This is a genomic window from Corynebacterium silvaticum, from assembly GCF_002162115.2.
Taxonomy (GTDB): Bacteria; Actinomycetota; Actinomycetes; order Mycobacteriales; family Mycobacteriaceae; genus Corynebacterium; species Corynebacterium silvaticum.
Genome location: NZ_CP021417.2, coordinates 2,359,572 through 2,417,242, shown reverse-complemented (window position 1 = coordinate 2,417,242; position 57,671 = coordinate 2,359,572). Strand labels below are relative to the sequence as shown.

Here is a 57,671-nt window from a genome sequence, read left to right as displayed (position 1 = left end):
CGTGGGTGTGGGCAATATTGCTGGTGTGGCTACAGCTATCGCATTCGGTGGCCCCGGCGCAGTGTTCTGGATGTGGATGGTTGCCTTTTTGGGTGCCTCAACATCTTTTGTGGAATGTACCCTCGCCCAGATCTATAAAGAGCAAGACCGCGACACTGGCGAGTACCGCGGTGGTCCGGCGTTTTATCTGGAAAAGGCGTATCGCCACACCAAGGCTGCTCCTTTCATGCTGGTCTACGGCATTGTCTTTGCCGTTGCGATGATTTTTTCCACCAGCTACTTTCTCCCTGGAATCCAGGCGAACGGCGTGGCTGCGGCGGTCAATAATGCATGGGGAGTGGATGTAAAGATTACTGCTGTGGTACTTGCGGTGGTGCTTGCTCTGATCATTATCGGCGGTGTGAAGCGTATCGCGAACTTTGCCACGATGGTGGTGCCGGCCATGGCTGTTGTTTATATCGCGGTTGCCATCGTCATCTTGTTCATGAACTTTGATCAGATTCCTCACGTCTTTGGGCTGATTTTTAAGTCTGCTTTTAATGCTGAAGCCACATTCTCGGGACTCTTTGGATCGGCGATCATGTGGGGTGTCCGTCGTGGCATTTACTCCAATGAGGCTGGTCAGGGTACCGGTCCGCAGGCTGCCGCCGCTGCGGAAGTCTCGCATCCGGCAAAGCAGGGCTTCGCGCAAGCGTTCGCCGTGTACGTCGATACGCTTTTTGTGTGTTCTGCAACGGCATTCATCATCATCTCGACCGATATGTACAAGGTATTTTCCGGCGAGAGTGAAGAGGGCGCGGTTATTTACCAGGGTTCGCTGCCTGATGGTGTTCCGGTGGGGCCGGGGTTTGTGCAGTCGGGTCTTGATTCGGTTGCTTCGGGTCTGGGGCCGTCGTTTATTGCGGTCGCTATTATGTTCTTCGCTTTTACCACGGTGGTTGCGTATTACTACCTGTCGGAGACCAATTTTGCGTATCTAAATCGTTGGGTGCACAGCAAGGGTCTGCGTAGGGTTATTATCTGGGCGCTTCGGTCACTCATGATTGTGTCTGTGATTATTGGCGCGACCTCCACTCCTGGCGCGGCGTGGACGCTGGGCGATATTGGAGTGGGTACTACTGCGTGGCTTAACGTTATCGGAATACTCATTTTGCAGGTGCCTGCACTTAAGTGCTTGCGCGATTATTACCGGCAAAAGAAAGCCGGGTTGGAACCGGACTTTGATCCGGATGCCGTGGGCATTAAGAATGCCGATTTCTGGGTTGAACGTAAGAAGCGTCGTGAGGCGGTTGGCGCGGAGCGTGGCGCTCACATCGATCCCCGGCTTGGCGACGCACCCTACGAACCTTAAACCTTAACCTTTAACGGGCACTCCACTGTGGGTGCCCGTTTTTGTGTGCCAGGTAACAGGGTCAACCATTGTGTTATGCAAAATAAAAAAGGTTTTCCTTAAGGGTTAATTTTCCGAGCTTATTGGGCCGGTAAAGAAGAAGCGACGTGGCTCACGTACCCCCGTCTTTAATTAATGTTAGGCATGCCTAATAAAACGGGTATATGGTTGTGTGCGCTCGGCTAGGGCCGGGTGAACTGCATAACTCGAAAGGAACTGCGTTGAACCGAATGCGACGCCATACGGCCACTATCGTGGCAACGTTTATGGCATCCTCCCTCGTTTCCCTCACACCAGTTGCATATTCGCAGGATGCCTCAGCTGAAGGCTCCCTGTCTTGGGGAATACGTTCTAGCTTTAACAATTACACCGGTGGTGCTACAAAGCTTTCCGACGGTGCCACCCGCTCCGATACATCCTTTACCTTCCCGCTGGTCTCCCAGGCTTTCGATGAATCCACCTCAAAGCTTGAAGCCCAATTCAAAGGTGAGGTCCTATACAAGAAGTACTGCAAAAACGCGGGGACAAAAGACCCTGTTGAAGACGATTGCTCGCTTGACCTCTCCATGAAGAACCCCAAGGTCGTCATTGCTCCAGAGGGCTCCTATATGGAAGCCACTGTGCGCTCGAAGCAATACACCATGGGGCAGTACTTCTCTCCTGAAAAGCCTGTCCGAATTGCAAACCTATATACGTCGGGAGCGCAATTTACGGATAGTGAAGGCAAGATCAGCTGGTCCGATATTGCCACCGCGCTAACCCCCGACGGCGTGAAAATGTTCTCTGATTTTTATAACGAGAATGAAGGCCTTGATCCCCTTGGTTTCACATACAAAGGCAAGGGTGTGCGCCCTGCCGGCGATCAAGGAGGCCTGCGAACCGCGGCCCAAAAATGGACGGCTCCAAAGGACTACGATCGCATCTCCCGCCCGTTCCTCTACGGCGAGAAAATTGTGATTGCGACCGCCGAATACGGAGTGACGCTTCTCGACGCAGAATTGCGACTGATAGCTAAAAAAGAATTACCCATAGATAAGCTGGCCACGGTCGCTTTCAATGCTTCAACAGGTGAGCTCTTTTACGCAGCATCGGAGGGGTCCTCTGATGCGAAGACGCTCATGAAAGTTGCCGTCTCTGGAGATGGAATCGGTGAGCCTACCAGCGTGGGAACTGTGCCTGAGACTATCCGGGGAATCGGCGTGGATCCAGATTCCGGCAAGTTCTTTGCAATTAGTGCTGAATCAGGCGACGACTCGGCCAGGGAGAGCGGTGGGCATCTCACCATTTTTGATAAGTCTCAGGACAAGCGATCGATAGCTCTTCCAAAGACTGCAGAAGTTCTGGGGGCGAAGGTTATCGATGGCGAATCGGTGTACGCCAAGATCTTTAATAATGATGACTTTGCTGAAGTCGCGAAGATGAACGACGGAACCTTTATCTTCCACCCAGGCGCTGCCGTCACGCTGGAAGATAACGACATCGCCACCAAGGGTTTCCTTTTCTCCATTGACTTGAATGCCTCCGATGATGCTTTCAAGTACATGAAGGGGTCTCAGTACCTAGAGCGCACAGCTCTTTCTGGGGTATCTACGGATGGGGAAACCATTTTGCGGTCTACCCATTTTGGTCGGGGCGGGGCACAAATGCTGAAGTACGCCGACCGCGATGTTTCTCCGATGACGGAATCCATACAGCTTTCTGGCGGAGAACTATGGGCAGGATCAGTTTTCCATGACGGAAAAATCGTTCAGCTAGACGGCAGAAAGGGCAACCTGAACTGGCTTAACCCTGCAGATTTGAAGGTGGAGAAGTCACTTCCCATCACCAACGGCAGAGAGACTTCCAACCGGCGACACGGTGACTTTTTAATCAATAAAAACGGCGACGTTTATGTGCAGACCTTGGATGAATCGACCGGTGACCTCAAGGAATACTACGTACTCACTCGCATGACAGACATGTCTAAACCGCCTGTGGCTAAGTCTGACAACGAAAACCGTCTCAAGGAAATCGAACGACGTGAAGCCGAGAAAACAAAGCCCTCACCCAGTGGAAAAATCATCGGCATTGTCTTGGGGGTCTTGGGCGGGCTTTCCGTTCTTTCCTTCTTCTTTCAAAACCATATTCGTAGCTTCTTGGGTCTCTAAAGGATATAAACATGAAAAACAACCGCATACTTTCTCTCACCATCAGCGCTTTGGCTACAGCTTCTGTGTTCACTGCGTCCTCGCTGGCGGCGACGTCGCCATTAGTCACTGCGGTGGCTAGCGCGCAGACTCACGATGCGATGCCGGGGAACTACATGATGATTAATAAGGCTGAGGATGGTGGTGAGTACGTCTCGGAATTAAAATCCTTGGTATCGGTGGCTAAAATGCGGCATTTGTACCATGCGGCATCAGGGGAACAAAAGTTTGAAAACTATGTTGGAGCGTCACCAGAGATTAGAAAGGCGCATGAAGAATCCGAAAATGCCTGTTATCTAGCAAAAGCTCGTGTATCGCTAGCAATACTTAAAGTAGAAGGTAACCAGCAAGCGCGAGAGATTGATATTTCACAAGTTGGTATTGACTTAGCGGAATCGAAAAAGGCGCTCCCTCTTGTGAAGACTATGGAGGAAAAATATCGTATTTTAGCGTTGAATGCTGATGCTGGAACGCCCAATAGAGCTCAGATAAACAACACTCATAAGATCGCGAATAACGGTGCAGATGGCTTACAACGGGTCATTTCTAAGTTGGAGTCAGGTGAAGAAACCTATGAGTACAGTGCGTATTCCATCCTCGACTGGAATGTTCAAGATCGCTTTATCGAAAAGATTAAAGGCGAACATCATTTAGGAGATGAAGAAAACCAATTAACGCCTTCTAAAGTTATTGATCCTAAAAAAATCGATAAAGATGAAATTCTCAAGGCAGCTCTGGAGAACAAGACAAAATTAGTTGCGCTCAATGGTACTTCACCAGCGCCAAAGCCTCAGGAAAAACCAGAAAAACCCAAGGCTGATACAGAGAAGCCGGCCCCCGAGAAGCCTAAAACGGATGCAGAAAAGCCCAAGGTAGACACAGAGAACAAGACTCCTGAGACGAAGGATCAGGTTCCGCCTGCTAAATCACCGCAGAAGCCGCAGATTTCTTGGTCTCCCACCACGTGGCCGTCATGGTTGAAGGCAATTGTGTCTTTGGGCGGCGTGGGCTTGCTTGCAGGTTTGGTGCATGTGTTGCTGCCGTTCTTGCCTCGTTAAAGGCACACCAAAAGCCTGAGCCAAAGGCTCACTAGGATGCTGTAAATACAGTGATGCCGTTGTGACTGCTCTAGTCACAACGGCATCACTCATAGGGCGATGGTTATCGCAAGGAGGCGAATAGTTGTTCAGCCACTGCCTTGTCCCAGAGGACCACGCTTCCTACGTCGTAGTTGGCAAATCCTGAGTAAGGGACGGTGACGGTGTCTACGCCTTCGCGTATTGCTAGGGCGACGCGGAAGAGGTGCCAGACGTGGTCTTCGCTGCCAACAGTGAAGCTTCCTGCCACGCTGTTTACGGTGGGGAAGAATCGGAATGGGTTGGCAAAGGTGCTGGTGGATGTGAGTTTATTAACCAGCGCCGCGAAAAATTCTCGTTGGCGCTGCACACGGTCAAGATCACCTAGGGGGGTGGCTCGTGTGCGGACGTATCCGAGGGCTGTTGGTCCGTTGACTTTCTGGCATCCGGCGCTGATGGACAGTGCCGCCAGAGGGTCGGTGATGGGTTCTGCGGGGCAGACCTCGATGCCGCCAACTGCGTCAACGACATTGGCCAGCCCACCCATGCCGATTTCTGCGTAGTGGTCTACGCGCAGGCCGGTGGCTCCTTCCACGGTTTGGGTAAGCAGCGGTGCGCCACCGTAGGTGAAGGCCGCGTTGATTTTATCCATCCCGTACCCGGGAATGCTGACGTAGGAGTCGCGGGGGAGAGACAGCAGGGTTGCTTTGCCACTGGTGGGTATGTGGAGCAGCATGATGGTGTCGGTTCGCATGGAGCCGAGGTCGCCACCGGTTCCTAGGCGCTGGGCGTCGGCTTCGCTGAGGCCTGTGCGGGAATCTGAGCCGACGAGTAGCCAGTTTGTCCCGGCGGTGTTGGCGATGCGGTTGGCAGGGCGCGCGTTGGTTCGGTTGAGTTTGGTGTCCATCCAGAGCGTGCCGGCGATGCCGATGACCAAGACAATAACAACCAGCCACGTTAAGCTGGACAGACAACCGCGCGGGCGCAGAATCCGCCGGCGGCGTCGGGGTGCACTGGGCTGCTGGATGGCAGCCTGGTGGCGTTCAAAGTTGCGATTGGGTTGGAAATTCTGGGATTGGTACCCACGGGGGTCGGCGTAACCCTGGGACAGCTGTTGCTGCTCGTGCTCCGACGGGAAGTATTGCTGGGGGCGTTGCGGTTGCGCGGGGGCGTCGAAACGCGTTGCCTCCGGTTGGGGAACCTGAGCGTTACGACGCGGCCGTCGTTGCGGTGCGGTCCTACCTCGGCGACGTACGGGTCGACCGTAGCGATCGAGCAGGGGATTTCCTTGGGAGTCGCGCATGAACTCGTCACGCGATCCGCGTCCTGCCTGTGGCTCCTGTGGGTTCATGAGAATAAGCGTAGTAAGTTAAGGCCGTTTGCGGCTAACTTATCTCACATTTAAAGACCCAAGAACTGCAGATTCCCGCCGATGAGGGAGTAACCGACAAAGGCGACGGCATCGATAAGGAAGTGCCCGACGATGAGCGGCCAGACGTGCTGCGGGCGCCATCTGAGGTAGAACCACGTAAAGAGAAGCCCCATAATCATATTGCCGATTCCTGCGGAAAACCCCTGGTAGAGGTGGTAGGAGCCGCGTAGTAGCGAGGATGCTAGGAGGATGAGGCCGGTGGACATACCGAGCTGTCGAAGGCGCGTGCTAAGCCACCCGACCACCACAATTTCCTCTGCAAAGGCGTTGGCAAACGAATACAGCAGCAGAATAGGAATCGCCCACCATATGTCGAGCGAGCTTGGAATAACCTGCTTGGACAGTCCTAGATGCACCGCGGTGGCGTAGAAGGCAAGGCCTGGCACTCCGATAACAAGCGCGAGCACAGCGCCCCAGCCGATCTCTGTGAGCCACGCCTTTGCAGACGCGAGCCGAAGCAACGGGCCAGAAATGCGGCGCTCAGGGACATTGGTGGCCAGGAGGAATAAGGAGAGCAACCCCCACGCGATGAGTGTTCCTGCGCCGCACAGCTGCAGCGCAAGGTCGAGCCAAGGGGAATCTGCCCGGGAGGAATTAAGAGTGGTGCTCTGTTCGTTGAGAGCTATGGGGGAGAGGGTGGCGTCGATAAGCCTTAAAAGCGAACGCAGTCCGGACATGCCGAACGTGATAGCAAGAACCAGCCAGATCTCTACGTGAATGCGGCGAGTCATAATGCCTCCGCCACGCCAAAGAGCTCAGGCACGGTCGCGCGGACGGCGCCGAGCTGAATTCCCACCCCACGGTGCGGCATCGATAACGCGGCGTCCCCAGACATGTTGAACATGGTTCCCCACGGGGTCCAGCGGGTCTGAGCTGCAAAATCTTCCTCCGGTGCCATCGCGGAGAAATGCCCCACGGGTGGCGGATCAAACGCCAGGGTGGGAGTGAGCACGACGTCGATGTCCCAGGCAGCGCGCAGTAGCTTATCGACGCCCACGAAAATCCGCATGGCCTCCGCTTTCCGGGATGGAGACACACGGTGCCCGCAGTCGCGTAGCCACTCCACGAGCGGCGAGGCCGAGCCATGAATTTTGGTAGATTTTAGCGCCAGAATGTCATGAAAAGCCGCAAAGGGCTCGTCGCCATAAGGCCTGCTCACTGCGCTCACCGTGTGGCCAGCAGTGGACAGCCGCGCGGCTGCGTCCTCTACTGCGGCAAGAATATGAGGCGCAACGTCTATCTCTGCGTGGACAGGCTGCGTGAGCACACCAATGCGCAACGGGCGCTGTAGCGGGCGGATGTTGTGGAGGTAGGCGGCGTCGGCAAGCGTGCGGGTGAGGAACCCTTGGGTTACGGGGTTGGCTCGCGACGCATCGTGGGGTGGTTTGAAGCCCACGATTCCCGTGCATGCCGCCGGAACGCGGATCGAACCACCGCCATCAGAAGCGTGGGCGGCGCGCACCAACCCACGAGCCACCATCACCGCGGCACCTCCCGAAGAACCACCGGGCGTATGACCGTGAAAAACCGGGGCCACCAACCCCACAGGCTCTGTGTACGCAGTGAGTCCCAGCTCTGGAACGAGCGATTTACCAGGGACTATCGCACCCTGCGCCATGTATCTGGCTATAAAAGGGTCTGTTTCCGTCGCCATAACTCTGCGATGGATTGAGCCATAACTGGTAGGCATGCCTGCCACATCGGAGAGATCCTTGGCTGGGATTATCCACCCGGAGAGCCGCTGCGGTGCTAAGCCTGCCTGCATATCCGCCTGGCGGTGTGCTGCATCAGCGTCGAAATGAGCGAAGCCATGCTCTTGCGCGGACAAGCCGGCGACCTGCGTTGCGAGTGCGTCGATTCGCTCATGAAGTGCCATGACGAACACACTACTAGGCAGATAAACTAGCGCTCATGAAGATCGCCTATTTAGGCCCTGAGGGCACATTCACCGAGGCCGCACTATGGAAACTCGCAGAGCGACAGGGCTTTGTGGATGTTCGGGCGATTCCTATGCGCAGCCCGCGCGAGGCCGTGGATGCGGTTCGCTCCGGGGCAGCCGAATACGCATGTGTAGCCATAGAGAACTCCGTCGATGGTGCCGTGACCCCCACCTTTGATGCGCTGGCAGCAGCCGACGACGTGCAGATCTTTGAAGAAATTGATCTCCCCATCGCTTTTGCCATCATGAGCCTTGAGGGCACAGACCCCGCTACCGCACAGACCATATCCACACACCCCGTGGCCTACCAGCAAGTCAAAGGCTGGCTCGCGCGGCATGCCCCGCAAGCAGAATTCGTAGCTGCCACCTCCAACGCTGCCGCAGCACAGCTGGTATCCGAGGGGAAAGCAGACCTTGCGGCCGCCCCACTACGCGCAGCCGAGGTATATGGCCTTTCCTTGATCAGTGACAACGTAGCCGACGTGGCCGGTGCTCGCACTCGCTTTGTTCTGATTGGTCAACCTGCACGCTCCACACCACGCACCGGCACAGACCGCACGGCGATCATGTTTATTCTGAAAAACGAGCCAGGGAGCCTGGTCGCAGCGCTCTCCGAATTTGCCCTGCGAGGAGTCGATTTATCGCGCATTGAATCTCGCCCTATTGAAAGCGGGCTTGGCTATTACCGCTTCCATGTGGACGTTAATGGGCATATCGACGACGCCCCCGTCGCAGAAGCACTGCGCGCCCTGTACCTGCGCTGTTCCGTACTTCAATTCCTAGGCTCCTGGCCCGCGCACCAGGCCAACTCGAGGGAAGCCGCCCTGACCGCGGATACTGATCTCATAGATCAAGCCGCCCGGTGGGTAAGTAGCATCAAGGAAGGGCGTCTTTAGAGGATGGGAACCATGGGTCGAATTATTCTGATGCGCCATGCGCGCACTTTTTCTAACGCTGCTCGTATCTTTGATACGCGGCCACCTGGGGCGGAACTGACTGTTCTGGGCCGGCTCCAAGCCACAGAAGCAGGCGCGGATTTGGCTCATATCACCCAGAACCTTGGTGGGGTGGTGTCTTCTGTCGCAATCCGCACTCAGCAGACGGCTGTTGCCGTGGTCAAGGCGTATGAAAAAACCTTGGGGCTTCCGGCGGATACCTATCCCATCGACGTGGACCCTCACCTGCGGGAAGTCTTTTCCGGGGAGTTAGAAGGAAGCTCGGCACCTGAGGCCCATGAGGCATATATCCGCGCTCTCGACGCCTGGATGAGCGGGGACTTGCACGCCGCAATGCCGGGAGGCGAAACCGCGCATGAGGTGATTGCTCGGATGCGGGCGCCCTTGGAAAGCCTTGCGACGCTATGCCGGGAGACCGGAAAAGACTATCTCGCGGTGAGTCACGGGGCTGCGATCCGCATTGCCACTCGATATTCTTCCGACGTGCCTGAAAGCGTGGCTCGGAATACTTACGTGGGGAATGCCTCTCTTATGGTCATTGAACCTCAAGGGGAATTCGGCCACTGGCATTGCGAGATGTGGGGTAGCAGGCCTCTGAATCTGCCGTGACACAAGGATGAACCTGCATTTCCATAGACGTTAGCTCCTCAAAGCCCTCACAACCGTGTCTATGTCTATGGAAATGCAGGCTGGGCTAGGTTAGTCCAGGTTAGGCATAGCCCAATCGGTGCAGATCTTCTTCTTCGAGCCCAAAGTAGTGGCCGATCTCGTGCATAACGGTGATACGAACCTGTTCTACGAGTTCTTCCTCGGAAGAACAGTACTTTTTGAGGGCTTCTCTATAAATAGTGATGGTGTCGGGGAGAAACCCGGCGTGATCAAAGCTGCGCTCGGTGAGCGCAACGCCATGGTAGAGGCCCAGGATATAAGGGGAGTCCTCGGCATAATCCTCGATGAGGATGGCAAGGTTGGTGATGTGCTCAGTGATGGACTCGGGGATAGCGGATAACGCCTGGTCTACGAGTTCTTCAAAGTGCTCATCGCTGATCTGAATCATTAGCGTGCTGGTTCTGGGTGCGGGCCGATGAGCGCTTCGGGGTTCACAATAGGGGCGCGCACCGGGCGAGAAGCCGGGGGCTGACCGTTGATGGTGAATCCGGTCTTGGCGCTGCCGGCGAGCGTGGCGAATTTACGATCCTGCCCAAAGACCAGCGCGCAGTTAACGCTGCGAGAGCCACCTGCCCACGAGTTTTCGGGGAGGGTAGTCCAGAAGGGCTGCAGCGTGGAGAAGTAGAGGGGGTCGTCGCCTCCCAAATAGTCCTGGGCTGCTTGCGTGCACACCTGCTGGAGATGTTTGTCTTGCTGCTCAAGGGAGGGGGTTCCCTCGGGGAAGACCGGCTGCAAATCTACGATGGCGGTGATTTCTAGCTGGTGCTCGGCACCGCAATCGACGACACGGGTGGCGCTGGCGGCGTCGACAAGCACGCATTCGCCGGGACGGAAGATGCGGGACTGATCTTGTTCAGCGGCGCGTCCGGACGTGGGGATGAGGGTGCCTTGGTCATCGGTTGCCTGTACACCACAGAGCAAGGTGCGATCCCCCTTCGACCAGGCATCTTGCGGCGGCAAAATCGAGGCAACCGAATACTTGCCCATCTGGTCGAAGGTGCCTTTCATGTACTGAATCGTGGGGTTAAGACATAACTCCTCACGCAGTTGGGCTTGGCGGGTGAGGTCGGGCATCGGAGCCTCGCTGCCAAACTCGGATGCGGGATAAGCCCGCAGATCTTCGCGGGAAGAGACCTCGAATCGGTGCTCACCTGCGCAGTCGGCTTGCTCAAAATTGGTAATTTTTCCCTCGTTGTCCTTCCACGTGAGACATGACCCCGAGTCAGCGGTGGTAAAGGACGCTGCAGACGTTTTGCTGTCTGAGGAAGGGCGTGACTGAGACTGCTTGGACGAACCCTCGCTCTGGGAAGAAAAAGAGTACGCGCCGACTCCCGCTGTGGAGATTAAAGCTCCGACAAGCAGGATACGAACTGCTGTAGCACTGCGCCAAGATTGAGTCATAGTGACCTCAGTCTACTTACTTACTTTGAAATAAAGGTCCGCAACGCAAATCTATCTGTGCGATAAAGAGAGGAACACCACTCGATGGGGTGGTTGCCCGCGCTGGCGTGACGCTCAACTTTGAGGAGGGGTTCTCCCACTTCAACGTCGAGAATCCGGGCGGTTTCTGCCGTCGCAGCGACTGCTGTGGTGATTTGTTCCGCGCCAGTGATGGAAATGTTGTAGGAATTTTCCAGAATCTGATAAACGGACTTATACACGTCGTTTTCTAGGAGATCTGGGGCAAAGGTCGAGTTGTACCACGCGTCGTTGAGGCAGAAAGGCTTGCCATTTCCTAGGCGGAGGCGCACGAGATGAGTATGCGGTGTGGCGGCGTCCGTGCGGAAGAATTCTTGGACCACGGAATTGGGGGCCGACCATGCGGACGCCAAAATCTTGCTGGAGGGCTCGATACGACGCGCAGACATCTCGTCCGTAAAGGAAGCGAGTTGGAGGCGGGTGACCATCGGAGATTGCGCCACAAAGGTGCCCTTGCCGCGGCTGCGGCGGAGTTGACCGGTGGCTACGAGGTCGCCGATGGCGCGTCTTACAGTAATTCGGCTTACTCCATAGGCCTCTTCTAAAACGCGCTCACCAGGCAACATGTCGCCAGGCTTGAGCTCTGTACGGCAGAGTTCTTCCAGTATTTCCCTGAGCTGTTGGTGCTTTGGCGTGCTGGTTCCGTCAGTTAGGGTTCTGGCGGGCAACCCCAATCGAGTGTCGACCATAGGTATCAGTGTAGCCGTGCTGGTCATAACCAGCCATGATTTTGGTCATGTTGTGACCTACTAGTTAGTGGAAGGCGGTAAGGTCGGATGTGTGATTGATCTGAAATTCCTCCGCGAGAACCCCGATATTGTCCGCGAATCCCAGCGTATTCGTGGCGAAGACCCTGAGTTGGTAGATAAACTCCTGGTCGCCGATGAAGAACGACGTGCTGCAATCCAGGTTGCAGACGAGCTCCGCTCCGAGCACAAGGCCTTTGGCAAGAAGATTGGCCAGGCCGCTCGGGAAGAGCGTGCAGCCCTGCTTGAAGGCTCGAATGAGTTGAAGACAAAGGTCAAAGAAGCGGAGGATGCTCAGTCTGCCGCAGAGGCAAAGGTAGACGAGCTTCAAATGCTCTTTAGCAATGTTGTTACCGATGCCCCTGCTGGTGGCGAAGATGACTTCATTGTTTTGGAGCACGTTGGTGAGCCGCGCACCTTTGACTTTGAGCCCAAGGATCACCTGGAACTTGGCGAGTCTCTGGGACTGATCGACACCAAGCGCGGCACAAAAGTAGGCGGCGCACGTTTCTACTATCTCACCGGCGACGGCGCATTCTTGCAGTTGGGAATGCTCAATCTTGCTGCACAGAAGGCACGCGACAATGGCTTCCAGCTGATGATCCCACCAGTGCTGGTGCGTCCAGAGATCATGCAGGGAACCGGCTTCTTGGGCGCTCACTCTGATGAGATTTATTACCTTGAGCGCGATGACCTTTACCTAGTGGGAACCTCCGAGGTGGCCTTGGCTGGCTACCACAAGGACGAAATCATTGACCTCAACAAAGGGCCGATTAAGTACGCTGGTTGGTCTTCCTGCTTCCGTCGTGAAGCCGGCTCTTATGGCAAAGATACCCGCGGTATCCTGCGCGTTCACCAGTTTGACAAGCTTGAGATGTTTGTTTTCTGTAAGCCAGAAGACGCCGTCGAGCAGCACCAAGCGCTCCTGAAGATGGAACGCGACATGCTTGCAGCCGTGGAGGTTCCGTACCGCGTTATCGACGTTGCCGGCGGCGACCTAGGGTCCTCTGCAGCTCGTAAATTTGATACTGAGGCATGGATCCCCACCCAGAACACCTACCGTGAGCTGACCTCTACCTCTAACTGCACCACCTTCCAGGCACGTCGTCTCCAGACCCGTTACCGCGATGAGTCCGGAAAAGCCCAAACCTGTGCCACCCTCAACGGAACCCTTGCCACCACGCGCTGGTTGGTTGCGATCCTTGAGAACAACCAGCAAGCAGATGGCTCAGTCATCGTTCCTGAAGCTCTGCGCCCATTCGTGGGTAAGGACGTCTTGGAGCCAATCAAGTAAGAGGTATTTGGGTAACCATGAACAGTGGATGGGAAAAGCGGGGCATTTGCTGGGTGCCAAAGGGCTTGCATAAAGTCCCGAGGCATCCAGAAAGTCGAGAGTGGTTTTACGGCCGAATCGTGGCACGGCTGGTAAAAGGTCTTCTCCGCGCTCAAGCTATCGAACTTACGGTAGAGGGCTCGGAAAATGTCCCTGCGCAGGGATCGGCGCTGCTGGCGATCAATCACACAGGCTATTACGACTTTATTTTCAGCGGCGCTGCGGCCAACCTTCGTGGTGGGCGACTGACCCGATTCATGGCTAAGAAGGAAATCTTCGATGTGCCTGTAGTGGGCAAACTTGTGCGGATTATGAAGCACATCCCTGTCAACCGGGCTGCCGGCGCAGGTGCTCTCGATGAGGCAATTAAGCATCTCCAGCAAGGGCAACTTGTGGGTATCTTCCCGGAGGCCACAATTTCCCGGAGTCTTGAGATCAAAGAGCTCAAGAGCGGTGCCGTGCGCATCGCTCAGCAAGCGAATGCCCCCCTCATTCCCGTCGCGGTCTGGGGTAGTCAACGAGTATGGACTAAAGGTCTGAAGCGTGATATCGGACGCAGCCACATTCCCGTGTGGATTCGGATCGGCGCACCCGTGTCACTCGACGGCACCGTGGAAGAAGCCACGCAACGCCTCCGCGAAGCGATGATCGAGCTACTCGACGGAGTACGCGCGGAGTACGAAAAGGCCTACGGCCCGTTTGCCGGTGGTGAGCCGTGGCGCCCTGCATCCATGGGCGGCTCTGCGCCCACCGTGGAAGAAGCTGAACGCATTGATGCAGAACAGCGGCGTATTCGCGCAGAGAAAAAGGCTAAGAAACAGAAATAAGAGTTTTTAGCGTTTGACGCCCAGGGTAGTAGCTTATCCACGCTACCGCCCTGGGCGTCATCTTTATGTTGCTGCCCCCGTGGCTGTCTCCGCCCTAGACAATTGTCACGTCAGGGCGGGACAATGATGGGTGACGTATTCACATTCCCTTGGAACCGGAGGACCGCATTGTGACGTGGGAACCCAAGCTCATTGTGAGCGACGTAGACGGAACGTTCCTCGATTCTCGGGAGCGGGTGTTACCGGAGCTGCGCGAGGTTGTTGAGCGCGCCGGGGCTCAGGGAGTCTTTTTTGCTTTGGCCACTGGCCGTCCTCCGCGGTGGATTTACCATGTGTTGGATCAGTTGAGTATTCGCTCTATCTGCGTGTGCGCCAATGGTGCTGTTCTTTATGATTCGGAAAGCGACCGCGTCCTGCGTGCACACAGGCTCAGCCCCGAGGTTCTGCGCACTGTGGTCAGCGCAGTGAGGGAAAATCTTGATTGTGGAATTGCCGTTGAGCGTTCGGGGGCTTCTGCCTTTGACCACCCTGCGGAGCTTTTTGCTGTGACGCCGGGCTATGTTCATGCGTGGGAAAGCGACGAACACGGCATGGAGACAGAGAATGAACTCTTGTCGCGCCCAGCTATGAAGCTTCTTTTGCGTAACGACGCCCTCTCTGCCAACGAGATGTACGCACTGGCTGCGCCGGCTATCCCCGAAGATCTAGCTCACGTTACCTTCTCCATTGACCACGGGCTTTTAGAAGTTTCCGCTCCGGGCGTGAACAAAGCAGCGGGGCTGCAAGACCTGGGTGAGTTGCTGGGTGTGGATCCTTCCGATGCAATAGCCTTTGGCGATATGCCTAACGACATAGAAATGTTGCAGTGGGCAGGGCGCGGCGTGGCTATGGGCAACGCTCATGAGGCGCTTAAGCAGGTCGCAGATGAGATAACCACGAGCAACAATGATGCCGGTGTGGCGAGGGTCCTTCATCGTTGGTTCTAGAAGAAAACGACGGGAACAAGCCGTGAGTAGCTTGTCCTCGTCGTTAAGCATTTTCTTTAAGACGCACCTGGAGCACTAGTTTGTGTGAATATCTATTGCTCCAGTAGCTGGGTTGAACGTGATGTAACCGTGCTGGAAATCTACGCGGTATTCCTCGCCGGACTGGTACTGCGTTCCGGTGGGCAGCCCCAGTGGGCCTGCGTCGAAGCCCTGTTGTGCCCAGGCGTCACCGATTGCGCCCCACAGCGCGTTTGTGCCGGTAGACGGGGTGGAGACAATGATGCCGTTGTCAAAGAGAGCGTATTCGACCTCTTCACCGGTCTTGGACGCATAGGTGGCTACGCCGGAGCGGGGATTGCCTAGTACCGGGCCAAAGACGGTTTTAATGTCATTCCATGCGCGCGTGATCTGGGAGTTGCTGAGCAGATCAACCACGCGAGTGATAATCGGTGGGATCTGTGAAAGCTTCAGGCCGTTAATCACCTGCACATTGCCCACGGTGCCCAGGTTGCCAGGGATAAGCCCCTGGGTAGAAGCAATGGTTGCAGCGAGGAGCAGCAAGGATCCGCCCGCAGCCACTGCAGAATTAAGATCTTTGGGCATCGACGATCCAGCCATCTTGTTTATCAACTCGGCGATATTTGCTACTTGAGCATTCGGCTGAGCGGGTGCCGGGTGATACGGTGCCGGGGTATCACCGCGCGGTGGGGTGTTCTGTATTCCGCCAGACTGAGCGGTGCCTCTCTTGATGGAGTCGTACTTCTGCTTGGCGGTTGTTCGGATATTACCCATTTGCGCATAGGCGTGCTGGCCCGGGCATGCGGTGTTGCCGACGTCGCGGTGGGCAAAGATATTAGGCAGATTCACTGCTTGTCCCTTGGGGTAAGGGGTGTAGCTGGTTCCCTCAGAGTAATGGGTTTCAGAGCCAGTGGGATCGATGCCTGCGACAGCTGAGCGCCATCCGGCAAGCTCGCCGACAGATTTGATCATCGCCGGTGTGGTAGGAGCAGTGTCGTAGTTACCCAGCATGGAGATAGCCCAGGTGTTTTCGTTGAATCCACCAGCGTGAGCGCCCCATACGTTGCGGTTCAATCCGCCGTAGCGTCCCTCGTACAGGTTGCCGTACTTGTCCGCTAGCGATTGGTATCCCACGTCGCACCAGCCCAGAGTTTGTGCGTGGTACTGGTAGATGCCTCGGACAATTCCGGGGGCCTGTGCCTCGGAGTAGTTGTTGGAGCCTGCGGTGTGGTGAATCGTGATGCCCTTGACGCCGTCAAAGTAGCTTGGCTGCTGGCATCGGATGGACTCATTAGCGCCCCAACCCTTGCGGGAGATAACCCGGGGCATGCCATCGGAATCGGCGGTCATCTGTATGCCATTTTCCGGTAGCTGAGATTCGCCGCCCTCAATAAAGACGACATCGAATTCTGAGACATCATTGGTAGCGGTGATATTGGTTGCCTCTGCTACAGGCTTGATGTCACCAAAGTTGGAAGGCAAAGGAGCCATGCCATGTACTGCCGGGTTTTCCACGGGGCCTGCTGGCTGGGCATCTGCTGCTGGTTGCTCAGCTGCCGGCTGGGGTGCTGCCTCAGCATTGGGTGGTGTTGCCGGAGCGCCGCCGGTGATATCCACGCCGGACATAGACACTTGGATTGTGTTGGTTGGCTCGATGTAGATCAGGTCGGTGCCACGTTTTTCTGTATCGCCTGCGCCGTAATCGAGAGGCTCGGTGTCGTACCACTCGGACCAGGTTCCGTCGGCACGCTGAGCGCGGACGAAAGCTGCGATGTCCTTTTCGCCGTTCCACGTGATCGCGAACTGCGAGAATGGCTGGTCGCGGTGGAACTGCTTGACGGTGCGAGCACCTGTCTCGCCTTGGGCGGAAATGGCTGCGTCGTTAACGGTGACGCTCTGGCCAGAGGCGAGGCTGTCTGTGCTCACGCTGGTTTCGATGGGGTCGATACCGGTGTTATCGGTATGCAAGATCTGGTTGGCGCCAATGCCAACGGCTGCGGAGGCCAAAAGTGCCACTGCGGAGACGATGGCAGTGACTGGCCGAGTCGGTGTGGGGACTAGGCGACGTCGTTGCTGCACGATAGTGAACTCCCTAATGAGGTGCGTCTGGGAATATTGCGAACTGTTGAGAAAATGCAAAATCCCTGTTCACTCTAGTGCATTTATGTGAAAGTTGGAACACTTGTGATAGGTGTGGCGGAATTTTTATAGGGAATTGTGCACATAGGGGAGTCGTATGCGCTGCCGCGATCGCATAAAAGGCTGGGAAAAATCCGGATGATGTGCGCCGTATTCCGAAGCTTTATTGTGGAAAACTTCACGGGAACTCAAAAAATAGCTCTCAACTAAAGCGATAAAACAGCAGCTAGATGTGGGTAAAAATGGTTTTTCTTGCGTGTGTGGACCGTATCGTGAACCCCAGCACATTGCCCGCGCTGGGCCTGCCAGATAGGGCACGGTAATCAAGTCCATACCTCATAAAAAGGAATTCCCTCGGGTGCGGATAAGACCTCACGTACCCCCAAAGAAAAAGAAGGCAGCACGCACCATAATGATGTCACGCAAGAACTCGTTAGCTCGCGCTGTAGGAAGTGCCCTCTGCGGCATTGCTATCGCTGCAGCAGCACTAGTTGGCTGCAGCTCTAGCGACGGCGGAACAGCATCGAACAACACAAAAAATGCGGACGCGTCACAGAACTTTCCCGTCACCGTGAAATCAGGAGTTTCCGGCGAAGGCGAGAGCGTCACCCTGGAACAAGAACCCACAAGGATCGTGAGCTTATCGCCGAGTGCCACTGAAGTTCTCTATGCGATCGGCGCAGGAGAACGCGTGGTGGCGGTAGACAAACACTCCAATTACCCGGCGGGAACCCCCATCGTCGATGGGCTATCAGGATTTAAGCCCAACCTTGAGGCAGTGGTATCCCACGACCCAGATCTTGTCGTGGTTTCGCGGGAAGACGACACCTTTGTAGCTGGGTTAAATGCGGCAAAGATCCCCGTGTTGGTGTTGCCTGCCGCAAAGAAACTCGACGATGTGTACTCGCAAATTGAAAGGCTAGGAGTAGCGACTGGCCATATCGCAGACGCTACCTTGCGGGTTTCGGAGATGCAGTCCGATATTGAGGCAGCGGTGAAGACCGTGCCAGAGTCCATTACAGGTGCTCATCTCTCCTACTATCACGAAATCAGTAGCAAGTTATACGCGGCGGCCGATAGCTCGTTTATCGGTCAGGTCTATGCGCTTTTTGGTATGAAGTCCATAGCGTCGGGCACAAAGGACTACCCGCAGCTCACAAACGAGGCCGTTATCGACGCCAACCCGGACGTCATTTTCCAAGCCAACCAAGGCTCGGAAAAGATCACCCCGCAGGATCTGGCTGCTCGCCCTGGTTGGAGCACAATCAAGGCCATAAAGAACGGTGCGATAGTGCAGCTCGACCAGGATCTGGCCGCTCGTTGGGGTACTCGGTTGCCGTTGCTGGTTAAACAGGTTGCGGAACAACTCGTGGCGCTTCCTCATGAGGCGATTGCCCATGGCTCTGCAGCGCCAGTGGCCCACTAATCTGCGTCCTAGTCCATGCGAGAACGAAACCCTTTAACGGTATTTCCAGTGGTCATGGTGTTGAGCATGATCGTGCTGGGATGCGTGGTTATCGCCGCGGCTCTTGTGGGTGCGGTCGGCATCGGCCCTGGCGACGTTCTCCGCGAGCTTCTCGGCGGACACGTGTTGAGCGAACGTCATCATGCGATATTGTTCAACGTTCGGTTGCCCAGGATCGTGCTGGCCGTGATCGTGGGGGCCATGCTTTCTGCGGCGGGTGCCGCATATCAGGCAGTGTTTCATAATCCCCTCGCAGATCCCTATCTGTTGGGAGTAAGTGCTGGTGCAGGGCTTGGTGTCACTCTGGCGGTGGTCTTTGGGGCCACCATAGGATTTAGCCTTGGCGGCGCGGGAATCATCAGCGCGGCTTTTGTGGGCGGCGTAGCTGCGGTTGCTGTGACATGCGTCTGCGCCGGCGTGATGGGCGGTCAGGCAACGTCGAGTGACGCTACGACCGTGGTTCTCGCAGGTGTGGCAGTGGCGGCGTGTGCGTCTGCGGCGCAGACCTTTGTGCAGCAGCGCAACATAGACACCATTCAACGTATCTACGCGTGGATGCTGGGAAGCCTTAATACGGCCGGCTGGTCAACGGTGGGATTGGTGATATTGCCCGTGGCGTTGTGCGTCGTGTTGCTGTGCCTAAGTGTTCGTCTGCTTGACGTGATGACTTTGGGTGATGAGGAAGCCGCAGCATTGGGCGTGCACCCGCAACGCGCACGGCTCATGCTGGTGGGAGTGGCCACGCTGGGAACCTCGGTGGTCGTTGCGGTATCCGGCCTCATCGGGTTTGTGGGGATTATCGTTCCGCATGCGGTTCGACTGGTGGTGGGGCCAGCTCACCGGCGACTTATCCCGCTTACTGTGATCTGGGGAGGTATTTTTCTTCTCGCTGCGGATACCGCGGGGCGAACCGCGATGGCCCCGGCGGAACTGCCAGTGGGTGTGGTCACGGCTTTCGTGGGTGCGCCTTTCTTCCTTTTTGTACTCCACCGCCACCGTCGCGGAAGGATGTAGCATGCTTGACGTACGCAACCTCAGTTTTTCTTATGCCAGGACGCAGCAGATGGCCTTGGAACACGTGAGCGTGTTGTGTCCAACGGGACGATGGTTGTCTCTTGTCGGGCCTAACGGGTGTGGAAAATCGACGTTGCTGAGCGTGATTGCGGGGGTGCGTCGACAAGCATCGGGCGATGTGTACATGGATGGTGTGTCTGTGCGGGGGCGGAACCGGAAAGAATGGGCGCGCACGGTGGCTCTTATGCCGCAGCACCCTACGCTTCCTGAAGGGATGGGTGTGATCGACTACATCAAGCTTGGTCGTTATCCTCATCGCACCAGCAACAATGAGCTGATAGAGCACACTATCCGCGACCTTGATCTGGAGCCTTTTGTTGGCGCGTCTGTGACTCAGCTATCGGGAGGGGAGCTGCAGCGGGTGGCCTTAGCGCGCGCTTTGGTGCAAGAGCCTGCTGTCTTGCTTCTCGACGAGCCCACGTCAGCCCTGGACATCGGGCACGCCCAAGAAGTGCTTGAGCTTGTCGACGCGCTCCGCGTCACCCGACAACTTACCGTCGTTGCGGCCATGCACGATCTGACATTGGCAGCGGAGTACAGCGACGAGGTGGCGTTGCTGGATCAAGGGCGAATAGTCGCACACGGAACCCCGGCGGAAGTGCTGACCGAGGAAACTATAGAAAATATCTATGAGGCCACTGTAGATGTGACTTTTATCGGCGATGCGCCGGCAGTGATCCCACGGCGGAAGTGTGTTCTCTCTGAAGAATCGCCCTAAGCTGCGGCTTTATATTCGGAGTTAGCTGTTATGAGATTCATGTGCGATTAAAGATGCATCCCGGATGTTCATAATGTGCAAAACTCCGATAGGCTTTTGCATCATGAAGGAATTTGATCTCATTGTCGTAGGCTCAGGTCTCTTTGGCCTCACCATTGCAGAGCGCGCCGCTAGCCAGCTCAACAAAAAGGTGCTCATTGTTGAACGCCGTAGTCACATGGGCGGAAACGCCTATTCTGAAGCAGAACCTGAGACTGGCATCGAGATCCACAAATACGGTGCACACCTCTTCCACACTTCTAACAAGCGCGTGTGGGAGTACGTAAATCAATTCACGGATTTCACCGGCTACCAGCACCGCGTGTTTGCCATGCACAAGGGCACTGCTTACCAATTCCCCATGGGCTTGGGTCTGATCAACCAGTTCTTTGGCAAGTATTACTCGCCAGATGAAGCTCGCGCGTTGATTGCTGAGCAGGCTTCTGAGATTGATTCCGATAAAGCAACCAACCTGGAAGAGAAGGCGATCTCCCTCATCGGTCGCCCGCTCTATGAGGCGTTTATCCGCGATTACACGGCTAAACAGTGGCAGACGGATCCCAAGGAACTTCCCGCTGGAAACATCACTCGCTTGCCCGTCCGCTACACCTTTGACAACCGCTACTTCAACGACGATTACGAGGGACTGCCCGTTGACGGTTACGCCGCATGGCTAGAGCGGATGGCTGACAGCGAGAACATCGAAATCCTTCTGGACACAGATTGGTTTGAAGTACGCGATGAGATTCGTGCTGCAAGCCCTGACGCGCCCGTCGTCTACACAGGACCACTGGATCGCTACTTTGATTTCGCAGAAGGCGATCTGGGTTGGCGCACCCTCGACTTTGAGACCGAAGTGCTAGAAACTGGCGACTTCCAAGGTACACCGGTGATGAACTACAACGATGCTGAGTTCCCTTACACCCGCATCCACGAGTTCCGTCACTTCCACCCAGAGCGCGCCAAGCAGTACCCTTCAGACAAGACTGTGATTATGAAGGAATTCTCTCGCTTTGCAGAGGAAGGCGACGAGCCTTATTACCCGATCAACACCCCCGAGGACCGGGCAAAGCTTGAGGCATACCGCAAACTAGCTGCGGCGGAAGCGCGGGATAACAAGGTTCTCTTTGGTGGACGCCTGGGAACCTATCAGTACCTGGATATGCACATGGCTATCGGTGCTGCGCTGAGCATGTTTGATAACAAACTCGTTCCTTACTTCAACGAGGGGCAGCCGATCGAGCAAGAGCGTGGACACTAAACGACCGTAAAAATCAGGGCCGTAAAGACGCAGTGAATTCTGCATCTTTACGGCCCTTTTTATGCTTTTCGACGTCCACAACACGCACGTGGCACAACCGTGGGGGGATTGCGCCACGAGGCGCTCCAATCTGGATGAGAAATTTTTCACATTCCTGCCGTACGCAGCCACCTACGGTGCAGTAGGAAATGATTGTAGGCCTGGGAAAATCTCACTAACTAGGCAAAAGGTTTGTGGATATTGTGGGATTTTTCCAGGATTAACACCCCCGTCGCTAGCTAATATGGATGGTAATCCTATGCTTTGCATTCCCTCATGTACTGGCGGGCGTCGAGTAGCTCAAGCATTGTCATGCGCTACCAACCTCGCATGAAAGGAACAGAAATGAACCTTGGATGGCTAGCTGCACCTCCTGCGGCACCTCGTCGTAGTGAGGAGGAGGTTGCGCGGCTCTACCCGCGCCTGCGCCTGCAGGTATTCATGGGTATCTTCATCGGATACGCAGGCTTTTATCTGATCCGCAACAACATCTCGCTTATCGCGCCGTTGCTGATCAGCGACACTGGTATTGACAAAGTAGGCATTGGTCTTATCGCCAATGCCGTTCTTTTTGCCTATGGTCTGTCCAAGTTCTTCTCTGCGATGATCTCGGATCAATCCAATGCCCGGTACTTTATGCCCTTGGGTCTTGCGCTGTCTGCTCTGGTCAACCTGGGCATTGCTTTTGTGCCGTGGCTCTCGGCTTCCGTTGCGGTGTTTGCCATCGCGATGTTTATCAATGGCTGGGTGCAGGGCATGGGGTGGCCACCGGCAGGTCGCGTGCTCGTTTATTGGTACTCCACCAACGAGCGCGGCTGGAAGACCTCGTTGTGGAATACGGCGCACAACGTTGGCGGTGCCGCATTGCCGTTCCTCGTTGGTATCGGTCTGGCGCACATGAGCAATTCTTGGCAGGTAGCGTTCTGGCTTCCGGCGCTGGTGGCACTGCTGGTTGCGGCTCTTGGCTTTGTCCTGATTCGGGATACGCCGCAGTCGCAGGGTCTGCCGCCTATCGAGGAATATCGCGATGATCCAGCGAAGGTGGAAGTTGATCTTCAGGACGGGCTGACCACCTTCCAGCGCATCCGCAAGCACGTGCTGACCAACCGCACCATCGTGATGCTCGCAGTCGCAAACGTCTTTGTGTATGCCTTGCGCTACGGCGTTCTCAGCTGGATCACTGTGTTTCTCCATGAGAAGCACCATGCGGAAATCGGTGCGGGGCTTACCGGCTTTGCCGCCTTTGAGCTTGCCGGCATCCTAGGAACAATCCTCTGTGGCTGGATGTCCGACAAGATTTTCAAGGGGTATCGCTCGGGCGTCGGCATGCTGTTTACCGTTCTCGTAGCCGTGTGCATATTCGTGTACTGGCAGCTTCCTGTGGGATCGCCGATGTGGATGCTGATTCTGCTGGTTGGCCTTATCGGCGGCTTGATCTACGGCCCGGTGATGCTGATCGGTTTGCAGGCCATTGACCTTTCCCCGCACAACGTCGCGGGCACCGCTGCAGGCTTCACCGGTTTGTTCGGCTACCTGCTGGGAGCCACCCTGGCATCAAGCGGTGTGGGCTTCCTTGTGCAGCACTACGGTTGGGATGTTACCTTCATAGTATTCGTCGCGTTCTCCGTTATTACCGTGATTCTCTTCGCCGTGGTTGGACGCGATGAGCGTGAGCTTATGCGCAGCCACAATGAAAAAGCACAGTCGCGTGCTTAACCACTAAAGCGGGTCCCACCGGGCCCGCTTTTTCACTACCCATTTGTCGCTATGTATTTGGAGGAACCGTAACAATGCGTTTGGCTGGAAAATACACAAAGTCCGCAAGTGCGCTCGTGCTTTCAGGGGCTCTAGTTCTCACAGCGTGTGGTACGTCGCAGGAATCTGGCAAAGGGGCGTCGAGTAGCTCTGCTGCGGTGACAAAGGAATCGGCCGTAGTAAACCCCGTGGTTAAGCACCTGGACATGCAAGCTCACCGAGGTGGGCGCGGGGAGCACACCGAGGAGTCGCTCACCGCTTTTGAACATGCGCTTTCGCTTGGCGTAAGCACTCTGGAATTTGACATCGTGATGTCCAAAGACGGGGTTCCCGTGGTGTGGCATGACCCGGATGTTCAGGAAGAAAAATGCCGCGACACTGAGCCCGCCGCCACCCCAAACGACCCGCAGTTCCCGTACGTGGGCAAGCTGCTCCATGACCTCACCTGGGAGCAGCTGAGTACTCTGCGCTGCGACAAAAAGTTGGATAAATTCCCCAACGCGGAACCCGCTAAAGATAACCAGATGATTCGTCTGGAAAGGGTCTTCCAACTCACCCAAGAGCGTGGCGCAGACGTGATGTACAACATCGAAACCAAAATCGAGGCGGACCACCCAGAGAAGTCTGCTAGCCCGCAAGAATTTGTCGACGCCATCCTCAACGCCTCAGATAAAGCCGGTGTGACAGACAAAGTAATGCTCCAAAGCTTTGACTGGCGCTCGCTTCCGCTAGCAAAGAAGCATAACCCCAAGATCCGCACCGTAGCGCTTTACGACGAAACCACCTGGCTCGAAGGTTCCCCCTGGCTCGGAGACATCGACTACAAGTCCGTCAATGGCGACGCACTCGAAGCGGTAAAGAAACTCGGCGCAGACATCGTAAGCCCCGGCTACACAGTTCCATACGGCAAGACTGTCGCAGACGCAGATTATAAGCCCGTAACCACGCCTGAGTATGTGAAAAAGGCTCATGACCTGGGACTCAAAGTGGTCCCGTGGACAGTTAATGATAAAGCTACGATGAAATCCCAGATTGAAGCTGGCATCGACGGCATCATCACCGACTACCCAACAATCCTGCGTGAGCTTGCTGAAGAAATGAAACTCGATCTTCCGCCAAAGTATCCGGCGAAATAGGTGAGAGGTTAGGGACTGAAAACTATTCTGTAGCTTTTATAAAATAAGGCGCGCTCTAAGTCGGAGCGCGCCTTATTTTATGTGTTGGGTGAGTGGTTATTGTCGTTTTTGAGAACGCTAGAAATCGCGACCTGGGGGTTTATCAAGGGAATGCTCGCTAGCGTTCTCAAAAACGACAAAGTCGGGCGGATATAGGTAAAAGTTTTGTATGCGTTTCTTGGGCTTATAGAGAAGGATTGGGCGCAGGGAACGTGGGCTGTCATTCGGGGATGCAAACCCATCATATCTAGAGAATGTGCTACTTTATCGTTAAGTAAATTTTCTTTCCGATAGAGAGAGTAAATTTTTTAGGAAATGGAGTAGGGCTTTGAGTATCCCTCAATTTTTAAATATGGGGAGTAGGGGGTCCTTAAGGTTATATAAAGCCTTTTGGATTATTATTGTTATTTCTTTGGTGGCTGCCATGTGTGTGGTTACTCAACCGGCGGTAGCGCAGGATAATTGTGCTGGTGGCAGTTACTCCAATTTGCATTGGAAAGACAGAAGTCCTGGTGTGGAGGATGGAGTTTATAGTGGACGTTCCGATCAAGCGCAGGTGGAATTTGATTGGCAAGTGTCTGATGGGGCAAAAAAGGGCGACAAATTTTATGTACAGTTGCCTGAAGAACTAATTACTGTTAATACAGGAATGCTGCAGCTAAAAGATAGCGATGGTGTTGTAGTTGCAGAAGCGAATATTTCGAGTAACTCCAAAAAAGTAGAGTTTACTTTAACGGATTTTGCTGATAATAAATTCGGGGTTAAAGGTAAAGCTTACTTTACTGTGCAGTGGGATAGATATAGTAAAAGCAATCTTCCAGAAAACGGCTTTGGCGCAATCGAAAATCCTGGAAAACTTCAATTTGGTGGTTGTGGGGCAGGATCTTTAGATGGAGTTTATAGCCCGGATGGCCCTGCTGGGATCACCCATGAGAGTGGAAAAAATGGTCAATACTTTGGGTCTAAGGATGTAGACGGGAAAACATATTATCTATTTGGATGGACGGTATTTGTCGGTAGCGATACTGGTACTTCTGCATTTTCTGTAACCGATGCTCCACCAGAGGGGCATAAATTCGCGTGTGATTCTAAATATATAGATGGGAATTGGTCTCCAATTATTTTGGATGCCACTACCGAAAACGGCAATACGCCAACAAATGCTATTCAAATTGGCACAGGAGTACAACATACAGGTAAGCACAACCTTATTCTTAGTAAGCGTGCTCAAGAAGAACAATGGACCCGGTATATGCTCTAGGATCGCATGGTTTTGAGATTGATTGCCAGGAAAATTCTTTGAAAGTTTTCTTCCCCTACGGCGTCGATCCACGAACTGGTCCACGTATTTCTTTGACCACTTATACGGAAGCTAAACCGGCACCAGGTAGTCGAATTACTAACAAAGCTTCGGTAAAAGAAAAAGAAGTTGAAGGAAGCGTTGTTATTCCAGCTGCTGGTGGTTGGGCAGAAGGTAAAGTTGGCGGCTTTGCATTCCAGAAACAGGTTCTCGGACTTGAGGATGGGATAGAAAAAAGTTTTGAGTTTGAGTGGTCCTGTCATCATAAAAATGCTTCTGAAGTAGAAACAACAAAAGGAAGTACGAACCTTAAACCTGGTGAGTCTCACCACGTCTCAGACCAAGACAAAGGCACTATCTGTGAGCTGAAGGAAAAGAATGCTGATGTCGAAGGGTACAAACGAATAACTAAGTGGATTGTGAATGGCAAGTCTCAAGAAGGTGAATCCGTAGAAGTTGAGGCAAGTGCAAACAATGAGCAGGCCGCCATTGTTGAGGTTACGAACACTTACACGAAAGATGAGCCAAAAGACGGCTCCTTCAATCTTGTCAAGAAAGTTGAAGGCCTTGACAGAGATGCGAAAGTAAACACCTACCTTTTTGAGTACAAGTGCGTACTCGGTGAAAAAGAAATAAAATCCGAAAAATCTATTGAGATCACAGGTGCCGGAACCTACAAAGTGGACGGTATTCCAGCCGGTGCGACCTGCTCGGTCACTGAGAATAAAGAATCTGCTCAGGTAGCTGATTACACCGTTGAGATTAATGACAAGAACACTGTCACCATCGAAGCAGACAAGACTGTCGACCTAGAAGTCACTAATAAGTACACGACTTCTTTGGGTAAGTTCAAAGTTACCAAGAAGGTTGATGGTCTTCCGAAAAAACACAAGGATGTCGCTTACGACTTCACCTACACCTGCGTCAAGGATTCGGATGTTAAGACCGGAAAATTCACCATCACAGGCGCAGGTGAAGAGACCATCGATAAGATTCCCGCTGGCTACTCTTGCTCAGTAACTGAGGATAAAGAGAAAGCAGCCGTCAAGGGATATTCTTTGGTAACTAATGTTTCTGGTCCAGTAACTATTATCGCTGTTCAGGAACAAGAGATATGTGAATAACGTGTACTCCTTAAACAAGGGTTCTTTCACCATTACTAAAGAACTTCAAGATCCCGATAATGTTGCGACTGACAAGAAGTTTTCCTTCGGCTATTCCTGCGAACATAAAGAACTTGGCTTCCATCAGGAAGGCTTCTTAGGCCCAATCGGCGCTGGTGAGAAAGCAACAGTCAAGGATATTCCCGAAGGTTCTATCTGCACCATTAAAGAGCAAGACGCTCAGGTAGGCGGCTCTGACCTCAAGGTTTCCGGCCTGGATGAGTCCATTATCGTGGGTAACGGTGAGAAGAACGTCAAGGTGACCAATGCCTACTCCGCATGGCGCGCAAAGATTACCCTTTCCAAGGAGATCACTGGTTCAACTTCCAAGGCCTTGATGGAGAAGCCTTTTAAGGTGAACTATGTCTGCGAACTAGGTAGCTGGAAGAAAGACGGCACAGTGACCGTCACTGCCAAGACACCAACTGTGATCGAGGATCTACGTTCTGGCGCTGAGTGCGTGTTCACCGAGAACACCGAAGGCCTTGATGCGGGTGGTGCTCGCTTTAACTTGGCAGGTTCCACGACAAACGTCACCGTTAAGGTCGGAGACAAGGGAACGAACACTTCTGCCAAACTGGTCAATGATTATAAGGAACTGGGTAAAGTCTCTTTGACCAAGGTGCTCGGTGGATTGTCTGTGGATGCGTGGGGCTCTAGCGGGCAGAATCCGCGGGAGTTTGACGTGGAGGTGACGTACAAGGACACAAGCGGAGTTAACAAGACACAGACACTGAAGATTTCCGAGGGCAAGAACACCGAGTTGCCTGCGCTGCCAGTCGGTACCGAGATCAAGGTTCGAGAGGTTATGCCTCGTAACTCTGCTTTGACCACGTGGTCTACCCCCGGTTATTCCTCTGCGGATGGGTCTGCTGTTGTCCGGGACAATGGCGATGGATCTGCGACGATCATCGTTCCGTCTGATTCCTTTGACAAGCCAGCCTTGGTTAAGGTGCGCAACACCGCCAATATTCCGTGGTGGTGGTCGCTGCTGATCCTGGTGCCGTTTGTCGCGCCGCACTTGGTGCCATCGGATAGCGGAAGTTCTAGTTCTTCCACACCGACAAATGCACCTCAGAGGCCTGCGGCACCGACTACTCAGAAGCCGGCACCGGTTAAGGAAAAGCCTAAGAAGACTCTTGCTGTTACTGGTGCAAGTGTGTACATGGTGCTGATCCTTGGCGCGATTCTTTCGCTCGCTGGTTTGGCGTTCTTTGTGATGCGTCACCGTAGAGATTAAGGAACATTCTGAGTTTATAAAGTAAGGGTGAGGGCGAGAGCGTCCGCACCCTTGCTTTTCTTGGTGGTGCCGTAGGCTCGCTGGGGTGGATGCGTATCTTTTAGATTTTGTAATTCAGCACCGCGAGGAGGCTGTGACGCCGTGGGTGGTTGCGTTGACCACGGCGACGCGCCCGGCGTTTGTGATGGTTGGGGCGCTGGTGGCGTCGGCACTGCTTATGGTCACGCATCGTGCGATGCCGTTGTTTCCTGCGGCAGCCGTGGGGCTTTCGTGGGTGAGCAGTACCGCGTTGAAGTACGTGTGCGGCCGGGAGCGTCCCAGCAGGGAATTGCAGCTTCTTTATGAATACAACCCGTCATTCCCCTCGGGCCATGCCACGACGGCCTTTGCTGCGGCTATGGTCCTCGCGCTTCTGTGTCGCCGCTGGTGGGTGCTCACCGTGTGGATCGTGGCGGCGGCAGTGGGGCTGAGCAGGTTGTATGTGGGAGTGCATTGGCCTAGCGACGTGCTAGCCGGTGCGCTGCTTGGCGCCGCGATTGCAGCCGCCACCTTTGCAGTGATGCGAAAAGTGGCGGCAGAGGGCGCGAGCTAGAAGCTTCCCGACGAGCCCGCGCCGGAGAAGCCGCCGGAGTATGTGGCGGTGGACGAGGAACTAGAGGCGTTGGCGGCGCTGACTGCGTCGTTATGCCAGGAGTTCATGAGGAAGAAAGGCACGTAATTGCCGTAGCCGGGGTGCCAGTCGCTAGCGCCGAGGCTTGGGGGGCGGTTGTGCTCAAGGTCGGCTTGAGAGAATTGCTTGTGGGCCAGGGCTTGGGTTACAGCGCCGTACTCGGAGATGATGAGCGCGTATTCATCCATAAAGTTCGCTGCGGAAGGATTCGTGATGAGTGCTTGGCAGCGGGCACTGAGCTCGCCGATACGGGCTTGGATGGCGGCGTCGTTAGCCTCGACCTGAGCTTTGACTATGTCCTCATGCAAGGCCGTGAGCTCCTTTAATCGCACATCGGTGTTGCCTTTCTCCATGCGGAAGAGGGTATCGATGTTGTTCTCAGCGTTGCGGAGCTGGGTGACGCTAGCGGCGGCCGTGGCCAATTCTTTACGACGCGCATAAATAGCTTTCGCATCGGCGTTTTCCGGAAGCTGCATCATGGTGTCGTGCTGAGCCAGGAAACCATTCTTAATGTCCTCCCACTCACGGCGCAGAGTGGCGTCAGCGATGGGGGAGGTAAGGGAATAATGTGCACGAATGTCGATGCTGTCTAAGTTGTTAGCAAGATGCGTGTAGTTATCGGCTACCGTCTGGTAATCCTGCATTGCGAGCTTCCGGCGTTGCTTGCGGTAATAGAAGGAAAAGAACCCCACTACCGCAGCAAAAACCGCGCCAGCAGCGGCAAAGAGGCCGCCGAATATCCGGCTACCGTTATCGGTAGCGTTCGGATCATACTTAGCTACAGTCGTGGCACCGGTGAGCAAACCACCCACCCAGTCGCCGTTTTTAAAGGACTTCTGCATGGAATCGGAATAACGCGTGGAATGCTTGGTATACCCGAGCGGCCCCTTGAGGTCTTCGCTCACGTAGGTGCCCATTTTTCGGAGATTAACATCCACGGTGAACAAAACGTGCCCGTCGGCCCACTTGTTTCCTTCTTGATTGATGAGCTCTCTGTGCTGGTGCACGCCAAAGTCTTTCACCCAATCGTCATAAGGCGTGGTGGCGGTAGCGCTGATGACGTAGTCGACATTGGGCACCTGGGTAGGAAAATTCAATGCCCGAGTTTTCTCAGTAAGCTCGGCCTCTTCCTCAGGGGACAAGACGTTGTCTTGGTCATAAATCGTCACGTTTAGGGGAGCGTCGGCACGCGCGGTTGTGAGCACTCTGGAAGGAAGCAGGAGCAGCGATAACATTACTGCCGTAATCAAGCTCGAAAACTTCATGAAAACACGCATGTGCGCACCTCTCAGCAAACGTTGACGACGATACCGCCGAGTATAAAGACTTTCTGCATGCTTGCTAGACCATGGAGTTCCCCCGAGAAGCATAAGAAGACTACAGTACAACGGGTTCACAAACGTGAGAAGGAACCGACTGAGAAATCCGGGTGGTGTGCGCGTTATTTAAGGAACGACGTACTCAGTAGCATTATGCTAGACCGGGTGAACTGTGCCCTTCGAGAGCGGGGCAACATCAAAACTTTTAGAAAGGTTTGGCGTCAATGAGCGCTGATAAGAGCACGGCTACTAAGGCAGTGGAAAAGCTGCAGCGATTCCTGCTACCGCGAGCAGGCGAGCCTTATGACGTGCGGATGTTGTACCTCATCGAGGCAGAACACAAAACTGCACGTGCGACGTGGGAGGACCGTGGCTCGGTCTCGCTTGCTGCCGGCAACGAGCTGAGCTTCTTGACGTATTTCAACGCGTTCCCCGCAAGCTATTGGCGCCGCTGGTCTCAGCTGGACTCTGTGATCCTCAAGGTTGAGGTCGCTGGAACCGCACGCGTAGACGTGTACCGCTCCAAGATTGACGGCGCCCGCATCGCTGTGGAAGGCCAAGTGGTCACCGACGGAACCGCTGAATTTGAGCTTTCCTTGCAGCCTTTCGAGGACGGCGGCTGGCTGTGGTTCGATCTCACCGCAGAGACCGACACCACCGTTCTAGAAGCTGGTTGGTACGCAGCGCAGGCGCCCGGCCCCCAGACGCTTCCCGACGGCACCCAGGTAGGACCTTTCGAGCCGCGAGTGACCGTGGGTATCCCCACCTTCAACCGCCCGGCAGACGCAGTGGCTGCGCTCGAAGCGCTGGCCTCTGACCCAGAGGTGGATGCGGTCATCGACACGATGATCATGCCGGATCAGGGCACCAAGCACCCCGCTGATGAACCAGGCTATCAAGCAGCAACCGAGCACTTCGGGGAGCGTTTCTTTGAATTCCGCCAGGGCAACCTCGGCGGATCGGGCGGCTATTCCCGCGTCATGTATGAGGCACTTGGTGGAGTAGACGGCACAGGTGAGGCCGGCGCCAAGAAGAGCCCTTACATCCTGTACATGGATGATGACATCGCCATTGAACCTGACTCAGTGCTGCGTGCTCTTCAGGTGGCTCGTTACGCTAAGTCCCCGATGCTGGTTGGTGGCCAGATGCTCAACCTCCAGGAGCGCAGCCACCTGCACACCATGGGCGAGGTCATCGGACGCCATGACTTTATGTGGACCTCCGCGCCCCATGTGCACTACGACCATGACTTTGCCAAGCACCCGCTCGCAGATCGCGGAAAACCAGGCGACAAACCAGATATGCCCAACTCCGTTGACCTGCACCGTCGTATTGACGCAGAGTTCAACGGCTGGTGGATGTGCATGATTCCACGCGTTGTCGCAGAAGAAATCGGACAGCCACTGCCGCTGTTTATCAAGTGGGATGACGCTGAATTCGGTCTTCGCGCCGGGCGTCATGGCTACCCGACGGCCACCTGGCCGGGCATCGCGATCTGGCACATGGCATGGTCGGACAAGGACGACGCGATTGACTGGCAGGCGTATTTCCACCTGCGCAACCGCCTCGTCGTGGCTGCTAACTACCATGATGGCCCTGTTGAGGGCATCATCAAGTCGATGCAGAAGGCCACGATTAAGCACCTGATGTGCCTGGAGTACTCGACCGTGGCTATCCAAAATGAGGCCATGAAGGACTTCCTCGCTGGCCCTGATCAGCTCTTTGACATCCTGGAGTCTTCGTTGCCTCGTATCGCGGCGATTCGTAAGACCTATTCGGATGCTGTCGTGCTGCCCACCGCCGCGGACTTGCCTAAGCCCACTGGTATCCCCGGTGTGCCGATCCGCGACATCGGAGGACGTTTGGCACCGATCAAGAAGGCCGTATGGCTGGCTAAGGGTCTCAAGCACTCGTTGTCCAAGGAAAACAAAGATCATCACGAGGTTCCCCAGGCAAATCTCTCTCCCATCGAGGCGCGTTGGTTTAGCCTCTCCCGTCTCGACGGCGCTACGGTGACCACCGCTGATGGTCGCGGAGTGGTGTACCGCAAGCGTGACCTGGAACAGGCAAAGGAGCTGCTCAAGGAGTCGCGTTGTTTGCAAAAGGAAGTCGCAGAGAACTTTGATCGACTGCGTGGCGAGTACCGCGCCGCCCACACGCGTCTGACCAGCCGCGAGGCATGGTCTGAGATTTTTGCAGGTGGTGTGGATGAGTAAAGTGGAATCAGACGTTCTTGTTGGGATTCAATCGCTTTTAGCTTCTCGACGTGGCGTGCTGCCTACCGCACGCGCGCTCAGCCATTTCGGTGAGCACGCTCTGGGGTGGATGGGATTGGCCGCTCTGGGCGCTTGCGTGGATAAGGGGAGACGCCGCCAGTGGATACACGTTGGTGTATCGGCTTTTCTCAGCCATGCTGCTAGCGTTGTGATCAAGCGTATTGTGCGGCGGAAGCGTCCACATGATGATCGGATCGCTATTGGGGTGGGAACGCCCTCTAAGCTGAGCTTTCCTAGTTCACACGCGACGTCGACAAGCGCTGCCTTGGTGAGTCTTGCTAAGCTCACGCGCAGTCCTCTCCCGCTGCTCGGTATCCCTGTGATGATGACATCGCGTATGGTGCTCGGAGTGCATTACCCAACCGACGTGACCGTCGGTGCGCTTCTCGGCGCCGCTACCGCGCAAGCAGTATCGCGAATGGATAAGAAGGAAAAGTAAGTGACCGAGCAAAACAAGAGCTTCCTTGAGCCCGAACCCCACACACGTGGCGTGGAGGACAACAAGAAGCGTCGTCCGCCGAAGAACCTCCCTGACGCGATGATTAAAGCACTGCGCCCCAAGCAGTGGGTGAAGAACGTTCTGGTTCTTGCTGCACCCGCTGCCGCCGGCACAGAGGCTCTCTTCGCGCCGCGCACACTCGTGGACATTCTTATCGCCTTTGTCGCTTTTTGCATGTCGGCATCTGCGATTTATCTGATCAATGATGCCCGCGACGTTGAGGCGGACAGGCAGCACCCCACCAAGCGTTTCCGGCCGATTGCCGCTGGTGTTCTGCCCATCAACCTGGCCTACGGCATGGCAGTATCCCTGATGCTCGCGGCTGTGTTCATCAGCTACTTTGCTTCCTCGGGTCACGGGCTCGGCATTGTTGTCGTGGTTTATATCGCCCTGCAGCTGGGTTACTGCTTTGGCTGGAAGCACCAGCCGGTGATCGATATTGCTTTGGTCTCCTCCGGATTCATGCTGCGTGCTATGGCCGGCGGTGTGGCCGCAGGTATCAACCTTTCGCAGTGGTTCCTGCTGGTTGCGGCGTTTGGTTCGTTGTTCATGGCATCGGGTAAGCGTTATGCGGAAATCTTGCTGGCCAAGAAGTCGGGCGCGAAGATCCGCAAGTCACTTGAAGGGTATACGCCCACGTATCTGCGCTTTGTGTGGACGCTCTCTGCAACCGCTGTGGTTATTGCGTACTCGCTATGGGGCTTTGAGATGGCTGCGTCATCTTCCGGAACGGCTTCAGTGTGGTACCAGGTCTCCATGGTTCCCTTTACCGTGGCTATCTTGCGCTATGCAGCCGACGTTGACCGTGGCGACGGCGGCGCTCCTGATGAGCTCGCGCTGTCAGACCGCGCGTTGCAGGTCCTAGCGATCGCATGGGTCGTGTGCATCGGCATCGCTGTGTATTTGGTTCCTGCGTTTTAGGCTCACGCCACTAGGAGTGCAACCGCCACAGAGCAGTTTCTTCGCAGAACTGTTCGGTGGCGGTTTTGTTATGGAAAGGCAGGTGTAGAGCGATATGAATAAGTGTGAGAACAAAAACTAATCACGCAACATTTATCACTCGGATTCACAATAGCCCCGTCTTCAGTGTTAGCATGAGCACTCATGAATAAGGGTCGGTCGTTGTCAGTGACCACCGCGTTTGTGTCTACCACGGCTATCGCGGTGATTGCATTTGTTGGAGGCTGGCAACGCCGGTGGATTAGCGATGACGGTCTGATAGTTTTGCGGACCGTACGAAATCTCCTCGCGGGTAATGGTCCGGTGTTCAACGCCGGCGAGCGGGTAGAGGCCAATACCTCCACTCTGTGGCAGTACCTCATCTTTGCGGTTGCCAAAGTTACCGGCGGGGAGCTGAGCGCAATCGCGTTGTGGCTTGCGCTGCTCCTGACCACAGCCGCGCTGACTATTGCTGCTCTTGCTACTGTGCGCCTTCATCCGGAGCGCAACGCACTGATTCTTCCTTTTGGCGCTCTCATCTATATCGCGCTGCCCCCGGCACGAGATTTTGCTACGTCTGGTCTGGAATGGGGCCTGTCGCTTTTCTGGCTTGCGGTGCTGTGGTGGCTGATCGTTGCGTGGGTCAACGCTGTGCATCCGCCGGCTGCGGAGACGCACGCTTCTCAGCGAACAGATCGGGCATTCCAGGCGACGCTCTTCTTGGCCTTTTGGTGTAGCCTGAGCTGGTTCATCCGCCCGGAGATGGCACTTTATGGTGGCGTGATCGGGCTGGTTATTTTTGTGAATGCGGAGACCTGGCGCCGCCGCGGGCTCATTCTTTTGGTCGCTCTTCCATTGCCGCTGGGATACCAGATTTTCCGGATGGGATATTACGGGCTGATTGTTCCGCAGACCGCAGTGGCCAAGTCCGCAAAGCTCAGTGACTGGACAAGCGGCTGGATGTATCTGAGGGACTTTAATGATCCCTACGGAATGATCATCGCAGCCCTGCTTGTGCTCGCCGTGGGATACACGGTGTTTGTTCATGGTGGGTTCTTCCGGGGCCCATGGGGGATAGGTGCGCAGTCTGACGCTGAATCGGCACAGAGGTTTGCTGCCATGCGTTCGGAGCTGCGGACATCTCGCGTCATCATCGTGGTGCTGCTGTGCTGTGCCTTCTTGCATATTCTCTATGTGACCCGTGTTGGTGGCGACTTTATGCACGGCAGAATGCTGCTGTTGCCGCTCTTTGTGTTGCTGCTTCCCGTCGCTGTGATCCCGATTCGTCCCACGAGCGAGGGCAAGCTGCACGAGCTGGCTAGCTTTGGAATTTTCTGTGGTGCAGTAACCTGGGCGTTCTTGGTTGTCGCTGGCGGCCATAGCTATGAACGACCCGGAAGCGGGGATGCTCAGAAGGAAATCGGCATCGTGGATGAGCGGGAGTATTGGACGCAGTCAATGGGGCGCGCGTCTGATAATGCGCCAAAGACAGCAGAGGATTTCCTTGAGGTTCCGGTAATGCGAACGTTCAAGGAACGATTAGCGCAGGCTCAAGCAAACAACGACGCACTCATGCTCGACTTTGTGGTTGATGACAAGCAAGAACTCTACGACTGGCAGCCGATTCCTAGGGATGACTCCACCAAAGAAAAAGACATTCCGCTGACTATTACTCGCATTAACCTGGGCATGACGTCGATGAATGCTCCTTTGGATGTGAGGGTTGTGGATTCGGTGGGCCTATCCAACCCATTGGGCGCACGCCAACCGCGCATCGAGGGTTCACGTGTCGGCCACAATAAGCATCTTCCGTTGTCCTGGCAGGCTGCGGATTCCGCAGCGAATCTTAACCACCTGCCTGTGTGGGTTGATGGACCTGAGGCGACGAGCGTGCGGAAGGCTCTCTACACAGAAGAGATAGCCGAGTTCATCGCTACGTATCGGGAGCCGATGAGCGTTTCACGATTCTTTAAAAATATTGCTTTTGCACTAGGCCAAGGACGTTCGCTGGAACTTAACCCAGATCCTGCCCACTATGGGGCTACTGTGGACCCGGCAGCTCGTATTTCTTGGCCGGTGAGCGCCCGTACTGACTAGTTGCGCTTTGCTTTGATTGCATATATCCCCCGCAAAAGTGGGTAATAAAGAGCGCTGGTGGGGTGGGGAACTTTCTAAAAACTAAGTTCCAACTATGAAAAAGAGCATAAGCGAGTTAATCTAGCTTGGATTATATCGGTTCTGTAACGGCCCGGACGTCCTGCGCGATACTTAAGCAGGAATGAGACGGGGCGTTTGCGTGCACATAATAACTGCGACGCCGCATACTTAGTTCGAGGAGATTTATGACGATCGCGTCCCGATTGAAAAAGGTAGGCAAGAAAGCTACCGCCACACTTACTGCTGTGGTTACGGCAGCAGCGCTGACCGTTGCCGGCACAGGCGTTGCTTCCGCAGGCCCTCGCGACTGGTTGCGGCCAGATGCTACCGGCCACTGTGAGTGGGATGGTGCAAACTACTGGGTACAGCGTTGCGACGTTGCCTCCCCGGCTATGGGCCACAACGTGACAGTGCAGATCCAGCCTGCAGGTCGTGGTGGTAACGCTGCCCTCTACCTGCTCGACGGAGCGCGCGCTTCCGATGCGGCCAACGCTTGGACCTTTGATGCTTCCGCACAGACCATGTTTGTGGATAACAACATCACCTTGGTCATGCCTGTTGGCGGTGCCGGCAGCTTCTACACCGACTGGGCGGCACCAGCGGGAATTGGTTCCGTTGGACAGGTCTTCAAGTGGGAGACCTTCCTTACTCAAGAGCTTCCTGCGTACCTCGAAGCGCATTTTGGTGTTGCTCGCAATAACAACTCCATCGGTGGCCTCTCCATGGGCGCTACCGCTGCGATGAACCTTGCTGCTCTTCACCCAGAGCAGTTCCGCCAGGTGCTGAGCTACTCCGGTTACCTCGCCATGACCGCTCCTGGCATGTACAGCCTGCTGGGCCTCGCTCTCCTCGAAGTCGGTGGCCTGAACATTAACTCCATGTACGGTAGCTTCTTCAGCCCACGTCGTATTCAGCTCGATCCGCTGTTCAACATGCGCGGCCTCGACGGCAAGGACGTGTATGTCTCTGCTGCTAGCGGCGCATGGGGCGGCCCGGACATCGAAAAGTATTCGTTCAAGGACCGCGTCAACGGTTCCATTCTTGAGGTCGCATCCCGCCTCTCCACCAAGATTTGGGAGACCAAGGCAAAGGGTTATGGCCTGAATTACACTGCGGATTACCCGGCTGTTGGTATCCACAACTGGCTGCAGTGGAACTACCAGTTGGCTATCACCAAGGATCGCATCCTGAACGTGATGAACGCCTGGTAAGGCTTCCTGCTTACTATCTCCCCAGAGGGCTCGTACCTCTGGGGATTTTTATGCTCTTGTTGCCTTTGGCCATTACATTGGTCTACGGCTGTTTTATTGTCCGCTACTGTTTTGCTTCCAAGGTGATCGAATGTCCCATAGGTCTGAGAAGTCTCAGTCATTCCTGACTCCGCTGGGGTGGCTGCTGGCGCTCTGTGCTGGGTCGGCCCCATGGTGGCAGGGGTCGCGGAATTCTCAGCCGGACGACTGGGGAAGCTTGTGGATCGGCGGGCAGATCGTCGCGGATGGACATTCGGATAGCCTTTATTCCATTGATCCGACGGATTTTGGCAACCCCACAGGCCCAGTGTGGGCGTCGTATGCGGAACAGGTGAGCGATCTCGCTCCTTTTGTGCATCCTTTTGTTCATAACCCTCTGGTGGCCTATGCGCTGGCGCCGGTGACTCGGTTGATGAGCTTTGCCACGAGTGCTTCTGTGTTGTTGGTTCTCAGTGGCATATCGGTGGTCTTATTCAGCGCCGGTTGCATTAATTTATGGACGCGTCGGACTCCTCAGATAGTCCCTCTTGTGGTTCTGTCGGTGGCGGTGTGGGTGTCTGCGGCGACGCAGCTTAGCTTCTGGATTGGGCAGACCACGCCGATCATCATGATGCTGATTGCCGTGGGGCTTGCCATGAGCGTGCGCCGCCCGTGGCTCTCAGGGCTCCTTGTGTCGATAGCAGTGCTAATCAAGCTCACTCCCGTGCTCATCGTGCTGATAATGCTGATGTTTGCGGGGCATAGGCGCGCTGGCGTATGGGTTGCAGGTTTAAGCCTGTTCTGGGGTGTTCTTACCCTAGTGGTGGCGCCGTGGTCTGTTATTAGCGCATGGTGGCAGGCTTTGGGGTGGCTGGGTTCAAAGACGTTGGTTTCTGCGATCAATCAGTCGTTGGCGTCGCTGTTGGCGAGGGGACAACAGCCTGAGGGGAGTATCGTTGCCGTTATCGACGAGGCCCCCGCAGCCGTGATGTGGTGGAGCATGGGGATAGTACTGGTTACCGTTGCTTTGTTCCTGGTGACCCTGATCAAATTGAAGGATTTTCGATTTGAGATTTGTGCGGTTGTCGCATTTGTTGGGGTTACAGCATTGTCGGGAATCGTGTGGACTCACTACACAATGGTGGCCTTTGTAGCCGTGACTGGTCTGGTGGCGCTAGCTGAGAGGTCTTCGTGGTGGGCAGCCGTGGGGCTTCTTCCGGCAGTGTTGCTCTTCCCGCCGTTTGGAGAGGCGTTTGTTTCTGCGGAAAGGACGCCCAATTCCCTCATGTGGGCAGGGTTCCTGTCGCTGGTCATCCCGATGATCGCGTTGGCTGGGATGGGACTGGGGGCACGCCCAGAGATTCGCGCTGATAGGCGGCTTCGATGGAGTTCTCTGGTGGAAGCGGTGGCGGAAACGACGGGTGGGCGTCGATAAGCAACGGCTCGGGCACCCTGATATTGGTGTGAAAATAGAGTATTAGAGCTAAGGAAGAGCAGAAAGTGTCGGTGTGTCACTGGCCAAAGTCTCAAGTTGAACTTAAACTTGAGAAACGACCTTGTGGTCCCACTGTCTTCGTGCCCACACACGATCCGGGCCACTGCGGCGAGAACAAGTCAATAACTCGGCTACATCGAGGCGTCTGTAACGACGAACAAGGTGAGCGCAGATAGAAAAAGGGAATTTCCGGAGGCGGGGAACCTCCGGAGGCGCCCCGTCTGCACCATGCTTACCTTTGGTATGTCGTGGTCAGCGCTGGATTAAAGCCAACCGTAACTACTAGAAGGACAAAGACTCTATGCGCGACACCGCATCCCGTCTCAGCAAACGTGGTTCCCTCTGGATCGCTGCGGCCGCTGTACCTGCTGCTTTGGCAGTAGGTGCTGCAGTCATCGTTCCAGCCACGACGACGGCTCAGAGCTCCCACATTGGTGGGCTTATCGACGACCAAACCGGCTACCTCAAAAACGAGGGAGTACACCGCACTCCGATCCGCACCGATCATCCGAAGATCGAAGGCCTGCCAGCGGGCGTGTCTATCGACCGCGTTGAGTGGATCACCAACCGCCGCATAGCGCTGTTTATCAAGTCGGCTGCAATGCCCGGTAACCCCATCCAGGTTCAGGTCCTCCTCGCGCGTGATTGGCACCAGGATCCGAACCGCACCTTCCCATCCGTGTGGACCCTGGATGGCCTGCGCGCTGTGGAAACAGAGAGCGGCTGGACCATCAACACCAATATCGAGAAGTTCTACGCAGACAAGAACGTCAACGTAGTTATGCCGGTGGGTGGAGAGTCGTCCTTCTACTCAGATTGGCAACGCGAGAACAAGGGCAAGCACTACAAGTGGGAGACCTTCCTTACTCAGGAACTCGTGCCAGTGCTGGCTCACGGCTACCGCACCAATGATTCCCGTGCCATCGTCGGGCTTTCCATGGGAGGAACCGCCGCAGTCAACCTGGCTGAGCGTCGCCCCGACCTATTCAAGTTCGTTGGCTCATTCTCGGGTTACCTCGACACCACCTCTATCGGTATGCCTACCGCCATCCGCGCAGCACAGCAGGACGCTGGTGGATATGACACCACTGCAATGTGGGGCCCGGACGGCTCCCAGGATTGGATCGACCACGATCCTAAGCTGGGCATCGAGGCTCTCAAGGGCATCAAGACCTATGTTTCTGCAGGCTCTGGGCGTGACGACTACGGCCAGCCCGGATCCGTGGCCAAGAACCAGGGCACCTATGCCGGCATCGGCCTTGAAGTTATCTCACGCATGACCACTCAAACCTTTGTGGACTACGCCAAGCGCGCAGGTGTGGACGTGGTGTCGCACTTCCGTCCTTCCGGCGTGCACGACTGGCCATACTGGCAGTTTGAAATGACTCAGGCATGGCCGTACATGGCCGATGCACTTGGTCTGTCTTCTGAGGACCGCGGCGCATCCTGCGCAGCCATCGGCGCTATCGCTGAGGCAACCAAGGGCGGACAGGTAGGAACCTGCGTAAACAACGAGTACGACATCGCTGGTGGCAAGGCTGAAGACTTTGTCGACGGCCGCGCCTACTGGTCGCCAGCAACCGGTGCGCATACGCTCAGCGGGCGCGTCGGGGCTCGTTACTCCGAGATCGGTGGACCTAACTCCTGGTTGGGCTTCCCAGTATCCAACGACTTTAAGCTCAAGGACAACGTCGTTGCTGCTCAGTTTGAGCGCGGTAACATATACTGGTCCCCAGAACGCGGCGCTTTTGAGGTTCCTAAGGACCTCGTGGACAAGTGGGGCGAACTGCAATGGGAGGACGGCACCCTGGGCTACCCGGTAGAGGACGCGAAAGAAATCAATGGCGGCCTGGTGCAGAAGTTCCAGGGCGGCTACGTCACCCGCGACAAGGATCACAAGAACCACTGGGTCCGTGGCGAGATCGCTAAGAAATACGGCGAGATGGACACCGCTAAGTCCAAGCTGGGCTTCCCGACCTCGGACGAACAGCTCATCCCAGGTGGCGCTTTCCAGCAGTTCGAGCACGGCAACATCTACTGGTCTGCAACGACTGGTGCGCACGTGATCTACAAGGGTGCCATCTTTGACGCTTGGGGCGCCAAGAGGTGGGAGCAGGGAGAGTATGGTTGGCCAACCTCCGACCAGACTTCAATCCCTGCAGGTGGTGAAGAAATCTCCTTCCAGCACGGCAAGATCAGCGAAATAAACGGACGCGTAGTGGAGGATCGTCGATAATGCGCAGCAACCGCCTCCTTGTGGGAGCTCTTCTGACTACCGTCGGGGTGACCCTTGCCGCCTGCGGCGGGGGAGCCACCGTTGAGGATTCCGGCACGAACACGAGTATCGCCCCGCTGACGCGGGAGGCTAAATCCTCTGAGTCGACGTCGGCTAAGAGCTCAGCTTCTGAGACAACATCCGCACAGGATTCGGGCTCCGCCCCGAACGGCGGTGGGCGTGTCGACGAGTCCTTCAAGGATGGCGCGGGCCAGGAAATTACGGCTAAACCAACACCCGGGGAATCCTTCTCCGCAAAGGAAAAGGCGTTTTTGGACACCTTGACCAAGGGTGGCGTGAACATCGCTGGAGTAGAAAACCAGATGATTGGCGCTGCGGGCGTTGTGTGTCAGGGAAACAGCCAATCGTTGAGCCCGGCCACCGTTCAAGCGGTTGCAGGGCAGCTCTTGGAGCAACAACGATCAAAGCTCTCTTTTGACGAGCTGACCAAGCTCATTGATTCTTCGGCCCGATCCGCGTACTGCTAGAGCTTATGAAAAAACTGCTCACGGTCATAGTGACCATCGTGGTGCTGATGCTGATTCTCATGGGCATCGTTCGGTGGATGAACAACACGGATAACAATCCGCTCGATCCCGGCGACAAGGGTGCTGCACCCAAGCCGGGGGAGACTTCCGAGCCCGTCCAACCCGCTCATTGCCCTGCTGTGGAGTTTATTTCTGCGCCGGGTACGTGGGAATCGGCAAAGAATGATGATCCGATCAACCCAATGGCCAATCCTGCGTCGTTTATGCTGTCGATTTCTCGGCCGCTGCAAGAGCAGTATTCTGCCGGCCATGTAAAAGTATGGACGCTGCCTTACACGGCGCAGTTCCGGAACATCAATGCGCAGCATGAGCTGAGCTACGACGAGTCACGGCAAGAGGGAACATCCACGCTTGAAGGTGAGCTGATTCGCACCCACCAAGAGTGCCCGCTGACAGACTTCATTCTCGCTGGTTTCTCCCAGGGAGCAGTGATCGCTGGAGATATTGCTAACAAGATTGGTACCGGTCAGGGAGTCATCCCCGCCGAGCGAGTGAGGGGTGTCGCCCTCATTGCGGATGGCAGGAGGCAGCCAGGTGTGGGCCAGGCTGTGGGAAATCCTGTAGGTGGGGTTGGTGCGGAAGTCGCTCTCCAACCACTCAATCTTGTGGTTCAGCCCATTGTCCCGGGAGCTACCATGCGCGGTCCGCGCGTCAATGGTTTCGGCGAGCTGGATGCAAAAACTTTTGATATCTGTGCGCCGGATGACACGATCTGCGATGCTCCGGCAGATGTAGGAAACGCGCTGCTACGGGCCCAGGCGCTGGTTGAGGCGAATGGCGTTCACGCGCTCTATGCCACCAACCCGCACGTGATTCCCGGAACCACTGCCAACCAATGGACAGTGGAATGGGCAAAGGGCTTGATCGGCTAAACGGTCATGATGAGAAAGCTGGAAATCTCGACAGAGGTTTCCAGCTTTTGTGTATCGGAGGGGGTGGAGCGTCGATAAGCTTTGTGATGCTTGCTGAGTGCGTCGTGCTGCCGCCGGGTAGGGGGGATTGGTAGCCTATACCTGAAGATTTGCCCTCAATATTTAGATTTTTGATCACTGTGTAACACTTTCGCAATCAAAACTAATAAAGTAGATGGAACGTTAAGCACTTTCGGTGCGTGCGGTTGGCTCTGCAGTAGCCCCGTGCCAGGAAACCCTCAAGGAGATTTATGGATCTGAATCAGGCTATGCGCCAGTTCTTCAACGAGAAGGGCGAGATTACTCTCCGGCCCGAGCTGACCCTCGCTGGCCTTGGCGAGGTTCTCTTCCAGGCTGATGCGGCAACAGGTGGAGCTGACCGCCACTGCATCCGCTTCTGGGACTTCACCTCCTCCCGTGAAGGTGAGACCCGCGACTTTAACCGGACCGAGGTGAACACTCGGATCAAGGTGGTTGCAGCGCGCCTGCAGCAGGTCGGCAGCATTGGTGATCGCGTAGCTATCTTGGCTAATAACAGCCCAGAGTATCTCTTTGGCTTCCTAGGTTCGCTTTATGCCGACATGGTCCCCGTCCCGCTGTATGACCCCACAGAGCCGGGACACGCAGACCACCTCACTGCAGTGATGGGCGACGCCAAGCCGACCATCGTGTTGACCAACAACACGTCCGCTACGGCTGTTCGTCGCTTCTTCGCGGACATCCCAGGCGCAGAACGCCCACGCATCATTTCTATCGGCTCCTTGCCTGATTCCGGCGCACAGAGCTTTGTTAACCCATTGCTCACCGAGGAGGGGCAGGCTTTCGCTGCCGCTGCACAGGTTGCACCGGTTGATCTCCCGGCATTCTTGCAGTACACCTCGGGTTCTACCCGTACCCCTGCGGGTGTTGTGCTGACTAACCGTTCGATCTTGACCAACGTGCTGCAGATTTTCACGGCAGTTCAGCTCAAGACGCCACTGCGCCTCGTTTCCTGGCTCCCGCTGCACCACGACATGGGCATCATCCTGGCAGCATTTGTTACCTTGCTGGGTCTGGAGTTTGAGCTCATGGCTCCGCGCGACTTCATCCAGCAGCCGTCGCGCTGGATAGATCAGCTTAAGCGTCGTGAGGGCGACAACGCGGTCTACACCGTTGTCCCGAACTTCGCACTAGAGCTGGCATCCCGTTACGCTGCTCCTGAGGCTGGCTCGGATGCAGATTTCTCCAAGGTCGACGGTCTTATCGTCGGTTCCGAGCCTGTGACGGAAAAGGCAGTGAATGCCTTCTTGGCTGCATTTGGTCCTTTCGGTCTCAACCGCTCCGCTATCCGTCCTTCCTACGGCCTGGCAGAGGCTTCCTTGCTGGTGACCACGCCGCAAACTCCGGAACGCCCGCACATTGCATACTTTGACCGCGATCAGCTCGCTGAAAACAAGGCTGTGCAGATTGATTCCGACTCTCCTGCTGCAGTGTCCATGATGGGCTGTGGCCAGGCAGTTGCCCCGCAGAAGCTCGTGATCGTGGATCCTGAGACCAAGCAAGAGCTTGCCGACGGTTCCATCGGTGAGATCTGGGTTTATGGAGATAACGTGGCCGCCGGTTACCTGGATCGTGCCGAGGACACGGCGGAGACCTTCCGCAACACGTTGGAGGGCCGTTTGGCTGAGAACTCCCGTGCAGAGGGTGCTCCTGAGGATGACCGTTGGATGGCTACCGGCGACCTTGGCGCAATGGTTGATGGCGACCTGTTTATTACGGGCCGTCTCAAGGACCTGGTCATTATTGCTGGTCGTAACCACTACCCGCAGGATATTGAGTACACCGTGGATCACGCTTCTGAGCACATCCGCCCGGCAGCCGTCGCCGCGTTTGCTATTGAAGGCAACGACGTAGAGAAGCTGATCATCCTGGCCGAGCGCGATCTTGAGCGCGACGCTAGCGGTGACGCTGAAGCTATCGAGGCAATCCGTGCAGCAGTGACCGAATCCCATGGTGTGGTGCCTACCGATATTCGGGTGGTCGCTCCTGGCGAGATTCTCCGCTCCTCTTCCGGAAAGATCGCGCGACGCGTGAACAAGAAGGCATACCTAGAGCAGTAGAGAGATTGAATATAGGAGGGGTCGTCGAAAAGCTTAGTGCGCGGCGGCCCCTTCTTGTGCTTCTGTAGTGAGGTTTTGAGAAACCGCATTGAATGAAACACTTAGTTCCTCGGTGACGATATAGAATAGAACGACTGTCGTAGGTAAATCTTATCGGTGCCCCTTTTCTTTAGAGGTGCCGATATTTCGCCGATCACTGAGAAGGTTTTATACGTATGGATTCTCGCCAGGGTGCCAAAAACGCGATGACCACCGAGCAGCTGCGGGTGTGGTTGCGGAACTGGGTTATCGCTACTACTGGGCTACCGGCTGAAGAGATCACAGATGACAAGCCGATGCAGTCTTTCGGCCTGTCGTCCCGTGATGTTGTGCTGCTATCCGGCGAGTTGGAGAACCTCCTCGGTGTTCAGCTTGACGCAACAATTGCCTATGAATATCCGACTATCACGGCGCTGTCTAAGCGCCTGGTAGAGGGTGCTCCCCGCGAGCAGGCTGCGCGTTTGCAGACACTCACCCGCACCTCGAATACCCCAGGTAGCCACGACATTGCGATCGTGGGCATGGCGGCCCGTTACCCAGGTGCACACAACATCGATGAGATGTGGTCCATGCTCGTTGAGGGGCGTGACGGCATCACCGATCTTCCCATTGGACGTTGGTCGGAATATGCCGCCGATGAGGTCACGACCAAAAAGATGGCCGACATCGATTTCCGGGGCGGTTACCTGGACGATATTTCCAGCTTTGACGCCGAGTTTTTCGGGCTGTCACCACTAGAGACCGTGAACATCGACCCGCAGCAGCGCATCATGCTTGAGCTGACGTGGGAGGCATTGGAGCACGCACACATTGCGCCCTCCAGCTTGCGCGGGGAACCGGTAGGCGTGTTCGTTGGTTCTTCCAGCAACGACTACGGCATGCTGATCAGTGCCGACCCTTCTGAGTCTCATCCTTATGCGCTCACGGGAACCGCCAGCTCGATTATTCCTAACCGCATCTCCTATGCGTTTGACTTCCGCGGCCCATCGGTCAACGTGGACACCGCTTGTTCCTCCTCGTTGGTGTCTGTGCACCAAGCTGTTCGAGCGCTGCGCGAGGGAGAAGCCTCCGTGGCTGTGGCAGGTGGCGTGAACATCCTCGCTGCGCCTTTTGTGTCTACAGGCTTTGGCGAGTTGGGCGTTTTTAGCCCCACCGGAAAGATCCATGCTTTCTCCAATGACGCAGACGGCTTTGTGCGTTCCGACGGCGCCGGCGTACTCATTTTGAAGCGCGTCCAGGATGCCATTACGGACGGCGACACGATCCTCGCCGTGATCAAGGGCTCCGCAGTCAACTCCGATGGACACTCTAACGGCCTGACTGCGCCAAACCCTGACGCACAGGTGGATGTCCTGCATCGTGCGTATAGCGACGCTGGCGTGGACCCTGCGACTGTGGATTACGTGGAGGCGCACGGCACCGGCACGATCCTCGGTGATCCCATTGAGGCCACCTCCCTGGGCAAAGTCCTGGGCCCCGGACGCGATTTTGCCACTCCCACGCTGCTTGGCTCAGCTAAGACAAACTTTGGGCACACCGAGTCTGCTGCAGGCGCTGCAGGCCTGATCAAGGTTGTGCTCTCTATGACTAACGACGTGCTGCCGCCGTCACTCAACTACACGGCACCGAACCGCTACGTTGACTTTGACGCGGAGCACCTTGAGGTCATCGAGGACCCACGCGAATGGCCACAGTACTCGGGCCACAAGATCGCAGGTGTGTCTGGATTCGGCTTTGGCGGAACCAACGCGCACGTGGTCGTGTCCTCCTTTGTTCCCGAAGAATACACTGCTCAGCAGCAGCCCACCCCGCAGCTCATAGATCCCGAGAACCCGAATGCGGTCACTCTTGAGGTATCGGGCTTGCTGCCGTCGCGACGCAGGGAAGTCGCTGCACAGCTTGCAGATTTCTTGGAAGGTCGTGCAGATGAGGACCTGATTAAGGTTGCGCGTAGCGTCGCTAAGCGTAATCATGGGCGCTCTCGTGCCGTGGTTCACGCAGACACCACCGAGGACGCGGTGAAGCGTCTGCGCCAGGTCGCGGAAGGCAAGATCAGCGCCGGCATCGCTGCCGCAGATTCGCCGGCTACCGTCGGCCCCGTCTTTGTGTACTCCGGTTTTGGTTCCCAGCATCGCAAGATGGTGAAGAACCTGGTGGCTATGTCCTCCGAGTTCCGGGCACGTCTGGAAGAGCTTGATCAGCTGGTAGCTTTTGAATCGGGCTGGTCCATCCTGGACATCGTCGCTGACGACGAACAGACGTATGACACTGAAACCGCACAGGTGGCTATCACCGCAATCCAGATCGCGCTGACTGATCTTCTGGCTTCCTACGGGGCGCACCCAGCGGCAGTGATGGGTATGTCCATGGGCGAGATCGCAGCGGCATATGCAGCCGGTGGTCTTAGCGCTGAGGAAGCTATGCGTATTGCTTGCCACCGTTCCAGGCTCATGGGTGAGGGCGAGAAGTCTCTTCCGGAGGATGAGCTCGGCGCAATGGCCGTGGTGGAGTTCTCCGTGGAGGCGCTCGACGAGTTTATTGCCACCCACCCAGACTTCGCAGGCATTGAGCCTGCCGTTTATGCAGGACCGGGCATGACCACAGTGGGAGGCCCACGAGAGGCAGTGGTGCGTCTTGTGGAGAAGTTAGAGTCGGAAGAGAAATTCGCTCGACTTCTTAACGTTAAGGGCGCCGGGCACACGAGTGCTGTCGAGCCGCTCCTTGGCGAACTCGCCGCGGAGACCTCGGACATCACCCCGCTGCCGATCACCATTCCACTGTTTAGCTCTGTGGATCGGGGAGTCACATATCCTGTGGGTTCCGTGGTGCACGGTTCGGACTATTGGCTGCGGTGTACCCGTCAGGCGGTGTGGTTCCAGGACGCCACCGAGCAGGCGTTTGCGGCAGGGCACACGATGTTGGTGGAAATTTCGCCGAACCCGGTTGCCTTGATGGGCATGATGAATACGGCGTTCAGCGTCGGTAGGGGCGATGCACAGCTTCTGTTCGCGCTCAAGCGCAAGGTGAGCGAGGCCGAGTCGATTCGAGACCTCCTGGGCAAGATGTATGTCCAGGGTGCTCCGATAGATTTCAGCCGTCTCTACGGAGAAGGCGACACCATTCACGCTCCCCATATCCCGTGGAAGCGCCAACGGTATTGGACCGCTGCACGCCCGTCATCGGGCAACCACGCAGCATTGCCTGGCACAAAGGTGACTTTGCCTAAGGGTGCGGTGGCCTTCTCCACCACGGCTGACCTGGTTCCTTCTGCAGCAGCGCTCTTGGAAGCAGCCGTTGAGGCTGTTCTTCCGGGAGCTACGCTTATCGCAGTCGAGGAGACGGGTACGTTGCCGCCGTCCGGCGACCTGACCACTGTGGTCACTCGCAACATCGGTGGTGTGAGCGTAGAGATTCACCGCGTTATGGGCGACACCACCGTTGCTGTCGCAGAGGGCTTTGCCACCGCTGTGGCACTGGCAGCTGATTCTTTTGAGACTCCTGCGCCGCTGACTCAGGATATTCCGGTAAACCAGCCGGAACAGCCTTCTGATTTTGTGGGAGAGTCCCTGCGCTGGGATCCCGCCAGCGGGGAAACCGTGGAGCAGCGGATGCGCGCTATCGTCTCCGAGGCGATGGGCTATGACGTGGAAGATCTTCCGCTGGAACTGCCTCTTATTGACTTGGGACTGGATTCCCTGATGGGTATGCGCATCAAGAACCGCATTGAGTATGACTTCCAGATTCCGCCGCTGCAGGTGCAGGCGCTTCGCGACGCTTCCGCGGCCGAGGTAGTCACCCTGGTAGAAGGATTGGTTGCTGCCAAGCCTGCTGGCGACGACACCGCTTCCGCCGCCACCACGGACGCGGAGAGCACCCCGTCACCGGTACCCACTGTGGTGGAGAAGAGCGAAGCACCCCGCGACGGTGCTAAAGGCGTGGGAGTGGCTCCGCGTGATGCGTCGGAACGCCTAGTCTTTGCTACCTGGGCGGGAATCACGGGCGCTGCCGCAGCGGGCGTGACCAGCGAGCTTCCGTCAATCACCGAGGAACAAGCCAAGGACATTGCTGAGCGGCTCACCGAGCGCGGCGGCATTGAAGTGACCACAGAGCAGGTTTTTGCAGCTGAGACTCTAGAGCCGCTGGCCAACATTGTTCGCGAAGGACTGGAAACCGACGTGGAAGGCAATATCCGCGTGCTGCGCGCGCGTCCGGAAGGCTCGACCGCCCCGGCTGTGTTCATGTTCCACCCAGCCGGCGGATCTTCGGTTGTGTATCAACCGCTGATGCGACGACTGCCGGCGGAGGTTCCCGTTTACGGTGTGGAGCGCCTTGAGGGTGCTTTGGATGACCGTGCGGCTCAGTACCTGGATGAGATTAAGCACTACTCCGATGGGCTTCCTGTTATTTTGGGTGGCTGGAGCTTTGGCGGCGCGTTGGCCTATGAGGTAGCGCATCAGCTGCAGGGTAGTGGCGTAGAGATCGCCACAATTGCTCTGCTGGATACTGTTCAGCCAAAGAACCCCGCGCCAGACACGATGGAAGAGACCAAGAAGCGGTGGGAACGGTACTCGGCGTTTGTCAAGAAGACCTATGGTCTTGACTTCCCCGTGCCTTATGAGCTCTTGGAAACCGCTGGTGAAGACGCTCTTCTGACCATGATGAGTGAGTTCTTGGCCAATATGGATGCCTCCGAGCACGGTCTTTCTGCTGGTGTGTTGGAGCACCAGCGCGCCTCCTTTGTAGATAACCGAATCTTGGACAAGATGGATCTGCAGCGTTGGGCCGGTGTGAAGGCTCCGGTGATCCTGTTCCGTGCGGAACGCATGCACGATGGGGCGATTGAACTTGAGCCGGCGTACGCTGAGATTAATCAGGACGGTGGTTGGTCGGCTATCGTGGAGCAGTTGGACATTGTGCAACTGCGCGGTGATCACCTTGCGGTGGTCGATGAGCCGGAAATCGCTACGGTGGGCCTTGAGCTGACCAAGCGAATTGCAGAACTGCACAGCAAATAATCCCCCAAGCAGGTGACTGACTAAGTGAGCATGAAGACAACTGCGGAAAAGCTAGCTGACCTACGCGCGCGCCTTGAAAAGGCCCAGGATCCGGGCAGCGAGCGTGCCCGCGCGAAGCGCGACGAGGCAGGTTTTACGACCCCTCGTCAGCGTATTCAGCGACTCCTTGACGACGGCTCTTTCGTAGAAATCGGCGCACTTGGCCGTACTCCCGACGAAAAAGATGCCCCTTACGGTGACGGCGTGGTCACCGGATACGGGCGTATCGACGGCCGCCCCGTGGCCATTTACGCCCACGACAAGACGGTGTATGGCGGTTCCGTGGGCGTGACCTTTGGTCGTAAGGTCTGTGAGGTCATGGATATGGCCATCAAAATTGGTTGCCCGGTGATCGGCATCCAGGATTCTGGCGGTGCCCGCATCCAGGATGCTGTGACCTCGCTGGCCATGTATTCGGAGATCTCCCGCAGGCAGCTTCCGTTGTCTGGTCGTAGCCCGCAGATCTCCATCATGATGGGTAAGTCCGCCGGCGGTGCTGTCTATGCGCCGGTGACCACTGACTTTGTGGTGGCCGTCGATGGGCGTGCAGAGATGTACGTTACTGGCCCCGCCGTGATCAAGGAGGTCACTGGCGAGGACATTAGCTCTCATGATCTGGGTTCGGCTCGTCAGCAGGAACTCAACGGCAACGTCTCCTATGTGGCTGCCGATGAGGAGGACGCATTCAATTATGTCCATGATCTTTTGCAGCACCTTCCGCTGTCCTGTCAGGATCCCAACCCTGGGTATTGGGCGCCTGCGGACGAGGACCTCACCGGCGACGAGGTCTTGGATACCTTCATGCCGGATGACACCAACGCCGGCTATGACATGCATGACCTGCTCAAGCGTCTTTTTGACTCCGATGATTTCCTTGAGGTGCAGCCGAACTTCGCCCCTAACCTGATCACGGGGTTTGCGCGTATCGACGGCAAATCTGTGGGCGTAGTGGCCAACCAACCACTGGAGTTCGCCGGCTGTATCGATGCTGATGCTGCTGACAAAGGCGCTCGGTTTATCCGCATCTGCGACGCCTACAACATCCCCGTTTTGTTCGTGGTAGACACCCCCGGCTACCTGCCGGGCGTGGACCAGGAGAAGGCCGGACTGATTCACCGTGGTGCCAAGCTGGCCTTTGCGCTGGTGGAAGCTACGGTTCCTAAGATCTCGTTGATCGTGCGCAAGGCCTATGGCGGAGCGTATGCGGTGATGGGATCCAAGAACCTCACTGGTGACATCAACCTGGCATGGCCAACCGCGCAGATCGCCGTGATGGGCGCTGCGGCAGCTTCCGTGATGATCCAGGGCAAGCAGCTGGCCATGATCGAGGATGAGACGCAGCGGGCGTACATGAAGAAGGTCTTCATGGATTTCTACGATGAGAACATGACCAGCCCTTATGTTGCTGCCGAGCGTGGCTATGTCGATGCGATGATCCAGCCTCATGAGACGCGCATTGCTTTGCGACGCGCCATGCGCCAGCTAGAAACCAAAGATCTGCACGACCTGCCTAAGAAGCACACCATCGCGCCTATGTAGTGCTGTTGAGCACTTATATGGCGCATATGAGTATCCCTCCTGGTTTAAACCAGGAGGGATACTCTTGTATTAGCTATATTGTTCTGCGTATTCGGCTGCTTTTTTGTCCAGCCAGCGTCCTGTTACTTTGCCAAAGACGATGGCAGCGATCGCCATGACCAGGACGGCTCCGCCGAGCACCCAGGAAATATCGTTAATCCAGGTATGAGCGGCTTTTCCTAAAAGACCGACCATGAGGGTGACAGTTCCTGCCCACGCTATAGCGCCTACAACGTTGGCAAAAAAGAAGTGGGGATAAGACATGCGGGTCACGCCCGAGAGCGGTCCGGCGAGAATGCGGAGCAACGCGATGAAGCGGCCACCGAGGACTACAGGAACCCCTTTAGTGCGCATGAGGTGTTCCACATAACGCATCCTGTTGGGAGACAAATGGCGGGGGAAGCGTTTTTCCAACCAAGCAGTAAGGTGATGTCCGTAGCGGTGTCCCAGGGAATAACCTATGTTATCGCCGATAATCGCACCGATGCACGCTGCGGCGAAGACCCAGTGCAAATGAATGTTGGCAGCGTGGGTCGTGGATAGGAGCGACGCCGCGATTACTGCGGTTTCACCGGGAATAGGGATTCCGATGCTCTCAATCAACACTCCGAATCCTACGACTGCATACACAATTGCTGGGCTAAGCCCCGTAAGAAAAGTCTCCACTGTCATTGTGTTTAGGTTAGTCGAATATGCTGGGAAGAGAGAGCTGTGTTAATGATGAGTTCCCTCTTAAACCCTGGGGGCGGGGTACGAAAGTCGTGTGAATATGCTCGCAGGGTTATCAAGAGTCCTACTTGTTTGGCGTGAAAGCGTCTTTAATGCCGTCTGTTGGCACGCTGTAATGCTCGGCAACTTTCTGCATAATGGCGAGCCATTCCGCGGAGCGGAGACCTTCATATTTTTGACGGCGCTCTGGACCTTCTGTACGGCCTGGATAAAGGCTTCTTCCTTGGACGTTTGTGCGTCGAAATACTGCTCAGTCAGCGCATCTAGCATCTCCATGATGCGCTCTTTGACTGTGGTGGCGTCATTGCGAGCAAAATCGATTGCTGTCTGTAGTTCCTTTGCCGCATGCTCTTTGTCTGGAGCGCTTTGGATGAAGGACTCAATCTCGCCCTCTTCCGGGACGTAGTTGTTGAGTACTCCCTGTCCTTCATGCTGGATATAGGCGACGGGGCCCTGAGAAGTGGTCTTGGTAAGCAGCTCTGTCGCTTCTTGGAGCTTCTCTTCGTGAGTCTTGGGGGCCTATTCGGCGTCCTGCGTTGCGGTCACTGCGTCCACAAGACCTGTATCTGCTGCTAGCGCAGGAGCGGCGGGGGATATGATGGCAGCGGCGAGAATGCCGCTGACGATAAAGGGGATACGGCGTGAAGACCTAGACATAGAAACCTCTTTGCTGTGTTGTTCTGGATGGTGTTCTGAATCGAGATCCATTCCCAAAGGCCGCAAAGAGCCCTCGGAAAAGGAACCTAAAGTATGCGATTACTTGCAGAAATTAACATAGCAAAAAGTATAAGTTAAGGGAATGCTTATTTTTGGGGCGTTTTGTTAAGCATTTTCCGTGGTGCGGCGCATCTTACCTGACACAACACGCCAACCTAGGAGCAAGATTCCACTCATTACTGTGGCGACGATCATGAAGGACCAGTGGGGAACCTGACCGTGACGGATACCCCATACGGTGAGGCCGGCTGCCGCAGTGGCGCCCCAAACAATAGCGCCATTACCCAAGGCCAGCGGGTTGCGGGCGCGTATGAGAAGCCATCCCAGGGCTGTTCCGATGAGGAATGGCCACCAGGTATCGAGGATCTGGATTATGCCCAGGCCGCCGTGTGCAGCACGGGCGAAGATGGCGAATGCTAGGACGGCGATAACGTCGTACCAGAAGTACTTCATGGGGTTGCGGTCTCCTTATAAGGTTCGTTGTCTTGATCACCATAGCTTGCGCGTATCCCGCCGCGGGCAACGGTGATGAAGTAAATGATCCAGCCGATGACCGTGATGAGAGCAAAAGACAAAATGCGGTAGACAAAGACCGCTCCAAAGGCCGTCGATACAGTCATGCCCACCGCCACGAGGCTCGCTGTCATAGCGGCCTCGACGGGGCCCACGCCAGCCGGGGTGATCTGTGCAGTGCCCACAATTTTTGCGGTGACAAAGGCGAGAGTCACGCCTAGGAATGAGGGAATCTCACCGACGCGTTCCAGCCCAGGGAGGTTGCCCGTAACGGCCCAGATACACAGCCAGAGGCTGGCGACGTCGAAAAGCCAGTTGGAGAGCGAGAGCAGCGAGACCACGCGAAAACGGCTGGGGGTGAGATGCACGGCGTCGAGCTGGGAGATCTGCCCCTTGATGGTGGGAATCCAGCGCTCGGGGTCCTTGCGCATGAGGCGGTTAAAGGCGCGGACGACGCCGGTGGCGTAGCGGCTGGTGGTGCGCGGGTTATTAGTTGCTGCATAGAGCAAAACGGAGACGCTGATCATAACGCCAGCGGTGCCCAATAGGGGCCATATGCTGAACTGGGCGCCCATGAATAAGACGCCGACAATCCCCAAGGCCACTAGCCAGAGCGTAGACAGGGCGCCGGAAACCACGATAAACCACGAGCTCACGAGGATGCTTATACCCCAGGTGCACATGGTTTTGAATTGGTACACCGTGGAAATTGCTGCGCCCCCGGGGAACGTGCCTGACCAAGAGTTGGCGATGAACACCAGCTGAGTGGTGTGCAGCAGGCTGACTTTGGACCCGCCGGCCCGGAGGAGCTGTCGCATGACTTCGGCCATCGCGATCAATGAGATGAGAACCGCGACGACGGACAGAACGAGCCCAGTGTTGTTTGCCTCTAGTACCTCGTGGTATCCCTCGGCGAGGAATGGCATTTTGTCGCGTAGCAAGAAGGCGGCGATCGCAAGGATCACCAGCGGTCCTAAAAACCGTACCCACTTGTTATGCCACCATCGGGCTCTAATGTTCTTCACGCAGACGCTTCACCAGCTCAGAGAAGGGGACGAGCTCGTTATCCTCGGAGGCGATGCGCCCGGATCGGCCTGCGGTCCGGGGGTCCACCACTGTTGTGTCGGAGACTAGGGTCTCGCGTCGCGAATGATGGAGTTTGCGCTTCGGGGTATGTGAGCCTTGCCCCTCTACTGTATCGGCGCCTCCCGCATTGTGCGATGTAGCAGGTGTGCTGCCCCATGTGCGCTTTGGATTAAAAGCGGGTGCGTCAGTGCGAGGCGGAGTGCGCGGAGGCATGGGCCGTGGAGGCGTAGGCCGTGGCGCAGCCGGTCGCTGGGGAGCGGGGGGTTCCTTCACTGGGGCCATAGTGCTCGTGTCGTCCATGTAGGCGGATACTGGCACGCGAGGCTGTGCGGGTTCGACGCGCCTAGCAGGCTTATCGCCGCTCTCCACCGGCCGAGAAGCAACAGGCAGTGGCTCAGGGGCGGAGTTATGGCCCATGGCTTCGGAGGCTCGTTTGACCCATCGGGGAGCCCACCAGTTGTCTTCACGCAGCAGATGCATGACCGCTGGGACCAGAAGCATGCGGATGATGGTGGCGTCGAAAAGCAATGCTACGACCATGCCAAACGCGATGTACTTCATCATCACGATCTCAGAGAATCCAAACGCGCCACAGACCACGATCATGATCAGCGCAGCAGCCGTAATGATGCCACCAGTGTGGGCGGTGCCGTACTTGATGGCCTCGTCGGTGGATTCGCCGTTATCGCGCGCCTCCACCATGCGGGAGACCAGGAATACCTCGTAGTCGGTGGATAGGCCGTAGACAATCGCCATGATGAGAACCAGGACGGGACTCATCAACGGGCCGGCGGAGAAGTTGAAGAGGCTGGAGCCGATGCCGTCCACAAACATCGCGGTGAGGATGCCCAGGGTGGCGCCCATTCCCAGGATGGTCATGATGATGGCCTTGGCCGGCAGGATCATGGAACCGAACACCAGAGACATCAAAATGAACGTGGCTAGCACGATGTAGATTGCCATCCACGGCAGCTTCTCGAAGAGCGCCTCGATGGATTCAACTTCCATTGCCGGGGTGCCTCCGATGTGCACGCTGACCCCTTCGGGGACCTCGATGGCCCGGAGCTGCTTCACCACGGACTCGTTGTCTTTGCGCTCGGCGATGCCGGCAGAAAGAACGGTGGTGCCGTCTTTTGTGGCGGTCGACGGCTTGAACCTATCTGTGAGGCCCGTGACCGTGTTTGCTTGCTGATACACCTTGATCAGTTGATCGTTAGTGGCGTTGGAGACCACCAGTTTGATGGGTTCTGTGCGGAAAGCAGGGAATTCCTGATCAAAGGTGGACTGAGCCTTGCGGACGTCGCTGTTGGGCGGCAGATAGGTCTCGTTGATTCCACCGAATGTGATTCCAGCGAGTGGCACCGTCAACGCGATCAGAAGGAAGACCACAGATACAACGACGGTCTTGGAACGCTTCATGGCCCACGCGGGTAGCTTGTACCACCAGGTATCGGCGAGTGTGCGAGCGCTGCGCTTAGTCCGGCGTAGCGTCCACTTGTCGATCCTTGTTCCCAGCATCGCGAAGATCGAGGGCAGCACCGTGATGGACAGCAAAGCGGCGAGGCCGACGGCACTGATGGCACCGTAGGCCACCGACTTGAGGAATGCCTGCGGGAAGACCAACAAACCAGAAAGGGCCACGGCCACCATGGCAGCAGAGAAAACTACGGTCTTTCCGGCTGTGGATGTGGTTATGCGCACGGCATCGCGAATATCCCGGCCCTGGTCCATTTCCTCACGGAATCGGGACACCATGAAAAGGCCGTAGTCGATGGCTAGGCCCAAACCAAGCAGCGTGACCACGGACTGCGCGAACACATTCACTTGCGCGAAGCCAGCGAGAATGGACAGCACGCCGAGAGAACCCAAAATGGAGAGAATGCCCACGATAAGTGGCATGAAAGCGGCTACCACCGAGCCGAAAACGAACAACAGCAAAATTGCCACGAGCGGAAGCGCTACGACTTCCGCACGTTTAATGTCTCCCGCCATGCCGGAATCTAGGGCGTCGGCGACCGCAGTGGCTCCGGCGACTTGGACGGTTACTCCATCAAATTTCGGCTTCAGATTTCCTTTGATCGCTCGGAAATCTTTCAGTGTCTGCTCGTGGTCTCCCCTGAGAGAGACTGCGGCAAAGGCCGTTTTTCCGTCCTTGGATAGCAACTGAGCATTGCGATTATCAAAGTAGGATGTGACGTCTGCGATCTGGTTGGGATGTAAAGCTTTGAGGTCGCTCAGATAGCGCTTGATCTCATCGAAGTTCTTGTTCTTAGCTATTCCGTCTTCGGAAGAGAAGAGGAGAACAACGTCGCCGGAGTTGTCGCGGCCAAAGACTTCTTGCTCAATGTTGGCAGCCTGAGTCGAGGAAGAACCGGGATCGTCCCAGCCTTCTTGGCTCATGCGGTCGGCAAGGCGGATGCCAAAGATGCCGTAGATCGCCACGATAAACACGACGATTGCTACGGGCACCACACGACGGTGGCGGTAAGCGAAGTCTCCCCAGCGTGAGAACATGTGTATCGATCCTAGCGATTAGACAATAAGGCAGTAAGTGGACGGAATGGCTGTAGCCATGCGCCTTCGTCGGGAAGCTTATCCAGGCTGACGCGAGGTAGCGGGTCGCGGAATACTCCGGGCACTTCCTCTAAGTCTACGAACGTCAATGCCTCATCGGCTACTGCCCAAGCTGCGTGTTCGTGGAATCCTAGGACGGTGACGGCGACTTCCTCGGCGGCTAGCTCATCGAGGGTGTCCTTGAAATTCTGTCCGTCTGCGCTGGCTACCACTAGGCCTTTGAGCTTGCCGGCCTGGTGACGTAGGCGAATGTGGGCGAGCATGTCCGGATCCACGTCGGTTTCCTCGGACAGCTTGGGCTTGGCAAATACCGCGAATCCGATGTTGCGCAATGCCTCGACCCAAGGGCGAACATTATCCGCGCCACCGGGGGTGATGTTGGCAAAGACGGTCGCCTCAGCCTCAATCTTGATGCCAGTGGTATGGCTGAGTTCGCCTGCTTTGGCCAGCAGCCACTTGCCTACGGCGTCGAAACGCGGACGGTGAGCTGCATTAGGGCGCCCACCAAGGATGGCACCCAGCCCCATGTCTAGGTTGGGGGCATCCCACACCAACAAGA

General features: G+C 56.1%; 43 protein-coding genes and 2 pseudogenes (2 of these 45 cut by a window edge). 31 read left to right on the top strand and 14 right to left on the bottom strand.

The window, feature by feature from the left end:
• The 3 genes from CBE74_RS23825 to CBE74_RS23815 all read left to right on the top strand — a co-directional run.
• A protein-coding gene (locus tag CBE74_RS23825; protein ID WP_134316269.1) for an alanine/glycine:cation symporter family protein crosses the window boundary here: on the top strand, positions 1-1,351 show its 3' portion. Its footprint begins 209 nt before the window's first position; only the last 1,351 of its 1,560 coding nucleotides appear in the window; the start codon falls outside the window, past its left edge; the stop codon is at positions 1,349-1,351.
• Positions 1,352-1,620: 269 nt separating this feature from the next.
• Positions 1,621-3,537 carry an HtaA domain-containing protein gene (locus CBE74_RS23820; protein ID WP_171483278.1) on the top strand — a complete coding sequence of 639 codons (1,917 nt, stop codon included), beginning with the start codon at positions 1,621-1,623 and terminating at the stop codon, positions 3,535-3,537.
• An 11-nt stretch (positions 3,538-3,548) separates the two neighbouring features.
• Complete coding sequence (locus tag CBE74_RS23815; RefSeq protein WP_087454709.1) at positions 3,549-4,634, top strand: hypothetical protein; 1,086 nt, start codon at positions 3,549-3,551, stop codon at positions 4,632-4,634.
• A 103-nt stretch (positions 4,635-4,737) separates the two neighbouring features.
• Here the strand turns inward: CBE74_RS23815 and CBE74_RS23810 are convergent, their stop codons facing one another.
• The 3 genes from CBE74_RS23810 to CBE74_RS23800 are packed head-to-tail and all read right to left on the bottom strand — an operon-like array spanning position 4,738 to position 7,960.
• Positions 4,738-6,003: an LCP family protein gene (locus CBE74_RS23810; RefSeq protein ID WP_087454708.1), complete on the bottom strand. Its 1,266-nt coding sequence runs from the start codon at positions 6,001-6,003 to the stop codon at positions 4,738-4,740.
• Positions 6,004-6,053: 50 nt separating this feature from the next.
• On the bottom strand, positions 6,054-6,815 hold the full coding sequence (locus CBE74_RS23805; RefSeq protein WP_087454707.1) for a CPBP family intramembrane glutamic endopeptidase: 762 nt from the start codon (positions 6,813-6,815) through the stop codon (positions 6,054-6,056).
• A complete protein-coding gene (locus CBE74_RS23800) occupies positions 6,812-7,960 on the bottom strand; it encodes an amidase (protein WP_087454950.1) in 1,149 nt (382 codons plus the stop codon). Before CBE74_RS23800 ends, CBE74_RS23805 begins: the two co-directional genes overlap by 4 nt.
• A 35-nt stretch (positions 7,961-7,995) precedes the next feature.
• Here CBE74_RS23800 and pheA point away from each other — a divergent pair, with 35 nt between their 5' ends.
• Entirely contained in the window at positions 7,996-8,919 is a 924-nt protein-coding gene (pheA, locus tag CBE74_RS23795; protein ID WP_087454706.1) for a prephenate dehydratase, read from the top strand.
• Positions 8,920-8,922: 3 nt separating this feature from the next.
• Positions 8,923-9,588 carry a histidine phosphatase family protein gene (locus CBE74_RS23790; RefSeq protein ID WP_087454705.1) on the top strand — a complete coding sequence of 222 codons (666 nt, stop codon included), beginning with the start codon at positions 8,923-8,925 and terminating at the stop codon, positions 9,586-9,588.
• Positions 9,589-9,688: 100 nt separating this feature from the next.
• Here the strand turns inward: CBE74_RS23790 and CBE74_RS23785 are convergent, their stop codons facing one another.
• From CBE74_RS23785 to CBE74_RS23775, 3 genes are read right to left on the bottom strand one after another with little or no spacing between them, the layout of a single operon-like run.
• Positions 9,689-10,036, bottom strand: a complete 348-nt coding sequence (locus CBE74_RS23785) for a metallopeptidase family protein (RefSeq protein ID WP_013912553.1) — start codon at positions 10,034-10,036, stop codon at positions 9,689-9,691.
• Positions 10,036-11,049, bottom strand: coding sequence for a septum formation family protein (locus CBE74_RS23780; protein WP_087454704.1), 1,014 nt, complete (start codon positions 11,047-11,049; stop codon positions 10,036-10,038). The genes CBE74_RS23785 and CBE74_RS23780 overlap by 1 nt, the downstream gene beginning before the upstream one ends.
• 20 nt (positions 11,050-11,069) lie before the next feature.
• Positions 11,070-11,843 carry a GntR family transcriptional regulator gene (locus CBE74_RS23775; protein ID WP_087454703.1) on the bottom strand — a complete coding sequence of 258 codons (774 nt, stop codon included), beginning with the start codon at positions 11,841-11,843 and terminating at the stop codon, positions 11,070-11,072.
• Between the two features lie 64 nt (positions 11,844-11,907).
• On the opposite strand from CBE74_RS23775, the gene serS reads away from it, so the two are divergent.
• The 3 genes from serS (at position 11,908) to CBE74_RS23760 (ending at position 15,019) form a co-directional block, all read left to right on the top strand.
• Positions 11,908-13,167: a serine--tRNA ligase gene (gene serS / locus CBE74_RS23770; RefSeq protein ID WP_087454702.1), complete on the top strand. Its 1,260-nt coding sequence runs from the start codon at positions 11,908-11,910 to the stop codon at positions 13,165-13,167.
• Between the two features lie 17 nt (positions 13,168-13,184).
• Positions 13,185-14,033: a lysophospholipid acyltransferase family protein gene (locus CBE74_RS23765; RefSeq protein WP_087454701.1), complete on the top strand. Its 849-nt coding sequence runs from the start codon at positions 13,185-13,187 to the stop codon at positions 14,031-14,033.
• A gap of 149 nt (positions 14,034-14,182) precedes the next feature.
• On the top strand, positions 14,183-15,019 hold the full coding sequence (locus CBE74_RS23760) for a Cof-type HAD-IIB family hydrolase (RefSeq protein ID WP_087454700.1): 837 nt from the start codon (positions 14,183-14,185) through the stop codon (positions 15,017-15,019).
• A 75-nt stretch (positions 15,020-15,094) separates the two neighbouring features.
• On the opposite strand, the gene CBE74_RS23755 is transcribed toward CBE74_RS23760, so the two are convergent.
• Positions 15,095-17,116 carry an N-acetylmuramoyl-L-alanine amidase gene (locus CBE74_RS23755; RefSeq protein WP_087454699.1) on the bottom strand — a complete coding sequence of 674 codons (2,022 nt, stop codon included), beginning with the start codon at positions 17,114-17,116 and terminating at the stop codon, positions 15,095-15,097.
• A 472-nt stretch (positions 17,117-17,588) separates the two neighbouring features.
• On the opposite strand from CBE74_RS23755, the gene CBE74_RS23750 reads away from it, so the two are divergent.
• From CBE74_RS23750 to CBE74_RS23705, 10 genes are all read left to right on the top strand, one after another.
• Complete coding sequence (locus CBE74_RS23750; RefSeq protein ID WP_087454698.1) at positions 17,589-18,602, top strand: ABC transporter substrate-binding protein; 1,014 nt, start codon at positions 17,589-17,591, stop codon at positions 18,600-18,602.
• A gap of 15 nt (positions 18,603-18,617) precedes the next feature.
• Positions 18,618-19,655: a FecCD family ABC transporter permease gene (locus CBE74_RS23745; RefSeq protein WP_087454697.1), complete on the top strand. Its 1,038-nt coding sequence runs from the start codon at positions 18,618-18,620 to the stop codon at positions 19,653-19,655.
• A 1-nt stretch (position 19,656) separates the two neighbouring features.
• Positions 19,657-20,433, top strand: coding sequence for an ABC transporter ATP-binding protein (locus tag CBE74_RS23740; protein WP_087454696.1), 777 nt, complete (start codon positions 19,657-19,659; stop codon positions 20,431-20,433).
• 103 nt (positions 20,434-20,536) lie between these two features.
• The gene (glf, locus tag CBE74_RS23735) at positions 20,537-21,733 is read left to right on the top strand and encodes a UDP-galactopyranose mutase (RefSeq protein ID WP_087454695.1); all 1,197 of its coding nucleotides are present in this window, start codon (positions 20,537-20,539) and stop codon (positions 21,731-21,733) included.
• 384 nt (positions 21,734-22,117) lie between these two features.
• Complete coding sequence (locus CBE74_RS23730) at positions 22,118-23,488, top strand: MFS transporter (protein WP_087454694.1); 1,371 nt, start codon at positions 22,118-22,120, stop codon at positions 23,486-23,488.
• A gap of 74 nt (positions 23,489-23,562) precedes the next feature.
• Positions 23,563-24,663: a glycerophosphodiester phosphodiesterase gene (locus CBE74_RS23725; RefSeq protein ID WP_134316264.1), complete on the top strand. Its 1,101-nt coding sequence runs from the start codon at positions 23,563-23,565 to the stop codon at positions 24,661-24,663.
• A gap of 367 nt (positions 24,664-25,030) precedes the next feature.
• Positions 25,031-25,963, top strand: a complete 933-nt coding sequence (locus tag CBE74_RS23720; RefSeq protein ID WP_134873844.1) for an Ig-like domain-containing protein — start codon at positions 25,031-25,033, stop codon at positions 25,961-25,963.
• A complete protein-coding gene (locus CBE74_RS23715; protein ID WP_087454692.1) occupies positions 25,942-27,126 on the top strand; it encodes a DUF5979 domain-containing protein in 1,185 nt (394 codons plus the stop codon). Before CBE74_RS23720 ends, CBE74_RS23715 begins: the two co-directional genes overlap by 22 nt.
• Positions 27,119-28,405: a DUF5979 domain-containing protein gene (locus CBE74_RS23710; protein ID WP_225870167.1), complete on the top strand. Its 1,287-nt coding sequence runs from the start codon at positions 27,119-27,121 to the stop codon at positions 28,403-28,405. Before CBE74_RS23715 ends, CBE74_RS23710 begins: the two co-directional genes overlap by 8 nt.
• Positions 28,406-28,490: 85 nt before the next feature.
• A complete protein-coding gene (locus tag CBE74_RS23705; RefSeq protein ID WP_087454691.1) occupies positions 28,491-28,997 on the top strand; it encodes a phosphatase PAP2 family protein in 507 nt (168 codons plus the stop codon).
• Here CBE74_RS23705 and CBE74_RS23700 read toward each other — a convergent pair.
• The gene (locus tag CBE74_RS23700) at positions 28,994-30,352 is read right to left on the bottom strand and encodes a TPM domain-containing protein (protein ID WP_087454690.1); all 1,359 of its coding nucleotides are present in this window, start codon (positions 30,350-30,352) and stop codon (positions 28,994-28,996) included. The genes CBE74_RS23705 and CBE74_RS23700 overlap by 4 nt on opposite strands.
• 266 nt (positions 30,353-30,618) lie before the next feature.
• On the opposite strand from CBE74_RS23700, the gene CBE74_RS23695 reads away from it, so the two are divergent.
• From CBE74_RS23695 to CBE74_RS23640, 13 genes and pseudogenes are all read left to right on the top strand, one after another.
• Positions 30,619-32,610 (top strand): glycosyltransferase, encoded by a 1,992-nt coding sequence (locus CBE74_RS23695; RefSeq protein WP_087454689.1) that lies wholly within the window; start codon positions 30,619-30,621, stop codon positions 32,608-32,610.
• On the top strand, positions 32,603-33,109 hold the full coding sequence (locus tag CBE74_RS23690) for a phosphatase PAP2 family protein (protein ID WP_087454688.1): 507 nt from the start codon (positions 32,603-32,605) through the stop codon (positions 33,107-33,109). The genes CBE74_RS23695 and CBE74_RS23690 overlap by 8 nt, the downstream gene beginning before the upstream one ends.
• Positions 33,110-34,090 (top strand): decaprenyl-phosphate phosphoribosyltransferase, encoded by a 981-nt coding sequence (locus CBE74_RS23685; RefSeq protein ID WP_087454687.1) that lies wholly within the window; start codon positions 33,110-33,112, stop codon positions 34,088-34,090.
• 183 nt (positions 34,091-34,273) lie between these two features.
• Positions 34,274-36,205 carry an arabinofuranosyltransferase AftB family protein gene (locus tag CBE74_RS23680; protein ID WP_087454686.1) on the top strand — a complete coding sequence of 644 codons (1,932 nt, stop codon included), beginning with the start codon at positions 34,274-34,276 and terminating at the stop codon, positions 36,203-36,205.
• A 245-nt stretch (positions 36,206-36,450) separates the two neighbouring features.
• Positions 36,451-37,476, top strand: a complete 1,026-nt coding sequence (locus CBE74_RS23675) for an alpha/beta hydrolase (protein WP_087454685.1) — start codon at positions 36,451-36,453, stop codon at positions 37,474-37,476.
• Positions 37,477-37,606: 130 nt separating this feature from the next.
• Positions 37,607-38,929 carry a glycosyltransferase family 87 protein gene (locus CBE74_RS23670; RefSeq protein WP_087454684.1) on the top strand — a complete coding sequence of 441 codons (1,323 nt, stop codon included), beginning with the start codon at positions 37,607-37,609 and terminating at the stop codon, positions 38,927-38,929.
• A 361-nt stretch (positions 38,930-39,290) separates the two neighbouring features.
• A complete protein-coding gene (locus tag CBE74_RS23665) occupies positions 39,291-41,225 on the top strand; it encodes an alpha/beta hydrolase-fold protein (protein ID WP_087454683.1) in 1,935 nt (644 codons plus the stop codon).
• Positions 41,225-41,752, top strand: coding sequence for a DUF732 domain-containing protein (locus CBE74_RS23660; RefSeq protein WP_087454682.1), 528 nt, complete (start codon positions 41,225-41,227; stop codon positions 41,750-41,752). Before CBE74_RS23665 ends, CBE74_RS23660 begins: the two co-directional genes overlap by 1 nt.
• Positions 41,753-41,757: 5 nt before the next feature.
• On the top strand, positions 41,758-42,684 hold the full coding sequence (locus tag CBE74_RS23655) for a cutinase family protein (protein ID WP_087454681.1): 927 nt from the start codon (positions 41,758-41,760) through the stop codon (positions 42,682-42,684).
• A gap of 290 nt (positions 42,685-42,974) precedes the next feature.
• Positions 42,975-44,822 carry a FadD32-like long-chain-fatty-acid--AMP ligase gene (locus CBE74_RS23650; RefSeq protein WP_087454680.1) on the top strand — a complete coding sequence of 616 codons (1,848 nt, stop codon included), beginning with the start codon at positions 42,975-42,977 and terminating at the stop codon, positions 44,820-44,822.
• A gap of 215 nt (positions 44,823-45,037) precedes the next feature.
• Positions 45,038-48,679: pseudogene (locus tag CBE74_RS23645) on the top strand (beta-ketoacyl synthase N-terminal-like domain-containing protein); the annotation flags it as partial.
• Between the two features lie 117 nt (positions 48,680-48,796).
• Positions 48,797-49,876 (top strand): annotated as a pseudogene (locus CBE74_RS24795) (alpha/beta fold hydrolase); the annotation flags it as partial.
• A 30-nt stretch (positions 49,877-49,906) separates the two neighbouring features.
• Positions 49,907-51,454 (top strand): acyl-CoA carboxylase subunit beta, encoded by a 1,548-nt coding sequence (locus tag CBE74_RS23640; protein ID WP_087454678.1) that lies wholly within the window; start codon positions 49,907-49,909, stop codon positions 51,452-51,454.
• Positions 51,455-51,523: 69 nt separating this feature from the next.
• On the opposite strand, the gene CBE74_RS23635 is transcribed toward CBE74_RS23640, so the two are convergent.
• The 6 genes from CBE74_RS23635 to CBE74_RS23610 all read right to left on the bottom strand — a co-directional run.
• The gene (locus CBE74_RS23635; RefSeq protein ID WP_087454677.1) at positions 51,524-52,165 is read right to left on the bottom strand and encodes a DedA family protein; all 642 of its coding nucleotides are present in this window, start codon (positions 52,163-52,165) and stop codon (positions 51,524-51,526) included.
• 576 nt (positions 52,166-52,741) lie between these two features.
• Positions 52,742-52,879: a hypothetical protein gene (locus tag CBE74_RS23630; RefSeq protein WP_225870164.1), complete on the bottom strand. Its 138-nt coding sequence runs from the start codon at positions 52,877-52,879 to the stop codon at positions 52,742-52,744.
• 165 nt (positions 52,880-53,044) lie between these two features.
• Positions 53,045-53,392 (bottom strand): DUF3054 domain-containing protein, encoded by a 348-nt coding sequence (locus tag CBE74_RS23625; RefSeq protein WP_087454676.1) that lies wholly within the window; start codon positions 53,390-53,392, stop codon positions 53,045-53,047.
• On the bottom strand, positions 53,389-54,417 hold the full coding sequence (locus tag CBE74_RS23620) for a lysylphosphatidylglycerol synthase transmembrane domain-containing protein (RefSeq protein ID WP_087454675.1): 1,029 nt from the start codon (positions 54,415-54,417) through the stop codon (positions 53,389-53,391). The genes CBE74_RS23625 and CBE74_RS23620 overlap by 4 nt, the downstream gene beginning before the upstream one ends.
• Before the next feature lie 46 nt (positions 54,418-54,463).
• The gene (locus CBE74_RS23615; RefSeq protein WP_087454674.1) at positions 54,464-57,052 is read right to left on the bottom strand and encodes an MMPL family transporter; all 2,589 of its coding nucleotides are present in this window, start codon (positions 57,050-57,052) and stop codon (positions 54,464-54,466) included.
• 11 nt (positions 57,053-57,063) lie between these two features.
• A protein-coding gene (locus CBE74_RS23610; protein WP_087454673.1) for an NYN domain-containing protein crosses the window boundary here: on the bottom strand, positions 57,064-57,671 show its 3' portion. Its footprint extends 52 nt past the window's final position; only the last 608 of its 660 coding nucleotides appear in the window; its start codon lies off the right edge, out of view; the stop codon is at positions 57,064-57,066.

Coding starts and splice junctions, on each gene's coding strand:
- CBE74_RS23820 (WP_171483278.1), top strand. CDS start 1,621: ATGCGACGCCATACGGCCACTATCGTGGCAACGTTTATGGCATCCTCC.
- CBE74_RS23815 (WP_087454709.1), top strand. CDS start 3,549: ATGAAAAACAACCGCATACTTTCTCTCACCATCAGCGCTTTGGCTACA.
- CBE74_RS23810 (WP_087454708.1), bottom strand. CDS start 6,003: ATGAACCCACAGGAGCCACAGGCAGGACGCGGATCGCGTGACGAGTTC.
- CBE74_RS23805 (WP_087454707.1), bottom strand. CDS start 6,815: ATGACTCGCCGCATTCACGTAGAGATCTGGCTGGTTCTTGCTATCACG.
- CBE74_RS23800 (WP_087454950.1), bottom strand. CDS start 7,960: ATGGCACTTCATGAGCGAATCGACGCACTCGCAACGCAGGTCGCCGGC.
- pheA (WP_087454706.1), top strand. CDS start 7,996: ATGAAGATCGCCTATTTAGGCCCTGAGGGCACATTCACCGAGGCCGCA.
- CBE74_RS23790 (WP_087454705.1), top strand. CDS start 8,923: ATGGGAACCATGGGTCGAATTATTCTGATGCGCCATGCGCGCACTTTT.
- CBE74_RS23785 (WP_013912553.1), bottom strand. CDS start 10,036: ATGATTCAGATCAGCGATGAGCACTTTGAAGAACTCGTAGACCAGGCG.
- CBE74_RS23780 (WP_087454704.1), bottom strand. CDS start 11,049: ATGACTCAATCTTGGCGCAGTGCTACAGCAGTTCGTATCCTGCTTGTC.
- CBE74_RS23775 (WP_087454703.1), bottom strand. CDS start 11,843: ATGACCAGCACGGCTACACTGATACCTATGGTCGACACTCGATTGGGG.
- CBE74_RS23765 (WP_087454701.1), top strand. CDS start 13,185: ATGAACAGTGGATGGGAAAAGCGGGGCATTTGCTGGGTGCCAAAGGGC.
- CBE74_RS23750 (WP_087454698.1), top strand. CDS start 17,589: ATGATGTCACGCAAGAACTCGTTAGCTCGCGCTGTAGGAAGTGCCCTC.
- CBE74_RS23745 (WP_087454697.1), top strand. CDS start 18,618: ATGCGAGAACGAAACCCTTTAACGGTATTTCCAGTGGTCATGGTGTTG.
- CBE74_RS23740 (WP_087454696.1), top strand. CDS start 19,657: ATGCTTGACGTACGCAACCTCAGTTTTTCTTATGCCAGGACGCAGCAG.
- glf (WP_087454695.1), top strand. CDS start 20,537: ATGAAGGAATTTGATCTCATTGTCGTAGGCTCAGGTCTCTTTGGCCTC.
- CBE74_RS23730 (WP_087454694.1), top strand. CDS start 22,118: ATGAACCTTGGATGGCTAGCTGCACCTCCTGCGGCACCTCGTCGTAGT.
- CBE74_RS23725 (WP_134316264.1), top strand. CDS start 23,563: ATGCGTTTGGCTGGAAAATACACAAAGTCCGCAAGTGCGCTCGTGCTT.
- CBE74_RS23715 (WP_087454692.1), top strand. CDS start 25,942: ATGGACCCGGTATATGCTCTAGGATCGCATGGTTTTGAGATTGATTGC.
- CBE74_RS23700 (WP_087454690.1), bottom strand. CDS start 30,352: ATGCGTGTTTTCATGAAGTTTTCGAGCTTGATTACGGCAGTAATGTTA.
- CBE74_RS23695 (WP_087454689.1), top strand. CDS start 30,619: ATGAGCGCTGATAAGAGCACGGCTACTAAGGCAGTGGAAAAGCTGCAG.
- CBE74_RS23690 (WP_087454688.1), top strand. CDS start 32,603: ATGAGTAAAGTGGAATCAGACGTTCTTGTTGGGATTCAATCGCTTTTA.
- CBE74_RS23680 (WP_087454686.1), top strand. CDS start 34,274: ATGAATAAGGGTCGGTCGTTGTCAGTGACCACCGCGTTTGTGTCTACC.
- CBE74_RS23675 (WP_087454685.1), top strand. CDS start 36,451: ATGACGATCGCGTCCCGATTGAAAAAGGTAGGCAAGAAAGCTACCGCC.
- CBE74_RS23670 (WP_087454684.1), top strand. CDS start 37,607: ATGTCCCATAGGTCTGAGAAGTCTCAGTCATTCCTGACTCCGCTGGGG.
- CBE74_RS23665 (WP_087454683.1), top strand. CDS start 39,291: ATGCGCGACACCGCATCCCGTCTCAGCAAACGTGGTTCCCTCTGGATC.
- CBE74_RS23660 (WP_087454682.1), top strand. CDS start 41,225: ATGCGCAGCAACCGCCTCCTTGTGGGAGCTCTTCTGACTACCGTCGGG.
- CBE74_RS23655 (WP_087454681.1), top strand. CDS start 41,758: ATGAAAAAACTGCTCACGGTCATAGTGACCATCGTGGTGCTGATGCTG.
- CBE74_RS23650 (WP_087454680.1), top strand. CDS start 42,975: ATGGATCTGAATCAGGCTATGCGCCAGTTCTTCAACGAGAAGGGCGAG.
- CBE74_RS23640 (WP_087454678.1), top strand. CDS start 49,907: ATGAAGACAACTGCGGAAAAGCTAGCTGACCTACGCGCGCGCCTTGAA.
- CBE74_RS23635 (WP_087454677.1), bottom strand. CDS start 52,165: ATGACAGTGGAGACTTTTCTTACGGGGCTTAGCCCAGCAATTGTGTAT.
- CBE74_RS23630 (WP_225870164.1), bottom strand. CDS start 52,879: ATGTCTAGGTCTTCACGCCGTATCCCCTTTATCGTCAGCGGCATTCTC.
- CBE74_RS23625 (WP_087454676.1), bottom strand. CDS start 53,392: ATGAAGTACTTCTGGTACGACGTTATCGCCGTCCTAGCATTCGCCATC.
- CBE74_RS23615 (WP_087454674.1), bottom strand. CDS start 57,052: ATGTTCTCACGCTGGGGAGACTTCGCTTACCGCCACCGTCGTGTGGTG.